Source organism: Streptomyces krungchingensis (genome assembly GCF_054729265.1).
In genome coordinates this window covers 227344-283351 of record NZ_JBPUKY010000001.1, presented here as the reverse complement: position 1 = coordinate 283351, position 56008 = coordinate 227344, and the positions used below count along the sequence as shown (strand labels likewise).

Here is a 56008-nt window from a genome sequence, read left to right as displayed (position 1 = left end):
TCCCGTGCGGTCCGTGTCGGACTGCACCAGACGGATCCGCGACGGCGTCGTGCCCAGCTGGTCGGCCGCGATCTGGACGTGGGCCGTGGAGGTTCCTTCCCCGAACTCGACAGTCCCGACGGCCAGTTCGTAGACGAGATCGTCGCCCAGCGTGACCCAGGCTTCGGAGAGGTGCTCCGTCGGGGGCGCGGTCTCGTGCAGGGAACTCGCCACGCCGACTCCGACGAGCCACTCGGGGCCGGGAGGCGGCCGGTCGGCCGTACGGGCGAGTGCGTCGCGCACCAGGTCGATGCACTTGGCGAGTCCGTCCTCGGTGAAGATCACGTCGTCGGGGCCGTCGTGCAGGGCCACCAGCGGCTCACCGGGCCGGACGATGTTGCGCCGGCGCAGTTCCAGCGGGTCGATGTGAAGGGCGCGGGCCAGTTCGTCCATCGCCGACTCCACGGCGAACGCCGGCTGCGTCATCCCGTAGCCGCGCAGCGCGCCGCTCGGCACGGTGTTCGTGTAGACGGAGTAGGCGTCGTACTTCTTGTTGGGGCAGCGGTAGATCATGACGGCGGCCCCGCCCGCGTACAGCGTTTCGCCGCCGTGGTTGCCGTAGGCGCCGGTGTTCGACACGTTGCGTACCTGGACGGCGGTGAGGGTTCCGTCTGCCTTCGCGCCGAGCTTGACCGTCAAGGTCATCGGATGCCGCGGCGAGGCCGTCGTGAACTCCTCCTCACGGGTGTACTCGAGACAGGCGGGCCGTCCGGTGTCCAGGGCGGCGAGTGCGACCAGGTCCTCCGCGATCACTTCCTGTTTCCCGCCGAATCCACCGCCGACGCGCTTGCAGAACACCCTCAACTGGTCCGGGCGCAGCGCGAACAGGTACTCCAGTTTGACCTTGGCGATCGACGGCGACTGTGAACTGGTGCGGACGTTCAGCCGGCCGTCCTCCATCCAGGCGATCGCACCGTGGGTCTCCAGATGGGCGTGCTGGACCCGCGGTGAGAAGTAGGTGCCTTCGTGGATCACGTCGGCCGCGGCGAATCCCGCGTCCACGTCGCCGATGTGCGAGTGGAGTTCGAGCAACATGTTGTGCACGGGGTCGCGGACGAACGGATCGTGGGAGCCGTGCAGCTGAGGTGCGCCGTCGGCCATCGCCGCCTCGGGGTCGAACACCGCCGGCAGCACTTCGTACTCGACCGTGAGACGCCGGCAGCCCTCCTCCGCCGCCCCGACCGTGTCGGCCAGGACCGCGGCGACGCGCTGGCCGGCGAAGCGGACCGTGTCGTCGAGGATGTAGGTGTCGTCCGGGTCGACCAGGTGGTCGGTGTGGATCGCCGTCGTGAAGCGTCTGCGGGGTACGTCTTGCCAGGTGTAGACCCGGTGTACACCGGGCACCGCGAGGGCGGCCCTCTTGTCGATGGAGAGGATCCGGGCGTGTGCGTGCGGTGAGTGCAGCACCTTGAGGTGCTGCATGCCGTCCATCTGCGTGTCCATGGTGAACTCGGCGTGACCCGTGACCACGTCATGGCCCGCGGGCGCGCCGACGCTCGTCCCGACGGCCTTGCCCGGTGCCGCCGTCTCCACCGCGCTGACGCCCTTCACTGCGTCCTCGATCGCCCGGTATCCGGTGCAGCGGCAGAGGTTGCCCTTCAACGCCCTCGGCAGATCCGCCTTCTGGTCCTCGCTGAAGGTCGCCGACGTCATGATCATCCCGGCGGTGCAGAAGCCGCACTGGAACCCAGGAGCCTCCTCGAACTGCCGCTGCATGGGATGCAAAGCGCCGGGTCGTCCGAGGCCCTCGATCGTGGTCACCTCGCGGCCGTCCGCGCGGAACGCGGGGGTGATGCAGCTGTGCACGGGCGTGCCGTCCAGCCACACGGTGCAGGCGCCGCAGTCGCCCGCGTCGCACCCCTTCTTGACGCCGAAGTGGCCGAGTTCGCGCAGGAAGGTGCGCAGGCACTGGCCGGGAGCCGGCTCCCGGCCGAATTCCCTGCCGTTCACGAGGTAGCTCATGCCAGGTCCCCAGCCGTGAGTTCGCGGCGGATCTCTTCGGCGAAGTGCCGTGTCAGATGCCGGCGGTGGTCAGGGGTTCCGTTGGGGTCGGCGAACCAGACGTCGGCGGGTACGGCGTCGATGCTCTGCCGCAGGGTCCGGGCATCGGGCAGGGAGTCGAACGCGATGCGGACCGGCCGCGTGGTGCCGGCGGTGACGGTGAGCAACAGGTCACTCGCGCCCGGACGTTGCGTGCCGACGAGGAACACCGTCGAACGGCCGAGGCGGGTCAGCGTGAATCGACGCTGTACGGTCCGTTTGCGCAGCGCGTGCTCCGGAACGGTGACGCGTCGCAGGATCTCCCCGGGCGCGAGGACGTTGCGGTGGTCGCCGGTGACGAAATCGAGGGCGTCGACGAAGCGCACGGAGCCGTCCGGCGCCCACAGTTCGTACTGCGCCTCCAGCGCCACCGTCAGCGTGATCATCGGGCCGGCGGGCAGGGACATGCAGATGTTTCCGCCTACGGTCGCCGCGTTCCAGACCTTGAACGAGGACAGGAACGCCTCACAGCTCTCCCGGAAGAGAATCCCGGCGGTCCAGCCCTGCGGCCAGGGGAAGGCGTACAGGTCGCGAATGGTGCAGGTGGCGCTGATCTCCAGCCCGTTGTCCGTCGGGACAAGGGGCTCCCAGTGCAACGCCGTCAGATCGATCAGCCGTCGCAGGTCAGGCTGCTCCGTGGAGTAGAGCCATGTTCCGCCTGCGAGCCAGGCATCACCCTCGTGCCAGTCCATGCCTGGCCGCTCGCACGGTCGCCGGACTACTTCGGTGATGGTGTTGAGGTCCATGAGAGCCGGCCTACGGGGGAACGGAATGCGGGAGGACGAATGTCCCTGGTGGAGTGGATCCTGCTGTCCGAGCAGGTGTTGGCCGCCGCCCCGCACCGTTCGGGGCGGCTGAGCCGCGCGAGCCCGACGAGTCCCAAGTGCGTTTGCCACAGTTTATCGCAGTATGGCGGGCAAGGTTCGGATGAGATCGCTGAGCGTAGTCGTGGAACCTCGGATTGTGGCCAACCGTTCGTCGGGCGGTCATGCCCGCGCCAAGGGTGGGCTGACACTGCGGGCCGTCGGCGACTGAAAGGGCAGATCGCCGCTCGGTGTCCGAGCTGACGTCAGATCCGGAACGCTGTGGTCACCTGCTCAGCGAGATCATCTTCCGTCATCGTGATGTCGACCTGAACAGAGCGGAGTTGAAGGCGCTCGATTTCGTCCCGGAGGCGTTGTGTGAAACTGCGATCGCGTTCGGCGACGTTGCGGCCGGCCCGCGCAGGATCGCTGGTCCTCCATACGAACCCTTCGCCCGCAGTCGACCGGCTCAGGACGGCGGCCTCGCGGAAATCCGGGGTCGGGAGGAGCCATACGGCGCGCTCAGGAGCAGCAAGCAGAGGCTTCACGAGGTGGGGGGAGCAGCCGGGATCCCTCGACGATGACGCACGGCTGCTGCGGCAGGCGAAGGAGATCTTCGATGATCAGACCGAAACCCTCACCGCGGAACCAGTGGAACGTCTCGAGCATGACCTCCGGAGAGCGGTTCACCCATCGCTCGTCCATGGTCATGTCGATGAACCGGTGCAAGTAGGGTGCCTCTTCGGAGGTGGTCCGCTCCGCGTGATCGCGCATCACATCGTCGGTCGCACAGGAGCGCCAACCGTAGTGCTCGGCAAGCCTGCGGGCCGTCGTCGACTTGCCTGCACCACTTCCGCCACCGATCCAGTAGACGTGCCGCAGCCGTGCCGCAGGCTCTGCGGCGCCAGTCCCTTCGCTATACGGCTGGGGCTGCATTCCGCTCCTGTCCACGAGGACGACCAAGGCGAACCTCATTGTGATCGTCACCATGGTCGACGAACTCGGAGGTCCGCCGGAGCGAAGCCGGCATGGCCCGATCGGGTGCGGCTCGTCGGTCGGCGGTCCGAGGTGGTCGTTCGTCCATCGTTTCCGGCGGGTCAGCCCGCTCGCGGCCTTCTCGCGCTCGATGGATCAGGCTACGAGCAGGCGGAGGCCGAGCTCCGCCGCGTCGAGATCGACGAGGTCGCGGTTGCGCTCGGCCCACAGGCCTGAGGAAAGGTCGTCCCGGAGCCTGTCCACCGCCCGCTGCTCGGCCTTTGGCCCGACCCTGGTCCATACCGATACCGCGCGGCGCACATGTTCGTCCAAGTAGGCCTCGGGACGGCGCCAGTACGCCTCGAAGAAGCCGTCAGCGCAGTCCCACGGGATGAGTACCGGCTCAATGCGCGCCCCGATCGCGCGGGCCAGCTGGTCCACCGAGGGCCGGCCTGCGACGAGGTCGGCGACCTCAGGCAGGTAGTCGCGGGAGAGCCAGAACCGGTGACGCCAGCCGGTGTCACTGGAGTCGTGCGTGAACACCACGACGCGGCGGGCCACGCGCCGCATCTCGCGCAGCCCGGCGATCGGGTCCTGCCAGTGATGAACGGTGCTGAAGGCCATCGCCGCGTCGAAGGACTGGTCCTCGAACGGGAGGCTCTCCGCGGCGGCGGCCACGCACGGTGCCGCGCCCGCGGGGCGTTGCGCCCGCATGACCGCCGACGGCTCGACCGCGGTCACGTCGCGGTCCGCGGGTTCGTAGGAGCCGGTGCCGGCACCCACGTTCAGCACCGTCCGTGCGTCCCCGAGCGCGTCCCAGACCCTCGCGGCGATCCGCGGCTCGGTGCGTCGCGTCGCTGGGTAGGCGGGTCCGATGGCTTCGTACAACTGCGCCCCGAAAACCTTCAGTTGTTCCTCCGGCGTCGTCCTGATCCCCATCGCCCGTGCCTCCAGTTCGCTGTCTATGGCCGTCACCATGGCGGCTGCGCGGTCGCGCTGTTCCAGCAGCAGGCCGCGCAGTCGGTGCAGGCGCGCGACCGCGTCGGTGGCCGGGTCGTCGACCAGATCAGCGATCTCGCGCAATCCGAAGCCCAGCCGCCGGTAGGCGAGCACCTCCCGCAGTCGCTCCAAGTCGTCCGCCGAGTAGGCCCGGTAGCCGGCCGCGGTCCGCGCGGATGGTCGCGCGAGGCCGATCTCGTCGTAGTGATGCAGCGTGCGGACGCTCACGCCGGCCAGCTCGGCCACGCGTCCCACGGTCAGATGTTCTTCCACGGCACCGACCATGCGGCATCACGCCACGTGAGGGTCAAGTGCCTCGCTCGCCGCGCTGGAGGCCGAGCGCGCACGACTGGTCCCGCTCGGCGCGGTACGCATACGACCGCTGCTTGCCGATGCCGACTGCGAACCGCGCGTCGTGATGCAGGACATCGAGGGCAGGCAGCGAGTTCTGTCTTGACTGAGCATCCTCCGAGCCCGCGGGGTGGCGGCGTCTTCCGCGGGCCTCTCACCGTCCCGCTCCCGCTGCGGTCAGGTGCCCCGGCGCTGCTCCTGGACCGCCTTCATGAGGTCCTCGATGGCGGACTGGGTGTCGCGGTCGTGCCGGTCGTCGATCGCTTTGAGCGCGGCGGCCGCTGCCTCACGGATGTGGTGGGGAAGCCCGTCGGCGGCCGTGAGTTGGTAGGCGGCCTTGCGGCGCGCCCTGCGCTCGGCGGCGTCCACCGCGTCGGGGCCGGAGAGCGGAAAGACGGAGGCGCTGTATGCGGATATCCCCAGCACCATCATGTCGGCGATGCCGTCCGCGTACCCGAGGGCGGCGGCCTCCCCTTGGCCTCGCCGCATGGTTGCGACGATGCGGCGGCGGGACAGGGCCGTTCCCATGGCGGCGCCACCACCCAGGGAAAGGCCGCAGGTGACGGCGAGGAACGGCCCGCCCCAGGCGAGGCCGGTGAATGCTCCGAGGACCGCGAGCGCGACCGTCCATGCGGCGGCGGTCCGGGAGCTGATCTGCTCGGGCGTGGTGTCCATGGGAGCAGTGTGACAGCAGGGACGGACAGCACCGGTGCGGGGCGACCCCCGGTCGTGCGACTGCCGGAAGACTGTCTGCCGGACGGACTCACTGTTCGGGAAAGACGAGCCGCAGGACGATCTCGCCGTCGTCGATCTCCCCGGTGGGCTCGAACCCGAACTTCCGGTAGAAGGGCCATGGTTCGCCCTCGCCGGGATCGTAGCTGGTCAGCAACTCGGTGGCGCCGTCGGCGCGCACCAGGGCGGCGATCTGGCTCAGCGTCTCCCGGCCGATCCCCTTCCGCTGGTGCCGCTTGTCGACGAGGAGGCGCCAGATGAAGTGTCGCCCTTGGTAAGGACCGGACGGAGGCTTCCACGACAGCATCACGAAGCCGACCGGCTCGTCGCCGACGTACATGGCGCGGTACCAGGGATTGGTCTCCGGCTTCTTCGCCGCCTCCTTGAGCGACTTGGACACGGAGGCGACGAACTGCTTCTGGCGGCGTCGGACGCGGAGGGCGCGAACGGCGTCCCGGTTGTCGTCGGTGATCTCCCGCAGGTGCACGCCTGGGGACTTCATGCCACACCCTTTCCTGCATCCGGCGGCTGCGCCATCCCGGCCCGGCGCGAAGAGCCGCCGCCGTGCGACAACGCACGCAATGTCAGGGACATCGGATTGAACGTCTTCGCAGCGTAGGGGACGCAGCGGGTCGGGAGCGGGACTGGCACGCCGGGCTGTGCCCGGGACAGACGACATCTGCAGGAGCAGATCCTGGTTCCGGTGCGCGGTCAGGTCCTCAGGGGCGAAGTGGAGGCCTCCGTCGGGGCGCGGACGAGAGGCCGTGGTGACGTCCCGTCTCACGCGGGGTATTCAGTTGCCCGGGACGGTCACGACGATCTTGCCGACCTGGCCACCGGCCTCCAGGTATCGATGGGCCTCGGCGATGTCCTCCAGCGGGAACGTCTTGTCGATCGTCGGGGTCAGCTCGCCCTTGGTGAGGCCGTCTGTCACGAAGGCCACCGCTTCGGCGCGGCGCCGGTCGTCGGTGGTGATCTCGAAGAGTTCGAATCCGCGGATGGTGAGGTGCTTGAAGAGGACCTCGCCGACGTCGAGCGGTGTGGGGGTGCGGTCGAGGACGCCGTAGAGAACGATGTGGGCTTCGTGGGCGGCGGCGGTGACGAGGTCGGCCAGGGCCGTCCCACCCACGGGGTCGAAGATGACCCGGGATCCCTCGCCGTCGGTCAGCTCCCGCACGCGGGCGGCGACGTCCTCCTCGGCGGTGGCGATGACCTCGTCGGCGCCGGCGTCCAGAAGCTGTCGGCGCTTGGCGTTCGTGCGGGTCAGGGCGATGGCGCGGGCGCCGGCCTTGTGGGCGATCTGGATGGCCGCGAGGCCGACGCTGCTGGAGGCGGCGGAGATCAGGACGGTGTCGCCGGGGCGGACGCCCGCGAGGTCGACCAGGCCGCCGTAGGCGGTGATGAACTGCATCCACACCGAGGCGGCTTCCTCGAAGGACAGACGCTCGGGATGGGCGACGACCGCGTGGGCAGGGGCGAGGACCGCCTCACCGTGCACGGGGTAGTCGGTCATCGCGAAGGAAGGCACCACGCTGACCGCGTCACCCACGCTCAGCCCGCTCACGCCGTCTCCCAGGGCCTCGACCATTCCGGCCGCCTCATAGCCGATGCCGGAGGGGAAGACGGGGTCGATGCCGTACTGGCCCAGACGGAACATCGACTCCGCCCGGTTCAGGCCCAGCGCCCGGGTGCGGATCAGTACCTCGCCCGGCCCGGGCTCGGGGAGTGGCACCTCCTCCAGGTGCAGGACTTCGGGTCCACCGGTTTCGTGGAAACGGACGGCGCGGTTCATGAGCGGCTCCCTGGTGCAGGTGATGCGCTGGAGAAGCCGGTGCCTGGACCGGCCTCCTCGTCCACCCTGCCCCAAGGTTCGATGTGCGTCAAATTTTGACGCACATCGAAGTATGTACCTGTCGTGGCCTCCGCCGGTGTCAGGCGGCGCCCGCGCCGGACTCCATGGCGGAGGCTGCGATCACGGCCGCGAGCAGGCCGGGAAACCGCTCCTCCATCTCGTCGGCGCGCAGCGTGTTCATCTTCGTCGTCCCCACGTAGTACTGCCGGATCACTCCCGCCTCGCGCAGCACATTGAAGTGATGCGTGAGCGTCGACGTGGAGACCGGAGTCTCGAACGTGCCGCAGCTCATGTCCTCGCCCTTCCGTGCGAGCTGGGACACCACCGTCCGGCGCACCGGATCCACCAGCGCCTCCAAGGCCTGCTGGAGGGTCACCTGGGTCAGGTCGGGGTGATCCACTGTCCGGGCGAGGGTACGGGGGCGAGCCACGGTCAACTCCTAGAGGCGGCGTCGATGACCACCCAATAATACGAGCGCCATCGAAAGAGGGGTTGTGTCGCAAAGTATTCAAGCGTGTCCACTGCGTAGCACACCCGGTCGTGCCGGCACCGCGTACGCGACCCTCGGCGAGGGTGACCGCGCCGAGGCGCGAGGACAGTCGGCGCTCGGAGTGACCGGTCGGCCGGTGAAGCGCGTCGCGGCGGCTGCGAGGCGGGACATGACTCTGAGAATCGGGCGGCCGGTGGGCCGTTGACGCCGCGCGTCGCACCCTGATCTGCTGCTCTGAGCAGCGTAGGGATCGACGCGGCGAACGCAGATGCCGAGCAGGGGAGCTGAGGCCATGACGCCCTCGCACGCACCGGGCCCGCCGACCGCCGTGGTCGTACAGAACACCAGGAGCGGGGGTCCTGGCCGGGTCGGGGCCTGGCTGGGCGACGCGGGAATCGGCCTCGAAGTGCTGCGCCCCTACGAGGGTGAGGCCCTGCCTCGATCCCTCGACGGCAGGCCGCTTCTCGTGCTCGGCGGCGGCTTCCTGCCGGACGACGACGAGCGGGCGCCGTGGCTCCCCGCCACCCGCCGCCTCGTCGCGCAGGCGCTGGAAGACGGCACACCCGTCCTCGGCATCTGCCTCGGCGGCCAGTTGCTCGCACAGGTCGCGGGCGGCAGCGTACGGGCGCGTCACGGGCAGCCCGAGTTCGGGAGCACGCAGATCCGACTGCGCCCCGAAGCCGCCGACGATCCGCTGCTGTACGGGCTCGGCGCGACGGTTCCCGCGATCGAACGGCACGTCGACGCGATCACCGAACTCCCGCCGGGTGCCGCCTGGTTGGCGTCCAGCGCCGCCTGCCCCCACCAGGCGTTCCGGGTCGGCGCGCGGGCCTGGGGTGTGCAGTTCCACCCGGAGGCGTCGGCCGAGCGGATCGCCGGTTGGGACCGGGAGCAGCTGGCCCGCCAGGGCTTCGACAGGGACCGGCTGCACGCCGAGGCCGTGGCCGACGAGGGAGCGGCGGTCTCGGCATGGTCGGTGTTCACGCGGAGGTTCGCTGAGGTGTGCGCGAGACTGCCGTGACCCGCCGCCGACAGCCCCCGGCGACAGCCAGGACGAGCGCGTGAGGCATCGCGGTGAGCTGTGCGAGACGGCGGAGGCCGTGGAACCACACGGCGCAGCCGGCGAGCTCTGCCGGCGAGCCTCAGCTGTGCACCGCGAGACCGGTCACCGACTCGGTGAGGCCCGCACCTTCATGGCGCCGGCTCGCTCCCACCGGGAGACCGACGGCGCCGCCGCCCAACTGATGAGGCGACAGGTACGGGCCATCTTCTCGGACATCGGCGTGCCCGAGACGAAGTGCGCGGGTCTCGACCAGTGATGTTTCCTCAGTCGATCCCGACGCCCGTGCGAGAAGCCCTGAAGCAGGGCACGACGTATTCGCGGACGACGCCCGGGCCTGGACGCACCTCGAAGAGGATGCCGGAAGGCAGTCGGCGGAACTTTCAAGTGCGCTGTGCATTCCGCAGGCGTGTGACCTGCTTCTCGATCAGCGCGGAGGGGAAGGATGCTGGTTTGTTCACGTTCACCGCGGAGAACGTCGCGATGATGGTGCCCACGCGGACCACGACGTACTGGTCGTTGCGTACCCGGCCGTCTATGGGGTTTTCGATGCGGAAGCTCACGGCTTGGTCCCCCAGGTGGGGCGGGCTGTCAGGGAACAGTTTCGCGTGGTACTTCCCGACGTAACCGGTCCCGCTGAAGGATCTGCAGGACTTCAACCCGTCGCGGAGCCGGTCGAAGGCTTGCTCTGCGTCCGCACCCTTGTAGGCCGCGAGCGTTGAGCCACCGGGATTGATGTCGCCCTTCCAGTTGAAGATCTGGTCCACGGCAGCGGGTGCGTTCTCGCCGCGGCTGACGTCGAGTATGTGCTGGCAGTCCGGATCCGAGACGGGAGGGAAGGTGTCGGTGTCGGCTGTGTCGTCACGGACCGTGACGTCGATCGCACCCTCCCACGCCTGCGGCACCTCGCCGTCGTGGAAGGTGAGGGCCTTCAGGTCTGCCGTACTCAGCGGTCGAGCGGCCTTGGCCGATGACTTGGTCCGTGCGGTCCGGTCCGGGGTTCCCGAACCCTGATGCGCGCCGCATGCGCTCACGCCCAACACCAACGCGCATGCCCCCACCATGGCGGTGACACCGGATCTGGCCGCCGACCCTGTTCCCGTGCGCATTGATCCCCCTCTTTGAAACGAGGGGCAGAGGATAGCTCCGGGACACATGGGGCCGCCAGAGCTGATCTTGAGCCTGTCCACGGGATGGTATGCGGCCACGCGGAGGCTTCTGATTCTCGGTTGCCCGCAGGTGCTCTGATGGCCTCGACGCATATCCGTGGAGGCCATCGGGTGGATGTTTGTGGTGGTCGTCGCCCTGCGGCCGGACGGGGAAACAAGAATCAGTCGAAGGAGAGGCGGCGTCCCCATTCGCCGCTCCAGCCGCCGCGCCAAACGGCCAGGCCGGCGTAGGTGAAGACGCATCCGACGCCGACGCCCCATTCGTCGCCCTCGTGGCGGATGTCGGGGTCGCAGAGGGCCGCGCGCATCTCGTCGGGGGAAATCACCGTGAAGGCGTCGCTGTCTTCGTCGGGGTAGTGCTGGACCTCGATCCAGCCCTCGCGGACGAAGGACAGCAGCGGGGCGAGTTGCTGGTCCACCCAGGCAAGGCGTTCGTGAAGGTCCAGGTCGGTCGGTGGATCCTCCCAGATCCCGAACGCGCCCGTGAGCATGCCGCTGGGCTCGGCGGCACAGACCAGGACCTCGCGTTCCTCAAGCCCCAGTTCATCCCAGGTGGGCAGGGCGCTGGTGTCGGCCGTCGGATGCGCACCGTCGAACCAGCACTCACGCGCAGACTGCGGAGCGGCGAGGTGCAGATGGCGCTCGGGGCGGGCGCTCCATATCCAGTTGGCAGGATCGGCGAGAGCCTCGTGGAGTTCGGGTCCGGTCACCAGGACGGGGGCTGCGGCGTGGTGGATTTCCTTCTTGTGCAGGGTCAGCAATCCGTGTTCGGCAAGGTCGAGGGCCACGGCGGCGAGGCGCGGGACCAGGGTGCGCTGTTCGTCCTCGGTGTAGCTGCGCGGAGGCGGGGCTTCGTCGGCATCGGCCCAGCGCAGTGCCACACCGTAGTTCTGCACCATCCCGGCCAGGGAGTACTCCGATATTGCTCGACGCATGAGCGTCTGTTCAGCGATGGTCAGAGAGTCCCAGGGGCGCATGGTGCGCATGCTCTCACTGTGCGTGGACCGAGCGACAACTGATGGGCCTCGATCAACGCGGCGGACGCACTCCTGGTCCGCCTGAGTGGGGCAGGGAAGGCCGTGGGCGTGGGTCATCGGCTGCGGGTGTAGGTGATGGTGTCTCCGTTGTCGCTGGTGCGGCGCAGGGTCTTGTCGCTTGTGAGGGTGAGGGTTGAGGCCTTGCCCGGCGAGCAGGCGGCCGCCGGGGTGCCGGAGGTCAGGGTGCTCGGGCCGAGTTCGAGGCGGTCGCCGCCGCTCGGTGCGGCGGACAGAGGGGCCGTGAACACGCAGTGGTAGCTGTCGCCGGTGGTGGGGCCGTCGGCGACGAGGATCAGTACGTCGTCGCCGACGCGACCCTGTTTGATGACGAGTGATCTGGTGTTCTCGCCGCCGGCGTTGGTGATGGTGGCCGTCCAGCTGCCGAGGTAGGCCTCTGGCACGACACCGCTCACGACGGGAGTGGGCGTCGGGTCGTCGCCGCCTACCGAGTGTGAGGGCGTCTGCTGGTGGAGAAGAGGGCGCAGCTGGTAGCCGAATGCGGTGAAGGCGATGGCGAGGACGGCGGCCACCGCGGCCAGTGCCAAGGTGTGGCGCGGCCGGTGCTCACGCTGATGAGGTGGGGTGCCGCTTGTTCCGATCACGACGGGTGATGCGGGATCGAAAATGACGGTCGCCCGGGCCGATCGGTCCGGGCGCGGGCCGCGTTGGTGCGGTGGACGATCGCCGGGTGCCGTGCCTTTCTCGGGCTGCGGCGTGCGTGCCTTGACGGTGGTCAGGCGTGGGGCTTCGTCGGCAGGGCGGCGGACTTCCCAGCGCCTCGACGGTTCGGGGGACGTGCCGGCCGCTTGGTAGGAGCGGACGCCGATGACGGCAGCCGCGATCCGGCGGGCGAGAGAGAGCTCAAGGGCAGGTGTCAGGACGGTGGTCCGCGTGGGATGCGAGGTGGCGCCGAGGGTGGCCGCGGCGGCCCGGCGCAGCAGACTGGGCCGGCTCATCCGGTGCCGTCCTGGTCCGCAGCCGTCCCGCGTGCCCTGCCCGGCGACGGGGAAGAACGTGACGACTGCGGGCCGTTGGCCGCCGACGGAGTCGGCGTGTTCGCGGTGCGCTGCGCCGGCGGGGTCTGTGGTGTGCTCTGCGGGATCGGACCGCTGCCCGCTGTCTCCGTCCGCTGCGTGGCGTTCACCGCTTCCGGGGCAGCACCTTCACCCAGGACCGCCCCGGCCAGACGGGAGTTCTTGAGCTGGACGAGAACCAAAGGAGCCGAGGCACCGGCTGCGAAAACTGCGAAGCCGCCACTGACCTGTCCCGACGTCCCCAGGAGCCCAGCCACCAGAGCTCCCAGCAGGGCATGCACCACAGCTGCGATGGACTCGCCCCCCACGTCGTAGAAGGCTTTGAACGAGGGCGGCCCTTCTGCGTCAGGGTCGGGCGTCAGCCGGTACTGCTGACGCCCACTGAGCCATTCCGTCATGCAGTCGTAGGCGTGCATGATCCCGCGCACCGCTCCGCCTGCGGCGCCGAGCAGCAGCAGTGTTGCAGTGTCCACGGTGTCTCAGCCCATACAGGAAGAGGCCAGCAATTGCGTCGCAAAGCCTACAGACCCGGCAACCGCGGCGCGGCGCGTTCACCGAACACGCTCCGTTCCCATCCACGCCAAGGCGGGCTTGAACACTCCTCCCACCACTCGGGCCGACAGTGGCGCCACACCGCGCCGGCTTGTGCGTCGACGCGACATTCCCTTCTTTCGCCCTGCGCCGTACGGCTCATCTGGTTGGAGTGCTTGCAGGGCACGGGAGTTCGGGCATCGTGCCTCTTCAGTGAACTCGGCCCCGCGGTGGCAAGGGCGCACAACGACTGGCACGCATCGCAGCGTGGCAGCGGCAGTACGGCGATGCGGACCGGCCATGGACGCCAACTCGTCGTTGCGGGTGGGAGATCAGTCGTCCGTCCGTGGCCCGCCGGTCTTCAGCCGGCCCATCGGACCGAGTCGCGGAGCCTTGAGGGCTCGGCCTATGCTCCTGCTCCACGGTGGATCAGGTGATCCACTGCATTGCGAGGGGGACCCGTGGCCGCGGCAGGATCGATCCCGAATGTGACCGACGAGCGTCTGTGCTGGCTCATCCTTCGGGACGAACTCCGGGAGAGGAGCAGCAGGTTGCGCTTCCTCGGGCGCCTCAGGGCCGCCGTCGGTGGCGTTCGCGCCTCAAGCGCCATGTTCGAGGGTGATCTCAGGCGCGAGCACACGTCGGCCAAGATGAGCGCCTACGCGGTGGCTGTGGACGCTTCCGCGCAGATGCTCTCGCCGGACGAACGCCGACACCTGCGGACAGCCGGGGAAGTGCCCGGGTGGTTCAGGCCTGACGTAGAGCGGCGCTACCAGGAGATGCGCAGGCGCCGTTGACGTTCCCCGGATGTTTCGGAGCCTCTGCGACGCCCACGCCCACGCCTGCGACGGCGGCCGTGTCCGTCACTTCCGTCGCTGAAGCTCTTGAGGGAGGTCCGTAATCAGGGGGCGACTTGTTGCCGCGGCCGGGGTGCTGCCCCCTCTGGAGCCGTTCTTCGCACGCCGGTTGAAGATGGGTGATGTGGAGGGCGCGGGCACAGTCGAGCAGCACCCTCAGCAACCGCGGCGCGCCCTGACGTATGCCGCGCAGCACGGCCGCTGCGCCGGGACCTATAGCCATGAGGTGGGTCCGGCACAGCGCTCCTGCGGTCGATGCGGCCGGTGGGCGCCGGCCGATGCGTGCTGGAGGGTGTCGACCGAGCGCTGTCAGACCGCCTTCCGTCTCGCCGGCCTGGGGTTCCGGCGGGCCTCAGATGTCCTCCGGGAGAAGGGCCGGATCGTGGAGCAGGTCTTCTCGTCGCCGTAGGCCGTCGGCGTACTGCTGACGTGGGGGTGGACCCTGGGAGCCGGCCGGGTACTCCTCCAGCGGCACAAGTTCCTTCTCCCACGCGGACAGTACGGGTTCGAGAACCCGCCACGCCTCCTCGGCTTCGTCGCCACGGATGGACAGGGCCGGATCCCCTCTGAGGACGTCCAGGAGGAGCCGGCCGTAGGCGGGCAGGCCCGGCGGTTCCATCCCCGCGGTCAGCGAGAGGGGGGTGAGTTCGTGGGCGTGTGCGCCGATGCCCGTCAGATCGAGGGCCAGCCCTTCGGGCTCAAGGTTGAAGCGCAGCACATTGGGCAGGGCTTCCCCGCTGTGGCCGAAAGGAAGATGAGGTACGGCACGGAAGCGCACCGCCACCTGCTTGCGGTCCGCCTCCAGCGCTTTGCCGCTGCGCAGCCGGAAGACTGTTCCGGCCCAACGCCAGCTGTTCAGTTCCAGCTCCACCTCCGCGTAGGTCTCGGTCCGGCGCTGTGGGCTCACGCCGGCCTCGTCGGCGTATGCGGGAATGTCGTGACCGGCGACCTTTCCGGGCAGATAGCGCGCGCGTCGGGTGCGGTGCACGACGTCGTACTCGGTCAAGGGTCGCACTGAGCGCAGCACGTCGACCTTGCGGTCGCGCAGGTCTCGCTCACCCAGGGTGATCGGCGGTTCCATGGCCACCAGGCAGAGCAATTGCAGGAGGTGGTTCTGGACCATGTCCTTGAGAGCTCCGACGTGGTCGTAGTAGCCGGCTCTGCCTTCCAGTGCGAGCGTCTCGTCCCAGATGATCTCCACTTCGGCGATGTGCGTGCTGTTCCAGATGGGTTCGAGCACACGGTTGGCCAGGCGGCTGCCGAGCACGTTCTGGACGGTGGTCATGGCCAGGAAGTGGTCGACCCGGAACACCGCCTGCTCCGGGACGAGTTCGGCGAGGAGTCGGTTCAATTCCTGTGCGCTGGCCAGGTCTTCGCCGAACGGCTTCTCCAGTACGACCCGGCTGCCTGTCGGCAGACCTGCGGCGTGCAGCGCGGTGACCGCGCGCGGAAAGAGTGCCGGCGGGAGGGCGAGATAGACGGCGATGGGTCCGTCGCCGGCGATGACGGCGGCGACATCGGCGGGATCGGTGACATCGGCCCTCAGGTAGCGGGCCGATGCCGCGATCGCCTCCCTGGCATCGACGGGACCGGGGCCGCCATGACGTTCGAGCTGGACGGTGACCCACTCCCGGTACTGCTCACTGCTCCAGTCCTCCCTGCTCGCGCCGGTCAACTGCAGTTGGTCGCCGAGGTGTCCCGCTGCCCGCAGAGCAACGAGCGCCGGAAGCAGATAGCGTGCGGCGAGGTCGCCTGTCGCGCCGAAGACGGCAAGACGGTTGATCATGCTTGCGTACCTTCCCTCGCCCGGGCGAGGTTGACGCCGCTGGCGATGATGCCGATGTGGCTGAACGCCTGTGGAAAGTTGCCCATGAACTCTCCCGTGGAAGGGTTGATCTGCTCGGACAGCAGCCCCAGCGGACTGGCTCGGGCACACAGGGAGGCATACAGTTCCTCGGCCTCTTCGACGCGGCCCTGGCCGATCAGATTGTCGACCAGCCAGAAACTGCAGAGCACGAAAGCACCCTCGTCGCCGGCCAGGCCGTCGGGTGACTCCTCGTGCAGGTAGCGGTAGAGCAGCCCGTCACCTGCCGACAGGCGCTGCGCGATGGCCGTGGTGGTCGCCACCATCCGCGGGTGATCAGCCGGCACCACCCGGCGCAGCGGCAGCGCGAGCAGGCTGGCGTCCAGGACGCCGCCGCCATCCAGGTGCGCGCTGAGCGTCTGCGCACGCTCGTCCCAGGCCTGCTCCAGGATCTTTTGGCGCAGCTCGTCGGCCGAGGCCTTCCAGTGGGCGATCCGGCCCGGCAGACCGAGCCGCTGTCCCATCTGCGCGGCCCGGTCCAGGGCCACCTGGCACAGTCCGGCCGAATACGTGAACACGCGCCCCTCGCTGCGCACTTCCCAGATGCCTTGGTCGGGCTGGCGCCAGGCCTGCTCCGCGGCGTCGGCGAGTGTGGCCAGGCGGGCCCACAGCGCGGGCTCGATCTCTTTGTCGGAGCGCAGCCATTGATGGGCGCAGTCCAGAATCTCGCCGTAGATGTCGTGCTGGCGCTGGTCGGCCGCGCCATTGCCCCAGCGCACCGGGGCAGAGCGCTGGTAGCCCTCCAGTTCGCTGTCCTCGACCTCGTCCGGCACCGGATCGCCCTGGAGGTCGTACATGATCCTGGGCTGTCCCCGGTATTCGAAGGCGTCGAGAACCCAGCCGAGGAAGGCATCCGCCTCGCCGTGGAAGCCGATGCGACGCAGGGCGAACACAGCGAAGGACGCGTCGCGGATCCAGGCATAGCGATAGTCCCAGTTGCGGACTCCTCCGATCGGTGCGGGCAGCGAGGAGGTGGGTGCTGCCACCAGCGAGCCGTTGGCCCAGTCGTCGCAGAGCTTCAGAGTCAGGGCGGAGCGTCTGACCAGCAGTTCCTCCGGGCCGCCGTAGGTGAAGTGGTGCATCCAGCGGCGCCATGCGTCGACGGTGCCCTGCAGCATCGCGTCGGTGTCGAGCCGGTGGTGACGATGGAAGCGGCCCCAGGACAGAACGAGATCGAGACGGTCGCCCTGCCGCAGGTCGTGTGTGCTGTGCAGGCCGGACATGGGACGGTTGGACCGGAGGTGGAGGCGCAGGTCCGGCCGCCGGGAGGGCCGAACTTCGAGTCCGCTGAACAACTCCCGTGCTTGCGCGCCGCCGCGGGGCTCCAGTTCCACTCGCAGGCGGACGTCCCCGGCCAGCACGACCGCCGAGCGTACGAGTTCGGACCGGTCGGCCGGCGCGTCATCGGTGAGGTCGGCGCCGGAGCGCAGGGCCAGCGCATCAGTGACGCGCACCAGGCCGGTGGGGCTGCGCAGCTCGGTCGTCAGGACGCCGGTGTCCGGTTCATAGCGCTGCCGCGCCTCGACGAGGTCCTCCGGTGCCAGCGTGAAATGCCCGCCGCGTGCGTGATCCAGCAAGCCGCAGAACAGGGGCTCGGAATCGAACCGGGGCAGGCACATCCAGGAGATGGAGCCGTCCAGGCCGACCAGCGCGGTGGTCGTGCCGTCCCCGATGAGCCCGAGGTCCTCCAGCGGCAGGTAGCCCTCCCGTCTGCGGACCGGCCGGAACGGGGGGTCAGGATCGTGCATGCCGCCTCGCCTCTGCAGCGCTGAGAACAATCGTGCGACGTGGACGTACGCACGGGGAAAGGAGGGTGGTCTAGAAGCTGATCATTACTTTCACGACGTCTTCGAGCTTCTTGTCCGCGACCTCGAAGGCTCGTTCCATGTCATTGAAGTGGAACTCGTGCGTCGTCAGGTGGGTCGGGTCGATGCGCTGTGTCTGCAGTACCTGCAGAAGCCGTTCCATGCGCAGTCTCCCGCCCGGGCAGAGACCTGTTGTGATCGTCTTGTCGGCCATGCCGACGCCCCATTCGACGCGCGGGATGCGGACGAATTCCCCTTCGCCGAAGTAGCCGGTGTTGGAGATGGTTCCTCCGGGCTTGGTGATCTTGACTGCGCTCTGGAAGGTCACGTCCGCACCGAGTGCCTCGATGGCGGTGTCGACTCCCTGTCCTTGGGTCAGTTCAAGGATCCGCTCGACGACATCCTCGCTCGTGAAGTCGATGATCTCGTCCGCGCCATAGGTCCGGGCGAGCTTCTGCCGGCTGGGGACCGATTCGACGCCGATGACGAGACCGGCGCCTCGCAGCCTGGCCCCTGCGGTCGCCATGAGGCCTACCGGCCCCTGCGCCAGAACGGCGACGGTCCCGCCCATGGGGATGTTTCCGTTCTCGGCGCCCATGAATCCGGTGGAGATCATGTCGGCGCAATAGACAGCCGCTGAGTCAGGGATCGAGTCGGGGATTTCGGCAAGGTTGGCATCGGCGTCGTTCACATGGAAATACTCGGCAAAGACCCCGTCCTTGGAGTTGGCGAATTTGAAGCCGCCGAGCGGCCCGCCGGACTGTGAGGGGTAGCCGTTCTGGGAAGCGAGGTCGCCCCAGTCGGGAGTGATGGCACCGACCAGCACACGGTCCCCGGGCTGGAAGTCCTTCACCTCGCTGCCCACAGAGTCCACGACGCCCACCGCTTCATGGCCCAGCGTCAGGTCCTCCCGAGGCCCGATGCCGCCTTGGACGGTATGGGAGTCGGAGGTGCAGATGAGGGCTCGGGTCGTCCGCACGAGGGCATCATTTGGACCCAACCGCGGAACGGGTTTCTCCATGAAATCCACCCGCCCGATTTCCTTCATCACAAAGGCTTTCAACTGATGCGCCCCTCCTGTCGATGCGCCGCCACCCGAAATGGTGTGCCGCTCTTGCTCACACATTTCCGCGAATCGTGGCAGATGACGATTCAGCCACTCCGGGGGTGATGCTTTTCGGTGAAAACAGGGAGCCGCCCGGCGCAGCCCCCATCCGGACCTGTCGGACTGGGCACACCGGGAGATCGGCGCGAGGCTTGAGGTCAAGCCCAAGTGGACGCGGCCCGCGTACCGGCGCGGTCGTCCCCACCATCACGTCGAGGAGAAACCATGGCTGACCGGCCTGAGGCAAAGGACCGCATCGTGGTCGGAGTGGACGGCTCGGACTCATCGAAGCGGGCCCTTCGCTGGGCGGTGCGTCAGGCGGAGCTCACCGACGGTGTGGTGGAGGCGGTGACTGCCTGGGATTTTCCGCAATTCCACGGGGCGCTCGGGTGGCTGCCCCCTTCGAGTAGCGATGAAGCCGCCCTGGAAGGCCGGGCGCGAAAAGAACTCAGAGAAACTGTCGAGGAAATCGTGGGATCGCAGCCAACGGTGGAGGTGCGAAGCGACGTGCGCTACGGCACGCCCGCCAGCGTGCTGCTCCATGCGGCTCGGGAAGCGGACCTGCTCGTCGTCGGCAGCCGAGGTCTCGGTGGATTCTCAGGACTGCTGCTGGGATCCGTGGCCCAGCACTGCACGCAGCACGCCGCCTGCCCGGTCGTCGTGATCCGTGGCGAAGTCGGCAGTGAGGCCGGCGACGGCGGCGAGTGACGGACGGGGCCCCGTGGCCCTGTGTCCCCGCGCAGTCGGCGCGGTTCGCGACCCACCGCCGGTCGTCCGGGACACATTCGAGGCTCGCCTGCCGGAGCACCGCGAACCGCCGCACCCGGACGCAACCCGATGAGCGGTTCGTGGCCCGCACCTGGGTCCGACGTCGTCAGACAAAGATGATGTTGGACGCCGCCGGGACGGGCAGCGAGCCGGCGCGGTGCGGGATGCCCGCCGGCCCTTCGACGTCGAACCATGTGACATCACCCGAACGCTCGTTCGCCGCATAGAGGTGGGTGCCTGCCGGATCCAGCACCAGGTCGCGTGGCCAGCGGCCCCCGCAGGACACCGACGCAACCACCACTGCCTCTTCGCCGGTCCCGTCGAGCGCGAGGACCACGATGATGTCGGGGCCGCGTACGGCCGCCCACAGGTGCCGGCCATCGCGTGAGACGACCGGAGCGGACGGGGAGACGAGACCTGGGACGCCATCGGGAAACAGCGGAGTCTCTCCCGTCGGATCGAGCGTTCCGGCCGCCGCGTCCCAGCGGCACACGGTGACGGTGGGCCGGAGCTCACCGAGCACATATGCGTGGCGACCCGACGGGTGGAACGCAAGGTGTCGTGGGCCGGTACCGGGTGGCAGCGAAGTCTCGCCGTGCAGCGTCAGCCGGCCCGCTGCCGCGTCCAAAGAACAGATCCGCACCGAGTCGGTGCCGAGGTCGACGCTCAGTACCCAGCGCCCTGTGGGGTCCGGGAGCACTTGATGGGCGTGCGCGTCCCGCTGGCGCTCAGGGTGTGGGCCTGTGCCCTCGTGACGCAGCACGCTGCTCGGAGGCCGCAGGGTGCCGTCGGCGGCGAGCGGCAGCACCGAGATGCTGCCGCCCCCGTAGTTCGCGGTCAGCAGGTGACCATGCGTGATCGTCAGATGGGTCGGGTCGTCGCCGCAGACCGGTACGGGTGCCCCGAGCGGCCGGGGTCGGGGACCGGCGATGTCAAAGGCGGCGACCGCCCCCGGTACGGTTTCGGACACGGCGTAGAGAACCGGGCCGGTCCGGGTGTGACGGACGGCGAGGTACGAGGGGTCGCTGACGGCGTCGACGGTGCTGGTCGCGGTCAGCGCTCCGGTGTGCGGGTCCGCTTCGGCCGCGACGATCCCTCGACCGCCGGCCGAGGTGAACGACCCGATGAAGGCCCGCCTCGCACCCTTGTCAGCCACAGCGTCCTCCGCCCTGTGTGCACACGGTCCGACGCTAGCAAGCGGTGTCGTCGCCGCTCAGCCACGCCGCGCGGGCGTCGTACGAGTGCGGCGGTGCAGGCGGCGTGGTGCCCCTCGGCGGCGTGGTGCCCCTCGGTTCGCTGGAAACGCCCGCTGCTCATGGCCAGGACGCAGGCCGGGCCGTGTGTGCCCTCACGTACGGGGATGGTCCAGCGGTGATCGCCGCGGTCGGCGCGTGCGCCGTCTGCTCCTCGCTCGCGCGAGGATGTCCCGTGGCCTTGGAGGCGGATCACTGTCTGTTCCACCTTGTTGCGTGGCTGTCAGAGCTCTTTGGCCGGCCAGTCCAGCAGCCGGGCGCCGATCACCGCGGTCTGGAGCATGTACCGGTGGGCCGGATCAGCGGGGTCGGCGCCGGTGAGTTGGTGGATGCGTTCCAGCCGGTAGGTCAGGGCTCGCACGCTGAGGGAGAGGCGGCGCGCGGCCTCGGCGGCGACGCATCCGCAGTCGAAGTACGCGGTGAGGGTGTCGAGGAGGGGCTGGGCGCCGACGCGCGCCCGGGTGAGCGGGCCGAGGGTGTCCAGGATGAGGTCGGCCATCGCTTGGCGGTCGCGGGTGAGGACGGGATAGACGAGGAGGTCGGCGGCGCGCAGGACGGGGCCGTCGAGGTCGAGGCGTTCGCCGAGTTCGAGGGTGTTGAGCGCCTCGTTGTAGGACTGGACGACGCCGCCCGGGCCGGGCTGAGGGCGGCCGATGGCTACTCTGCCGCCGTCGGTGGCGGCGTGGGCCTGCTTGGCGAAGTGGGCGAGGGCGTCGTCCTGGTGGCCGGGGGCGATGCACAGCAGGCGGCCGTCCTTGGTGGTGAGCAGGACACTGTGGTTGCCGAAGCGGGCGATGAGTGCCTGCTCCACCTGGCGGGGGACCGGGTCGCCCTCGTCGTAGGCGGCGGGGCCCTGGGCGACGGCCACGGCGTGTGCGTGGGACAGGCGCAGACCGAAGCGTTCGGCGCGCTCGGCCAGTCGGCCGAGGTCGCTGCGGCCGTAGAGGAGGTCGTCGATGAACTCGCGGCGGGCGGCTTCTTCCTGGCGTACGGCGAGGCGTTGGGCGCGCTCGTAGCCTTCGGCGACGGCATCGACGACCTGCTGTACGGCGGCCAGTGCGTCCTCGGCCGAGCCGGGGCTGGCGGGCCAGGCCGTGCGGGCGGCGGTGAGGTGCGCGCTGACCAGGGCGCGTAGGCCGTGCCCGGATTCGGCGGCCTGCTCGCCCAGCGCGCGGCGCGTGAGCAGTTCGTCTCGGGTCAGGCGCCGGCCAGTGGCCGATATCTCGGCCAGGATGCGGGCATAGCCGTCCAGATACTGCTCGGGAATCTCCCGCTCCGTCACGCCGGCCCCCGCATTCTTGACGCCCCGGTGACGGTTCCTTGACGGCCACCGGCAGGCAGACCCTAGTGAACACTGCCGGGAACCGGCAATGCGCGGGCGGGGCCCGGTCGGAAAGCATGGCTCGCGGGGAGCACGACGGGGGGTCCCGGTGCCGGACACCGGCAGGTGTCCGGCACCGGAACCGAAGGGGATCCGTGCATCGCCGGACACGCCTTGCGGCGCGGTGCAATGGGGAGAGGGGGCCCGGGAGATGCAGGCAGTTCTGGTAGCCGCCACGGGACTGCCCACCATCCTCCTGAGCGCGGCCCTCGTCGTGGTCGTCTGCTTCTGGCTCCTGGCCGCCCTGGGCATCGCCGGCGTCGACTGCTTCGACACGGACGTGGATCTGCGGACATGGCAACTGGGCGGGGTGCCCGTGACGGTCGCGCTTTCTCTCCTGACGGTCCTTGCCTGGTTCTTGAGCGTCGGGGCGGTCGTGATGCTCGCCGACTTCGCCCCATCGAGTCCTGCCATCGGGCTGCTGCGCCTCGTCGCGCCGGCGGGTGCCCTGCTCGTGGCCTGGTCCACGACCCGCCGGATCGTACGGCCGTTGCACCGCCTCTTCCCCGATGAACCCGGGCCGTCCGCGCCGAGCACGGCCCGCACGGGCGCTGCCGCGTTCGAGACGCGGGACCGCGCTGCCTGAGCCGCGCCGTCGCTCGAACTCGCCTCGGGCGTCTCCTGCTTCCGCTCAGCCTTACACGTGAAGGACGTATGTCATGGCGCCCGTGACCGTCGGCATCGGCGCACTCGTGGCCGAGTTGCGCGGCCCACTCACGGCCGAACAGGCCACCCGCTGGGCAGAGGTGAAAGCCGCGTACGTCCGGACACAGGCCCTCGGCGGTCCGGAGGACGGCCAGCTCGCCCGAGCGGTCGGTGCCCTCGCTCTCCTCGCCGAACGGATCGCGGCCGTCGAGTCGGCGATCAGCCGCGCCGCCGGCCCTGGCCATCTCGTGACCGACCGCACGGCCCGCACGCGGCGCGTCCTGCCACCTGAAGGAGGAACGGGCGCCGCTCAGGCTCTGTCCGATGAATGGTCGCCCGTGCCCGGCTCGCAGGGGTGCCCGCACCCAAACGAAACCAGGCAGTGGCAGGCCAAGGGGCGGAGTCTGACCCGATGTTGCTGCAGTGAGGAGGGCTTCACGCACTGTCGCCCGTCTCGCGGGCCTGGCGGGAGCGGATCAGTTCGAGGCCGATCGGCACGAGCGAGACCACGACGATCACGGCGATGATCGGCAGGAGGTAACGGTCGACGTCGGGCACCGAAGCGCCCAGGCCGTAACCGGCGAGGACCAGGCCGACCGTCCACACCAGACCCCCGAGGATCTGCGACAGTGCGAACGTGCGCGCCGGAACGGCCAAGATGCCGGCCAAAGGGTTGAGCACGGTGCGCACGATCGGCAGGAACCGGGCCAGCACGATCGCCTTGCCGTGACCGTATCGGTGCAGGATGTCCCCGGCACGGTCGGCGCCTTCCTTGATCTTGCGGGACTTCGTGCTGGCCAGGAACGCCGGCCCCGCCTTACGGCCCAGCAGGTATCCGGTCTGTGCGCCGGCGAGGGCCCCGGCTGCCGCGGCCACGAGGACCCAGGGCAGAGACAGGTGACCGGGCTGCGTCGCCGAGCCGGCGCACAACAGCCCGGCGGTGAACAGCAGGGAGTCGCCCGGCAGGAAGAAGCCGATGAGGAGACCGGTCTCGGCGAAGAGGACGACGGCGATGCCGAGGGTGCCGAAGGAGGCGAGCAACGACTGTGCGTCGAGAAGGTTCACGGCGAGGTGTACCTGCGATGCCGCTTGGTGCGCGAGTGTCATGGACGAGCCTCTTCGTGATGCCGGTAGGGGCCAGGCGGACCGGAACGCTCGAAGGCGTGCTCGTTCCGTGCGTATCTATGTCTACAAGACAGTAGTCGGTCTACTTCACTGTAGACGATGGCGAGGCGGACGTAGCCCCATGACAGGCGCGCAGGGGGTGCGCCCGGACATCGCCCTGTACGCGATCACCGTGCTGCCTGCAGGTGTATGGAGGAACACGGCTGGTAGAAGGCGCTCGGAAGCAGTCAGGATGCGTTCAGGTGCGCGGTGGCACGGTCACCTGCCATGACATACGAGACGTTCGATTCCTCGGCGATAGCCAGTGCGGGAAGCCCGGTTGCAGGGTCGTCCGGTCACCGGCTGCGTCGGAAAAAGGTGCCCGAGGTCACCGTCTACTTCTGGGTGATCAAAGTACTGTGCACGACGGTCGGAGAGACCGCGGCAGACCTGTTGGCCGAGAAGGCCGGACTGGGCCTGACCGGTGTGTCGGTGCTGATGAGCGCGGTTCTGGCGGTGGTCCTGGTCGTCCAGTTCCGCACGAAGGCCTACCGGGCGGGCGTGTACTGGGCGGCCGTGGCGCTGATCAGCGTCGTCGGTACGCTGATCAGCGACAACCTCACCGACAACATGGGCGTGCCCCTGGAGACCAGCACCACGGTGTTCGCCGTGATCCTCGCGGTGGTCTTCGGGGTCTGGTACCGGCGTGAGCGGACGCTGTCCATCCATCACATCGACACCACCAGCCGCGAGTCCTTCTACTGGCTGGCCGTCCTGTTCACCTTCGCTCTGGGGACGGCGGCCGGTGACCTGGTCTCCGAGCGCATGGATCTCGGCTACTGGCTGTCCGCGGTGCTCTTCGCCCTGGCGATCGCCGCTGTGGCCGTCGCGCACTTCGCCCTGGGCCTCAACGCGGTGTGGAGTTTCTGGATCGCCTACATCCTGACCCGCCCGCTCGGTGCCTCGATCGGTGACTACCTGTCCCAGCCGTCCGCGGACGGTGGTTTGGGCCTGGGCACCGTGGTGACCAGCGTGCTGTTCCTGGCAGTCATCCTTGCCCTGGTGGTGTACCTGGCAGTTTCCCGCAAGGACGTCACCGATCCGGAGTCAGGAGTCCGGCAGGTGGCCTGACCCTCCGGCAGGCATTCAGGCCGCGTTCAGGCTCGTCGTGCCACGGTCGACATGTCGGCTGCCGTCCGCGGTCGGCTCATCGGAGCAGAGCGCTCGCCCGCGTCCCGGGGCGGGCGCTCTGTCGTTCGGCACGATCAGGAGCACCACGATGGAGAAACCAGAGGTCCTCAACGGCGTCGACGCGGCGAGCATGTCGACCACCGCGGTGATGAAGAAACTGCCAGAGGTCACACTGGCCTTCTGGATCATGAAGATCGCCGCGACGACGCTCGGCGAGACGGCGGGCGACCTCTTCGCGCAGACCCTGAAACTCGGCTACTTCCTCACCACGATCGCGCTCTTCGCGATCTTTGTGGTGACCCTGGTCGTCCAGCTGCGGTCTCGGCGCTACAACCCGTTCTTCTATTGGACCGTGATCCTGTCGACCAGCATGGCCGGCACCACCATGTCCGACTTCATGAACCGCGACGCCAGTGCCAGATACCTCTCCGACGGCGCCACTTCGCTCGGCTGGGGCCCACAGGGTCTCGGCCTGGGATACCCGGCCGGAGCGGCCATCCTGATCTCGATCCTCCTGGCCGTCTTCGTCGCCTGGAAACTGAGCGGGATGACATTCCAGATCCGTGACATCGTCAGTTTCCGCGGCGAGGCCCTGTTCTGGTCCGCGATCCTGGTGTCCAACACGCTCGGCACCTCGATGGGCGACTTCCTGTCCGACAGCTCCGGCCTCGGCTACGCAGGGGGCGCGCTGCTCGTGACCGCCGTACTCGCTCTGCTCCTCGCACTGATGAAGGTGCCCGCGGTGCCGAACGTGCTTCTGTTCTGGATCGCCTTCGTCCTCACCCGTCCCCTCGGCGCGACGGCGGGAGACTTCCTCACGAAGCCGGTCGCCAAGGGCGGTCTGGACCTCGGGACCGCGGGTGCGTCGGCGGTCCTCGTCGCCGTCCTGTTCGGCCTGATGGTCTTTGCCCAGGCGCAGGAGCGCAGGGGCAGCACCGCATCGGCCACGAAACGGGAGCAGGTCAGCCGCCGGCGGGCAGGCTGACCGTGAATCTGGCCCCGGACGCGTAGGCGTCGTCGTAAAGGACCTCGCCGCCGACGGCACGGGCCAGGCGCCGCGCGAGCGGAAGTCCCAGCCCCGCCCCGTCGTGCCCGTCGTCGGCCTCGGCGCGTTGCCCCGGCCGGAACAACTCGCCGACGAACGCCTCCGGCACGCCCGGACCGTCGTCGACGACGTCGATGTCCACTGCGCCGGGCATGGTCCGCGCGGACACGGTCACGGTGGACTCGGCGTAGCGGGCGGCATTGGCCAGCAGGGGACTGAGGATCCGTTCGAGCAGAGCGGGCGCGACCGCCGCCCGCAGAACCGGAACCTCGGTCTCCAGCGTGGTCTTCAGCGGCTCCGGAGCCTCGGTGTCCTGGAGCAGGCGCTGCAGGACGGGTACGACGTCGGTGGTGCCGGGAACCGTCGCCGGGTTCAGGGCACTCTCGCGGGCGTCGTCGAGCAGGGTGTCGCAGATCGTGCGCATGGACCGCGCGGCCTCGGCCATCACCACGTGGGCCGCGCGGATCTCACCGGCGGAGCGGGGCCGGGCCTGCAGCCAGTCGAGCTCGATGACGATCCGGGTGAGCGGGGTGCGCAGCTCGTGGGACAACTCCCCGGTCAGCTGCTGCTCGTGCCGCAGCACGGTGCGTATGCGGTCCAGGAGTGCGTCCAGCGAGGTGCCCAGATCGGTGAGTTCGGCCGGCTGACGCGCGGCGCCGAAACGGGCGTCCGAGCCCACGGCACTCCACTGGGCGGCCTGAACGGTCATGGTCCGTACGGGGCGCAGGGCCCTGCCGACCGACAGACGGGTGAGCACGTACGTGCACCCGAGCATCACGGCGTCCAGGACCAGGGAGCCCAGCAGCAGCGTGTCGGCGGAACTCCGGTACGGGCCGAGATCCAGGGCGGTGACGACAGCGGCGTCATGGTGGCCGGCCACGGCCAGCGCGCACAGCCGGATGGGCTGACGGTCCTGGACCGTCGTACAGGCGTACCGGCGCTGCGCGACCAGCCGGTCCGCGGCCTCGGCCAGCGGACTGCCGGCCGCCGCGGAGGGAGGCTTCTCCAGCAGTCGCCCGCTTGCGTAGACCCACACGTTCGCGTCGAGGAGCCGGTCGTTGGCGGTCTCCAGGACCCGCACCCGGTTGCCGCTGGTGTCGACGGTGGTGGCCACCGCGTCCGCGCGGGTGTGCAGTTCGCTGTCCGCCTGGTGTTGCAGGTGCCGGTCCATCACCACGTTGAACACCACGGTCAAGACCGTCATCAGCAGTGCGGCGGTGGTCAGCGCCACCAGGGAGAGTCGGCCACGCAAGGTGCGGGGGACCAGGCGGCGCAGGGGCCCGCTCATGACAGACGGTGTCCGATCCCGCGGGCTGTGCCGAGGCTCAGGCCGCTGCCCGCCTCGCGCAGCTTGCGGCGCAGCCGGGTCAGGTACTGGTCCAGGGTGTTGTCACTGACCTGTGCGCCGTCCGGCCAGCCGGCGCGGACCAGGTCGATACGGCGCACGATCCCACCGTCCGCGGCAACGAGCGTGGCCAGGACCCGGAATTCGGTCGGGGACAGGGCGACCGGCGCGCCCTGAGCCGTCATGGTGTGGTCCACGGCATCCAGGACCAGGTCACCGGACGAGGCCACGGACCGTGGAGCGGATCTCTTCAGCGCGGCTCTCAGCCGGGCAGCGAGTTCGGCGAGGTGGAAGGGCTTGGGCAGGTAGTCGTCGCCTCCCGCGGAGAACCCCGACAACCGGTCGGTGAGCTGGTGGCGGGCGGTCAGGAAGATCACGGGGCCTGGGAAGCCGTTGGCCCGCATCGCCTGGCACACGTCCCGGCCATCTGCGTCGGGCAGTCCGATGTCCAGGACCGCCGCCGAGACGGCCCCGGTCGCCAGCCGCAGGGCCATCGCCCCGTCGGGGGCGAGCACGGGATCGAAGTCGTCGGACAGCCCACGGCGCAGCGCGTCCCGCAGCGCATGGTCGTCCTCAACGATCAGGATCTTGGAGCGCATGGGATTCTCCCTCGGCCGGGCGGGGAGTCGTGCCCGCGATGAACGATCCGTGCGGCCACCGGGTCGACGCCCACAGCACATGCCGAGCCGGCCGATGGCGACGAGCCGGCCTGGGACGACATCGGCGGACCAGTGCACCCCGAGAAGGCCGCGGCTCAGGGCCACCAGCGCGCACGCGGGGCTGTGGCCCGAGAGAAACGACCCGCCGCCGGAGGCGTGTGTGGCCCAGTCCGTGTGCGGCGGCCGGGCCCGGTGTGGCCATACGGTCAGAACCCTTTCCTGCGGACGACCTGAACAGGTTGAACAGGACGACACGACCGACTACAGAGAAGTAGACCGTCTACTGCACTGTAGACGATAAGGGTGCCAAGAGCGTTCCCGAACGAGCGTGTTTCGAGGCGTGCCGACGCATTGGCCGGCTTCGTGCAGGCGGTGCCCGCGGGTGTCGCACCTGCCGGTTCCTCGACGAGAGGCCTCGCCCGGTCCAGGGGCCAGGCGTGCCGCGCCGTCGCCTCCGCCGGCAGGCTCCGCTCCAGGGCGGACGGCGGGTCGGGCACGGTTCATTCGCCCGCGACGCCCTCGGCCTCCCAGCGCAGCAGGTCGCCCGGCTGGCACTCGAGCACCTCGCAGAGTGCGGCGAGCGTCGCGAAGCGCACTGCCTTGGCGCGGCCGTTCTTGAGTACTGCCAGGTTGGCGGGTGTGATCCCTATGCGGTCCGCGAGCTCTCCCACGGACATCTTGCGCTTGGCCAGCATCACGTCGATGTCGACGGCGATCGGCATCAGATCACCTCGTCCAACTCGGCCTGCATCTGCGCCGCTTCGACATCGCGCGCGACGGCCTGGGTGAGCAGCATCCGCAGCACGTGCACGATGAGTGCGACCCCCAGGATGGCCACGCCGACCCCGCCCATGATGACGGTGACGCCCGGGTCGTCCCGCTGGCCCGGGGCGTTGAGGGCCGTGACCGCGAACCATACGAGGGCAGCCGCCACGATCGCGCCGATCATCCCGTCCACGTACCGGAAGGCGGCGTGGGAGAACACGGTTCCGCGTCGCACCATGGTCACCAGCCGCCATACGCAGACCAGAGCGACCTGGGCCGACGCCATGCCCAGAATCGTGCACACGCGCAACGGGGTCAGTGGCAGTGACCCGTCCTCCGGGTCGTTCCCGCTGACCAATGTCCACACCATCATCGCCTGTACGAACACGGTGCCGGCGAGCACCACCACGAGCACGGCGCGCAGCGCACGCACGGTCAGTTTTCCCATGACCCACCCTTCCAATGAGTTGCGATAGAAATCTATCGAATTTCGATAGGTGGGGCAAGGGGGTGGAACGGAGGGTGGGGGGCGGCTTCGCACTTGGTGGGACGCCGCGCGCCGTCTCACGGCATGGCGTTCACGCGAACCGTCGGCTCTCGTGGGACGCCGTTGTGGTGGGGGAGTGGTCGTTGGGCGGCAGACGCAGGGCGAGCAGGGCGATGTCGTCGGTGTTGTCGGAGGCAAGACCGGTCAGGAGTTCCGCGCAGAAGGTCTCCGGGGTTTCGCGGGCGAGGGCCGCAGCGTGTTGGCGCAGGCGGGTGAAGCCGCGGTCGATGGACTCGCCGCGGCGTTCGATGAGTCCGTCGGTGTAGAGGAGAACGGTCGACTGGGCGGGTAGGGGCGCGGTCGCGCTGGTGCGGGGCAGGTCGGTGCTGGCGCCGAGCATGTGTCCGTGGCCGTCGTCCAGGTAGCGGGTGTCGCCGTCCTTGGTGACGAGCAGGGGAGCGGGATGGCCGGCGCTGGAGTGTTCGAGTTCCCAGGGTCCGTTCTCGGGACCGTGGACGAGGGCGTAGAGGCACGTGGCGGTGGCGTCGGGGTACAGGGTGTGCTGAGCGACGTCCAGGCGTTGAAGGATCCTGTGGGGAGATTCCTGGCGGTCGCAGGCGATGCCGCGGAGCATGTTGCGCAGCTTGCTCATGGTGACGGCCGCCTGGAGATCGTGGCCGGTCACGTCGCCGATGATCAGGGTGGTGTCGCCGTTGGGCAGCAGGAAGCTGTCGTACCAGTCCCCGCCGACCTGCGCGCCGCTGGCGGAGGGGGAGTAGCGGGCGGCCATGGTCAGTGCGCCGCCGTGAGGCAGGGGAGGCAGGAGCGAGCGTTGCAGCCGCTCGGCGATGTGCTGGGTCTCGCGGTGCAGACGGGCATTGTCGATGGCGAGGCCGACGCGGTGGACGATGTCGTCGACCAACCGCACGTCGTCGGCAACGAGCAGCGGATGATCGCCGCATCGTGTGACGGTCAGGGCGCCGAGTACCTCCCGACGGGCCCAGAGCGGGGCGATGATGGCGCTGACCGCGTCCCGCCGGGCGTATCCCAGTTCCTCGGCGGTGTCCCATGGGTCGCGGTGCGGAGCCGACTTTTGAAGATCGGCACGGGTCAGGAGCAGCGGGCCCGCGCCGCGCAGGACACGGGCCAGTGGGCCGGTGGCCGTCTCCGGCAGAGTGGTTCGCTCCTCCGTCAGCAATGCGGAGGCGGTCTCGGTCCGCGTCGCGCAGATGCGATGGACCTCGTCGTCGCCCGCCAGCCGGTCGATGGCACACCAGTCTCCGACGCGGCGCGCCAGGATCGTGCAGACCCGACGCAGCCCCTCGCTCGCATCCATGGTCTCGGCCAGGGCGGAGTTGATGTCCGCCAGCACCGTCAGCCGGGTCAGCGCCAGCTCAAGCATCTGATCAACGTCGTAGCCTTCCACGGAGGGTGCCTTCCCGAATCGATAGCCGCGCGATCGTCATCGGGTGCGGATGCCATCACCTGGGCTACGCACGGCATGCGAGGCGCGTGCCGGCCGACCGGCCCGGCTGTGCGACCCGCATGGCCGGAGCGCCTTCGTGCGGACGGCGGGTCAGCCCAGCGACTCGCCGAACTCGGCCTGATGGTTGGGCAGTCCGGCCGTGGTGGCCTCGAACGAGAACGACCCGTTCGCGGGGATCCCGCCGGAGCCCGCCGCGAACGCCCACACCGAAGCGCTGGAGGCGTTCTCGTCCGGGTCGCCGACGACCAGCCCGGCCTTGTGGTCGGCATTGGTGTCGACCAGCACGGTCGCAAGGCCGAACCGGTCGCCCTTCTCCGCGGTGCCGGGCACCCCGCTGGTGTGTCCTGACGTGGTGGGACGGAAGGGTGAGAGGCGGTTCAGCCGGCGAACACGGAACCGAGCCCGGCGCCCTTCGCGACCGTGCCGAGGGTGCGGGCGGTGACCGCGTAGGAGCCTCGGGCAGTCGTTCGGCCCGGGAACACCCAGAACGCGCCCGCGCCGGCGTCCTCCCCTGGCGCACCGACCACCGGCTCGGCCCTGCCGTCGCCGTTGCCGTCCGCCAGGTAGGTGGTGGAACCGAAGGCGTCCCCCGACTCGGCGGTCCCCGGCACGCCCGTGCCGTCCTGGCTGAACACCTTGGTGCCGGCGCCGGTCACCCCCGAACGGCCGCCCGGTACGACGGCGAAGGTGCCGGCGTTCCGCACCCGGCCGAAGTCCTCGTACGGGATGCCCGCGACGATGTCCGCACAGCCGTCGCCGTCGACGTCCCGGACAGAAACGGACCGGCCGAACTCGTCCCCGGCCTCCTGGCTGCCCGGCACCCCCGGCGTGTCCTGGGTGATCACCTGAGGAGCGCCGGGCACGAGGCCCCGGAGGCCGGAGTAGACGATCCGCAGGTACGCCCCGCCGACGACGAGATCCGCCCGGTGGTCACCGTTGAGATCGCCGAGCGCCACGGTGTCGGCGGGCGGCCCGGTCAGGTCCGACAGCCGCACGGGGGCCCGCAGGCCGTCGCGGCCGCCCCGCGCGTAGTACACGTAGGTGCCGTAGTTGCCCTCGTCGTCCGGGTCGTACGTCCGCGCCAGCGTCACGATGTCGTCGACGCCGTCACCGTCGGTGTCCCCGACCGCCGCTGCGACCGTGTTCAGGTCGCCGTCGCTGAAGTCCGCGCCTTCCTGAGTGTTCGCCGGGCGGCCGTCGCGCCCGAACGGGCCGAACAGCACACGGCCGTTGTGCGCCAGGTCCTGGTGCCCGTCGCCGTCGAAGTCACCGGACACGGTCCGATAGGCCTGCCCGATACCGCTGCCCTCGGCGGGCAGCAGCGTGCCGGAGCCGACGCCCCTCGCACCGCCCCACAGCACCGTCCGGCTGCCCTGCCGGCCGATGCCGTCCTGGCTCCAGCGCTCGTTCCCGGCATCGACGAGCAGATCGGCGTACCCGTCGCCGTCCAGGTCAGCCGTGGTGAGCCGGCTGCCGAACAAGTCGCCCTGCTCGACCGCGCCGGGGACGCCCGCGGACGCCTGCGAGTAAACCTTCTTCGCCGAAAGCCCCGCGGCGGACCCGTACAACACCGCCACATAGCCCGCGCGAGCCTTGCCCCCCACGGTGGCGTACGGCGCGCCGACGGCAAGGTCCTCGTAGCCGTCACCGTTGAAGTCGGCACGCAACTCGTGGGCGGCCCGCTGGGGAGCGGCACTCGCCGCGAAGGTCAGTGCCGGCAGGGCTCCGGCGGCCACGGCGACAGCGGTGGCCGTCGCGAGAGTACGCGTGCGGAAGGGACGAGACGGGGAGGACACATCGGCTCCGGAAGTCGTGGAGACAGAGGAGTGCGGCGTGACGAGGCTCAAGATCCCCTCCACGCCGCACAGTTCGACTCACCCGAGCGGGACGGGGTTGCCCTGGAAGAGGTCCAGATTTCTCACTCCGTTCACCAAGACCACCTGTGAACGCGGGAAGACCTCACTCGAACGGGGCGACATGGTCATACCCACGCAACGCGTGACCTTGCTCGGCGCGCGTGTCCCGTCGCCACTGCACCGCGGGGCACGGCGAGTTGACGCCTCCGGGGCGTTCGGCACCGGAGGCGGAGCTCGGTCAGGAGTCCGAGAGGCGTGGATCAACCGTGTGCGACCGCTGGGGTGTTGCTCCTGACCGTCCGGCAGTCGTGAGGGGCCGCACGAGCACTGGCGCGCGACTCGGTATGAAGGTGCCGACACCTCTGGGCCGGCACGAGTCGATCAATACAGTCACCTTGGATGAGTCAGTACGGCAGCACACGTCCCGACGGCGTCCTGCGGTCGATCGGCATCTCGCGTGGAGCGGCGGGCCGGCGGTTGACGCGAATCCGGATCTGACGGTTCATGACGCCTCCTCATGACTGATGAGCCCAGCGTCCTCGTCGACGCGCTTGGACGCATCGTGCCCACGGATGCGGCTCTTACCCTCCGAGCAGGATTTTTTCGGCACCCACCCTCGTCCCTGAGAAGGACAACAAGGCCCGGTGTCGTTCGGATCCGTTCGGATCAGGCGCCCGCGGACCCGCACTGATCCGATCGTCATTCCCGCCCGAGCAGGATCGCGTCGTCCGCCATGGCGGCAGCCTCAAAAAGCTGAGCAGACGCCACCCGTCCGGGCGTCGATGTCGGCGCCGTCCCGGAACGCCCTCGCGCTGCCACCGGCCGTCGGTGGTGCGACCGCCGTGATGGTGGGCACCGAAGAGACCCGGAACGCCCGCGCCCGGCGTCGGGGTTCCACCCGGTTGCACCGTCCCGCGGTACGGTCCAGCAGGACCTCGGTAGCATTCTGCAGGCGGGCAGCGGCCCGAGCACCATCTCTGGAGTTGAATCGGCCGATGGACATGTCCTCCCGAGAGATCCGCATACCACTCAGCGAGGCCGTCGAAGTACTGCACGACCTGAACGAGTTCGTCGTTTCCCTCGACCGACTCGGATCCCGTCAGGCATCCGGAACTGCCGACGAGTGCACCGTCGGCAAGTTCATTGCGGACTGGGATGTCGCTCGTCGACTGGCCCGCGCCCGACGGGTCATCAGCGTCGCGCTGGATGCGCAACTGAGCCAGGAGGACAACGCCGAGATCGACGCCCTGTGCGACCGAGGGCGCTTCTACGGCACCGGAGCATCTCCGGAGTAACGCCCCCTGGCGAGTGAGGGGCTTTCAACACCACGCATCACCGCGTCCAGCCCCGCTTGGATGAGCCGGTGCGACTCGACGTGTTGACCGAATGCCCTGGCACGCCCGATGTGACTGAGCTGCTTGAGGGCGTCATCGTGGGTCATCGGACTGTTTTGCAGTAGGCGACGAGGAGGAAGGGGCTCTCACGCCCGCCGACGCTGCTGCACCATGTTTTGTCTTGGCCGACTCCGGATCTGCTACGAGCTCTGCTCCAACCCCGTGGCCGAGCGTGAGGTGCCTGTCTCTTCCCGGTCTTCTGACGTGTCGAAGGTGTCGCGGGCGCGTTCGATGGCGGGCAGGTGTTCTGCGGCCCATGCCAGCAGTACGTCCACGGGGTGCCTGAGGGTCTTGCCCAGCGGTGTGATGCGGTACCTGATCGCGACCGGGCGTGTGGAGATGACTTCGCGCTCGATCACTCCGTTGCGCTCGAGTCGTCGAAGTGTTGCCGTCAGCGACTTCTGGGTGACTTCGGGGATGGCCCGGCGCAGTTCGTTGAAGCGGCAGGGGCGTTCGCAGAGCTCGTTGAGGACGCTGAGGGACCACTTGTCGAGCACCTGGTCGAGCAGTTCGCGGTGCGGGGCGGGGGTGCGGAGTTCGTCGTCGGTATCCATGGCGAAACCTGGTGTCGTTGAAGTGTCTTCTTCCTACTAGGTAGCGTACAGATACCTTTCTTGAGCAGGAGGAACAACCATGACCGTCAAGCACTTCACGCCGGAGGGCATGCTGCAGCCCACCCCCTACCACCACGTCGCCGTGGGCACCGGGTCCAAGCACATACACGTCAGCGGGCAGGTCGCACGCAACGCCGACGGGACGCCGGTGGCAGTGGGCGACCTTGCCGGCCAGGTCGCCCAGGCGCTGCGTAATACCGCCCTCGGACTGCGAGGAGCGGGCGCGACGTTCGCGGATGTACTGCGCCTGACCTTCTACGTGACGAAGTGGAGCCCGGAGAAGATCGACGACTTCATGACCGGAGTGGAGACAGTCGCCGACGAGATCGGGCTTCGACTTCCCATGCCACCGGCGTCCCTCATCGGAGTCGACCACCTCTTCGAGCCGGATGTGCTCGTCGAGGTCGAAGCCACCGCGGTGCTCGACTGACCCGACGCACGCCTCAGGGCCTCGTGTCGCCGCTGTCAGACCGACTGTCCCGGCGACGTCGTCAGCAACGGCAGGCCCAGACGATCGCTGAGCTCGTGCACGTCGACGCCGAAGGTCTGCCGCACGCTCACACCGTGCGCGGTGATGTCGAACACCGCCAGGTCCGTGTAGACGCGGTTCACGCAGGCGAGCCCGGTGAGCGGGTAGCCGCACTCGGACACCAGCTTGGGTGTTCCGTCGCGGGTGAACAGGTTCATCATCACGAAGACCTTCTTCGCGCCGATCGCCAGGTCCATGGCTCCGCCCACCGCGGGGATGGCGTCGGGTGCGCCGGTGTGCCAGTTGGCGAGGTCGCCTTGTGCGGAGACCTGGAACGCGCCGAGTACGCAGAAGTCCAGGTGGCCGCCGCGCATCATCGCGAAGGAGTCGGCGTGGTGGAAGTAGGCGGCGCCGGGCAGTTCGGTGACGGGGACCTTGCCCGCGTTGGTCAGGTCCGGGTCGACCTGGTCCTCCCCGGCGGCGGGTCCCATGTTCAGCATGCCGTTCTCGGTGTGGAGGACGACGCCGGAGGTGGGGGAGAGGTGGTCGGCGACCAGGGTGGGCTGGCCGATGCCGAGATTGACGAAGGAGCCGTGCGGGATGTCGCGAGCGATCAGCGCCGCGATGTCGTGCTTGCTCAGCGGGCCCTGTCCGGGCGTCTGTGAAGGTGTCTGGTTCATACGTGATCAACCACCTGGACGACTCGGTCGACGTAGATGCCGGGCGTGACGACGGTCTCGGGGTCGATCGCGCCGGTCTCGACGATCTCCTGGACCTGGGCGATGACCGTGGTAGCCGCGGTGGCCATGACGGGGCCGAAGTTCCGGGCGGTCTTGCGGTAGACGAGGTTGCCCATACGGTCGGATCGGTGGGCGCCGATCAGCGCGACGTCCCCGCTGATGGGGTACTCCAGCACGTGGGTGCGGCCGTTGATCTCGCGTACCTCCTTGCCTTCGGCCAGCAGTGTGCCGGCGCCGGTGGGGCAGAAGAAGGCGCCGATGCCGGCTCCGGCCGCCCTGAGGCGTTCCGCGAGATTTCCCTGGGGGACGACCTCGAGTTCGATCTTTCCTGCCCGGTAGAGATTGTCGAACACCCACGAGTCGGCCTGGCGGGGGAAGGAGCAGATCACCTTGCGGACCCGTCCCTTGGCGAGCAGCGCGGCCAGGCCGGTGTCGCCGTTGCCGGCGTTGTTGGAGACGACGGTGAGGTCGGTGGCCCCCTGGCGTATCAGGGCGTCGATCAGTGCGACGGGCATGCCGGCCATGCCGAAGCCTCCGACGAGCACCGTCGAGCCGTCCTGGATGCCGGTGACCGCCTCGTCCACGTCGGTGTACAGCTGCGCGGTCATCGGCTGTTCCCGGTGACGTTCTCCAGGACGACAGCCAGTGCCTGGCCGACGCCGATGCAGATGGCGGCGACACCCCACCGCTGTCCGGACTCCTGCAGACGGCGGCTGAGGGTGCCCAGCAGCCTGCCGCCGGAAGCGCCCAGGGGGTGGCCGAGGGCGATGGCGCCGCCCTTCGCGTTGACGACCTGCGGATCGATGTCCCAGGCGTCCACGCAGGCCAGTGCCTGCACCGCGTAGGCCTCGTTGAGTTCGACGGCGGCGACGTCCGACCAGGAGATGCCGGCGCGTTTCAGGGCCCGGTTCGCCGCCTCGACGGGGGCGAAGCCGAACATCTGCGGATCCAGCGCGGAGACGCCGCGGCCCGCGATGCGGGCGAGGGGATCGCTGCCGATGCGCACCGCGGCGGCCTCCGAGCCGATGAGCACCGCCGAGGCGCCGTCGTTGAGCGGGGAGGCGTTGCCGGCCGTGATGAGGCCGTCGGTGCGGAAGGCCGGTTTGAGTGCGGCGAGCTTCTCCATGCTGGTTCCGGGGCGGATTCCCTCGTCCCGATGGAGAGCGGTGCCGTCTTCCTGTGGGACGGGGACGACCAGGTCGTCGTAGAAGCCCGCGTTCCAGGCCTCGTCGGCGAGGCGGTGGGAGCGGAGGGCGAATGCGTCCTGGCGCTCCCGGGAGATCGCGAAACGGTCGGCCAGCTGCTCGTTGGCCTCACCCAGCGAGACCGTCCACTCCTTGGGCATGCGCTCGTTGACCAGGCGCCATCCGAGCGTGGTCGACACCGCGGTGGTGTTCCCGACCGGGTAGGCGCGCTCGGGCTTGGGCAGCACCCAGGGAGCCCGGGTCATCGATTCGACTCCGCCCGTCAGGACGATGTCCGCGTCGCCGGTCTCGATGGCGCGCGAGGCGATGAGGGCGGCGTCCAGGGACGATCCGCACAGGCGATTGACGGTCGTGGCGGGCACCGAGGTGGGGAGTCCGGCGAGGAGGACGGCCATCCTGCCGACATTGCGGTTGTCCTCACCGGCGCCGTTGGCGTTGCCCCAGACGACGTCACCGATCTCTTCGGGATCCAGGGCCGGAGTCCTGGCCAGAGTTCCGTTGATGATGTGTGCGGCGAGGTCGTCGGGCCGGATGTGGGCGAGAGCGCCCGAGTACCGGCCGAAGGGGGTCCGTGCCGCCGAATAGAGATAGCTGTCGTTCACACCGTCACCGTAGGAGCCCGTCGGACGGCCCGTCCAAGACCTAATCGCGATCGATTGATAAAGACGCCTTATAGAATCGGGTCATGGAGCTACGGCAGATCCGCTACTTCCTGGCGTTGGCCGAGGAATGCCACTTCGGCCGCGCGGCTGCTCGCCTGCACGTGGCACAGCCGGCCCTCTCCCAGCAGATCAAGCAGCTGGAGAAGGAGCTGGGCACCGCGCTGTTCACCCGCTCCACCCGGCACGTCGCGCTCACCGAAGCCGGTCAGCACTTCGTCGAGTACGCACGCTCCCTGACCGCGCAGGCCGAACAGGCCCGACGTCACATGACGGAGCTGGCCACCGGCTACATCGGCCGCGTCTCCATCGGCTTCATCGGCACGGCCACCTACGACCTGCTGCCCCAGGTCGCACGCACCGTACGCGCCCACATGCCCAACGTCACCATGGATCTGCGAGGCGAACTCCTCACCCCCGACCTGGTCGACGGCCTGCTCGCCGGCACCTACGACCTCGCGGTCCTCCGCGGCACCGTCGAGCACGAGGACATCCGCACCACGCTCCTGCGCTCCGAATCCCTGGTGGCCGTTCTGCCCTCCCACCATCCACTGGCGGGCCGACGACGCATCGCGCTCGAAGAGCTGGCCGACGAGCCCTTCGTCATCCACCCCTCACGCTCCCGCTCCTCCATGTACGACCAGGTCCTGGCCGCGTGCCGACGTGCCGGCTTCCAGCCCCCCTCCCTGATGGAGGTCGGCGAGACGGCCACACTCGTCGTCTTCGTCGCCGCCGGCCACGGCGTCGCCCTCGTCCCCGCGTCGGTCCAGAGCCTCAGCCTCAGCAGCGTCGCCTACGTGCCGATCACCGAGAACGAATCCGTCGACCTGGTGCTCGCCCGCCGTGCCCGGGGCAGCACCCCCGCAACCGAGCAGGTCTCCTCCGTGATCAGACGATGCGCCCATGACCTGGAACACCCGGAGAGCCCGGCCCCTACCCCTACTCTGGAGAAATGACGAGCGGGACGACAGACGCCCCGGTGCGCTTCAGCACCGTCGGACTTCCCGAGGCACAACGCATCGCCTTGTGGGAGGAGCACAACGCCACGGCCCTCATCGGCCTGCGCTGCCGCGCCCTCCAGGACACGGCCCTGAACGCGACAGAGATCAACCTGCAGCTCCCCCGGGCGCATGTGGCCCGAGTGCTCGGCAGCCCGCACGTCGTCGAACGGCCCCAGGCAGAGATCCGCCGCGTGCCGTCCGGAGCCGTGGCCTGCTACCTGACCCTGGCCGGCGACGCGTTCTTCTACCACGACGACGGGGTCCATCTGCTGCACCCCGGGCAGATGCTGGTCTGCGACGCCGACCAGCCCTTCATGCGTGGCTTCTCACACGGCCTCGAAGAAGTCGCGATCAAGATCCCCCACGAGGTCTGGCGTGAGCTCGGGGGGCCGGTGTCTCTCACGCGACCGCTGGTCATCGGCGACGACGCCGTCGTCCAGACCAGGACGCTGGCCACGCTCGCCGCCCAGGCACTGCGCCCGGAAAGCTCCGCCGACGTGGACGAGGACGTCCTGCTGGACCTGCTCGCCTCCATGGTGACCGGTCGGGCAGCGTCCCTCGCCGCCGTCCACCTGACCGTCGCCAAGGCGTACATCGACGAGCACCTGACCGACCCGGGCCTCTCGGCGGCCCGCATCGCCCGCGGCGTCGGGATCAGCGAGCGCCACCTCTCACGGGTCTTCTCCTCGGGCGGCACGACCGTTCCGCAATACCTGCTCCACCGCCGCCTGGAGCGTGCCCGAACGCTGCTGCAGCAGGGCGGCGTGACGACCGTGACCGAAGCCGCAGCACGCTGTGGGTTCGGATCGGCCACCCACTTCTCCCACCGGTTCAAACAGCGATTCGGGCTGCGCGCCACCGATGTGCTGCGTCAGGCCCGCGCACAGCCCTGACGCAGCCCGGCCCCGTCAACTCCCCTCGGGCGCCAGAACGATGTCGAAGCGGACCTGCGTCCACGAACGGTCGCTCAGATCGCGTCCGTCCGGTGCGGGCGTACCCGGCGCCCGCACGTGGAAGTCCTTCACGAGCGACTCCTTCACCCCGAACACGGCGTCACTGCCGAGGAGTTCGTCACCGCTGACGAAGATGTGCGTGACCAGCGTGCGCAGGGCGGGAGCGCTGACCATGAAGTGCAGGTGCGAGGCCCGCATGGGTGAACGGCCGGTCGCCGCCAGCAGCCCGCCGACCGGCCCGTCGTGAGGAATGGGATACGGCGTCGGCGTCAGCCCCCAGAAGCGGTAGCGACCGTCGGCGTCGGTGAACAGATGCGCCCGCGCCGTGATCCGGTCGTCGCCGTACTGCGTGTCGTAGAAGCCGTCCTCGTCCGCCTCCCACACCTCGATCCGCGCTCCGGGGACCGGCTTCCCGGTGGTGTCGGTGACGGTGCCCTCCACCCAGCAGGGCTGTCCGGGCGCGCCGAAGGCGATGTCTGCGCCGAGATCGATCTCAGGACTGTTCTCGACGAAGAACGGCCCGAAGACGGTGGCTTCGGTGGCGTCGCCGTGCGCCGCGTTGTTGACGGCGACCGTCTGCATGGAGGCGCCGAGCACGTCCGACAGCAGGATGAACTCCTGGCGCCGCTCGTCGGTGATGTGACCGGCGCGGGTGAGGAATTCGATCCCCGCGTTCCATTCCTGCTCGGTGAGGCGGACCTCCCGCACGAAGTCGTGCAGGTGGTGGACCAGGGACCGCATGATCTCGCGCAGCCGAGGGTCGGTGCAGCCGTCGAAGGACGCGAGCACCTCGCGGGTGATCGCGGCTTCCCGCTCCTGCTGCTCAGCCGGGACCGGGGCACCAGGGGTGGTGAGGTCGTGGGTCATCGGGGATCTGTTCCTTCCCAGGCGCTTCGGACGAGGTCGGTGATCGCGTCGAGGGTGACCGGCACGGGGTTGCCGGCCGGGGCGGCCGCCACGACGGCCTGGGCGGCGTCGGCAATGCCGTCGGCAGGCATCCCGAGATCGCGCAGCGAGCGCGGGGCGCGCAGCCGGTCACGCAGCCGCGCCAGCCCCTCGCTCGCGCTGGGAGCGTCGAGGGCCGCCGTCAGACGCTGCTCGGCGCCCGGGACGCCGGGAGCGTTGAAGGCGAGGACGTAGGGCAGGACGACGGCGTGGGTCTGGGCGTGAGGCAGGTTGAACATGCCGCCCAGTACGTGGCAGATCTTGTGGTGCAGACCCGAGCCCGCCGACGCGAATGCCGCCGCGGACAGGTACGCGCCGTACAGCGCCTTCTCCCGGCCCTCCATCGCATCCGGTTCCGCGGCGACCAGAGGCAGGCCGACGCGCAGGGCCCAGGCACCCTCGATGGCCAGGGCCTGATTGATGGGGTCGGCCCGCGGGGCCCACAGGGAGTCCACGCAGTGCGCCAGGGCGTTCAGACCCGAGGCGACACTGAGCTCGACGGGCAGGGTGAGGGTCAGCGCGGCGTCGTAGACGATCGTGCGCGGCAGGACCTTCGGATCCGAGCCGGTGGTCTTGACCGAGTTCTCCGTCATCCCCCACACGGCAGTGGCCTCGGATCCCGCATAGGTGGTCGGTACGGCGATGATCGGTAGCCCCGTGGTCAGCGCGACCGCCTTGGCCAGACCGGTGGTCGAACCGCCACCCACGCTGACCAGGGCGTCGACGTCCCGCTCGGCAGCAGCGGCTCGCGCCCTGTGCGCCACTTCCACGGGGACGTGCATGACGACCTCATGGTGCCGGTGAGCCACGGGAAGGCCGGTGGTGATGCGCTCGGCCAGTTTCTCCTCGGACGCACCCGCGATGACCATCACCCGCCGCGCGCCGAGATCGTCGACTTCGGCGGCGAGCCCCTCCGCCGCGGCGCCGGAGGCGAACCTCACCCGCTGCGCCAGTGTGTCGTGTACGAACTGCACGGGTCAGTCCTTCCCCAGGATCGAGAGCAGGGCGCTGCGCAGCTCGTCCTCAGGACTCTCGGGCAGCTCCATCGCGCGCCAGGCGATGTGCTTGTCGGGCCGCACCAGCAGGACACCACCCTCGCCGATCTCGCGCAGCTTGGCCCAGTCGTAGTACAGGTCGCTGACCTCGCGGCCCGGGCCGATGACGACGGCACGCAGCGGGATGCCGAGGTCCTGGCCGACCTTCTCGGCCGCGTCCTGCCACGCCTCGCCCGCGATTCCGGTCAGCAGGGTCCAGCGGTCGTAGGGCGCCAGGTCCATGAGTGCCTTGCGGTGCGCGCTGTCGCCCACCCAGGCGTGCGGCAGATGCGCCCCGGGGACGGTCGACATCTCGTAGTAGAGATCGGCATCCCGTGCAGAGGACGGCGGTTCGGCACCCTCGGCAACGACCGCGGTCGACGTGTAGTGCTGGCCGAGCTCGACACCGTGAGCGTTGAACTCGTAGTTCTTCAGATCCATCGCCCGCACCAGGGCAGCCCGCTTGGCGGCGCCCGCAGGGGTGTTGGCCTTGCGCTCCTCGATGGCGGCCGCCATCTCCGCCTCGCTCGTCGCGTCGAGGACACCCAACGCCTGGAAGATGTCGATGAACTCGCGGCTGGACTTGTTGGCTCGCTTGACGATGCGCTCCGCGACCGGTGCCCGCTCGACGGTGTAGGTCTCCAACAGGGCAGGGTCCGCATGCCCCTTGAGTACCGCCGCGATCTTCCACGCGAGGTTGTAGGAGTCCTGGACGGAGGTGTTGGACCCCAGGCCGTTGCTCGGCGGGTGCCGGTGGACGGCGTCGCCCGCGCAGAACACCCGGCCCTGCTGAAGCCGGGTCGCGTACATCTCGTTGTTGCCCCACAGGCTCGTGCCGGTGATCTCGACCTCGAGATCCGGGACCCCGAGAAGATTGCGCACGATCTGCGCGGCGGCTTCCTCGTCGACGACCGGGGGTTCCTCCGAGATGTCGTAGCCCCACACGATCAGCCACTCGTTCCACGGGCGCACCATGCGCACCAGACCCGCGCCGATGCCGCCCACGTTGGAGCCCGGCTGGATGACCCAGTACAGGACGGACGGCCGGTGGGCGACAAGACGGGTGATGTCGGCCTTGAACGTGATGTTCATCGAGCCGGCGATGTCCATCGCGCCTTCGAACGGCAGATCGATGTCCGCGGCGACCTTGGAACGGGCCCCGTCCGCGCCGATCAGGTACTTCGCACGGATGCTGTATTCCTGGCCGGTGAGCCGGTCCAGCACCTGCACCGTGACGCCGTCCGCGTCCTGGGTGTGCGACAGGTACTCGGTGGAGAACCTGGTCTGGGCGCCGCGCTGGGTCGCGTTGCGCACCAGGATCGGCTCCAGGTAGGACTGCGGGATGTCGACGGTCAGACAGGGAGACGCGAGCCGGTAGTCGGCCTCCCGGTCGGGACGGGTGCCCCAGGTGTGGATCCGCCCGATCTCCTCACCGGCGATGCTGGTGCAGAACACCGTGTCACCGACCAGACCGTGTTCGGTGGCATCTGCCAGGACCTGGTCCTCGATGCCGAGATCGCGAAAGACCTCCATGGACCGCTGATTGGTGATGTGGGCGCGGGGGGTGTTGGCCGTCCACCGGTACTTCGTGATCATGATGGTGTCGACGCCGAGAGTCGACAGCAGCAGCGCGGCGGACGCACCCGCAGGGCCGGAACCGACGACCACGACGTCGGTCGTCACGGCCGAGTCGGTGGGCAGTTCGGTCTCGGGGATCCCGTCGTTGAATATGGGCATCGTCATGGGCCTTTCATCGATCCGGCAACGTCGCCGAGGACGCCAGTGTGAGACCGACCGAACGGTTGGGGAACGGATCGGCTTCCAGGTTGGCGGGAACACCAAGACATGGCGGATCCGCGAAGACCGGGAGCCGCAGCGAGGGCGCCCGCGTGCTCCCGCCGCACCTCGATCGGCGCGGAGCCGGAGGTCCGCAGCGGTGGCAGGGCATGGCGGCTGCCGCGCTCCGATCGGGCAGGGCTCAGCCGCCGTCCGCAGCAGCTCGTACACGGGGTGTACGGCACACACCGATCGCCGGCGACACCGACAGTTCACCGGCACGCTGTGGACCTACCCGCAGCCGGCCGGGACCCTGACCCGTGTCACCGGCACAGCGGTCACGCTGCACGCACGGCAAGAGCGCCTGCCGGGCGCCCAGGGCCGGCTCGATGACCAGGTGCGCTGCGGCGCGCTGGAGCGGCAGACGGACGACCTCCAGCGCGTTCTCGGCAGGCCTGCGACCTCGCTGGAGGAGGCTGTGAGGGCGCTGTTCGGGGACCCGCCGGTGTGACGAGCCGGTCCTGCGACCTATGAGCGTGCTGAGGTGTGGGTGCGGACTCGCCGAGTATCCGCCGCGACGTTGTCACGAATGGCTGGTGGCCCCCCGACGCGTCCGTGCGGAGGCCGAGACCCTTCACCTCGAAACTCGCATGTGACACCCGCGTTGACCAGGCACGCTGTTGCCGCGCGCCCCCGTGTTGCCGCGCGGCAGCAGCGGGCCTGGTGCGGTCCGACCGCGGTGAACGTGTGAGGCGTCAGCGCTCAAGCGGACTGCTGAGTGTCCGACCCCTCCTGGGCAGGCTCTGAGCCCTCCGGGGCGGTGTAGAAGACGGATGAGCCCTGCTTGCTGCGCTGGGCCTGATTCTTGGCCACCAGTCCTTCGAGCGTGGTGCGCACGACCGTGTTCTTGATGGCACGCTCGGGGTGCTGCTGCCCCAACGCGGTGGCGACTTCGGCGGCGGAGCGGGGCTCACCGCTGTCCGCCAGGTGTTCGCGGACGAGGTCGACGAGCTTGGGGAGGGGCGAAGGGGCGGCCGGTGTCTTGCCCCCTTCCTTCTTGCTGCTCTTCCCCCGCGGTGTGTCCACGGACTTCTTCGCCGCCCGCGGCTTCCTGCCCGTGCCCGCCGCTGTCGCCGTCTTCTTGCGGGGAGCGGGCACTGCTGCGGCGGCTTCAGGGGCGGACTCGGCGAGCGGCGCCGGGACGCCCAGGGCCTGCTGGACGTTCACCAGGACGCTGTGGTCGTGCTGCAGCGCAGTCAACTGCGCCTGCAACGCCTCGATCTCGCCGACCATACGTTCCTGTTCCTTGAGATTCCGCTCAAGGTCCCCGGCCACCTGCGCGCTGTACTGCGAGGTCAACTCGGTGGTCACGGTGGTGGTTTCGGCCATGATGCTCACACCCCTTCCGGGCGCCGCGGCCGACGGGCGGCAGGGGCGCGGTGCATGTGAAGTCTCATCGTGTGCTGTTCAGCCTGGTGCGGTGCGGGCAGTGAATGTTGCTACCGCACACCTCGGTTCTAGCGATAGTACGGGAGGTATGCGCAATGTCCTCAGATGCATGGCTGAAATCCAGCAGATCGAGGACGGCCGTGGCCGGAGCGCAGACCCACTTGCGGCGCCGGGACTGCCGCGGTGAGGCGAAGCCGAGTGCCAGTGCACTTCGTCGGTGTCTCACTGACGGTGCCGTGGGGACGCGGTGAGTCTGGCCATACGCAGTCGAGTAACTCCTCAGTCTGCTCAAGGAGTTGCTCATGCCTGCGGCCAGCGGTGCCCAGCTCGGGATCGGGGGTCGTCGGGATGCTGTGGGCCGCCGGCCTCGGTGAGGTCAGGCGTTCCCGGTCGGGAACATCCGCCCGCAGAGCCGTTCATGCATTCGACAGTGCTCGGTCCGGCCGGTGACGTCTGCTTCAACTCGTGCCTTGACGAGGTGTTCTGACGGGCGCAAGACCTCCTCCACGGCGGCTTCGTCGTGTCCGACGGCTTCGGCGCTCCCCAGTACTTCCTCACGGTGGCGTCCGGGGACGAAGTGCTGCGCGAGGTCTGGACAGCTTCCTGAGGGCGTGCTGTCATACCGCTGGCAGAGGGTTTCCAACGTTGAAAAGGCCGCCTCGCCGAACGTGCCTCGGCCGGTGCGCAGCTCCCTACGGGCTTCCTCACAGGAGCACGTAACCCTGCCCCGGCGGTCGGACGCGGTCACGGCCTCTGTACGAGGAAAGGTTCGATGACACGACACGACACCCGCCCCAGAGCCAGAGTGCTGGCGCTGCTTGCCACCGCAGCGCTGGTGCTGCCCCCGAGCGGAATGCTGCCCGCCGCGGCAGCCGCAGAGTCGACGGGCAGTGCCTCGGCACTCGCCGCCGAACAGGCCGCCGTCCAGACGCATGGTCTGAAGGGCGAGTACTTCAGCATGTCGGCTCCCGGTGCCCGGGACTTCGCCGAACTCGGTGGGACGACACTCGACCCGCAGATCAACTTTTCCGGTCTGACCGACACCTTCAAGGAGTTGACCGGGAAGACGGAGCACACCACCGCCCGATGGACGGGCCAGATAGAAGCGCCGGCCACGGGTGACTACACCTTCTACGCCATCGGCGACAACGGCTTCCGGCTCTTCATCGACGACAAGCCCGTCATCGACCACTGGGTGGGGGACTGGGACCGGGAGCAGACGAGCCAGCCCGTCAAACTGACCGCCGGTGAGAAGCACTCGTTCCGCCTGGAACTGTTCCAGGACACCGGTGGCGCCAACATGTATCTGCGCTGGTCGACGCCGACGCTGGCCAAGCAGATCGTGCCGATGTCCGTGTTCACCCCGCCGGCCGACTTCGAGGTCTTCCCGGTGGAGCCGACCGTCGCGGAGAACGGGCGGCGGCTGCGCGCTCGTTTCGAGGGCAAGGTGGGCGGCCTCCAGGCGGTCAAGGACCACTTGAAGGTCGAGGCCGACACGACCGCCATGCCGATCGATTCGGTCACCCCCGTCCCCGGGGACTCCTCCTCCCTCTACGTCAACCTGGCGGAGCCCATCCAGCAGAACCAGCTGGTCCGGGTCTCCTACGACGGCGAGGGCGGTCTGACGACCGGCGGCAAGGCCGTGCCGAAGGTCATCCGCTACGCGGAGAACGACTCCACCCACCGCCTCACCACCAAGTGGGGCGACGAGGTCGACAAGAACCACCCGCTGCCCGAGTACCCGCGCCCGCAGCAGAAGCGGTCCAAGTGGCAGAACCTCAACGGGCCTTGGCAGTTCAGCGGCGCCAAGGCCGGTGAACAGCCGGTCTTCGGCAAGAACCTCGACGAGAAGATCATCGTGCCGTACCCGGTCGAGTCGCAGCTCTCCGGGCTCGAACGGCACGAGGACCACATGTTCTACCGCCGGCTCATCGACGTGCCCGAGAGCTGGAAGGTGGGCAAGAGCGACCGCTCCAACCGGCTCAAGCTCAACTTCGGCGCCGTCGACTACCAGGCCAGTGTCTACGTCAACGGCACGAAGGTCGCCGACCACACCGGCGGCTACAACGCCTTCAGCGCCGACGTCACCGACGCCCTGAAAGGCACCGGCAAGCAGGAGATCGTGGTCGCCGTCACCGACACCGGTGGCGCGGACCAGCCCATGGGCAAGCAGTCCACGAACCCGGGCGGCATCTTCTACACGCAGAGCTCCGGTATCTGGCAGACCGTGTGGATGGAGCCCGTGGCTCCCGCCTCGATCGAAAACGTTGTCACCACGCCCGACATCGACACCGGCACCCTCGCGGTGAAGGTCGACGCCGCAGGCGCCTCCTCCTCCGCCCGTGTGGAGGCCGTCGCCCGTGACGCCCGCGGCCAGGTCGTCGGCAAGGTCAGCGGGACGGCGGACGAGCAGCTCACCCTGCCTGTGGCGAAGCAGCATCTGTGGAGCCCGGACGACCCGTACCTGTACGACCTCGACGTCACCCTGACCGACGGCAGGTCGAGCGACAAGGTCCGCAGCTACTTCGGTATGCGGAAGATCGGCATCGAGAAGGTGGGCGGCTTCAACAAGCTCGTCCTCAACCACAAGCCGATCTTCTCCCTCGCCACCCTCGATCAGGGCTTCTGGCCCGACGGTCTCTACACCGCGCCCAGCGACGAAGCCCTCGCCTTCGACCTGAAGGCGCACAAGAAGCTCGGCTTCAACGCGGTCCGCAAGCACATCAAGGTGGAGCCCGCGCGGTGGTTCTACCACGCCGACAAGCTCGGCCTGCTCGTCTGGCAGGACTTCGTCTCCGGCAACATCACCAACGAGACGGGTCAGAAGGCGTTCGTCGACCAGGGCCGGGAGATGGTGCGCCAGCACCACAACTCGCCCTCCGTGATCGGCTGGATCGTCTTCAACGAGGGCTGGGGCGAGTGGAACCGCGAGGAGACCGGCCGGATTGCCGAGGCCGTCAAGGCAGCCGACCCCTCCCGTGTCGTCAACACCCACAGCGGTGTCAACTGCTGCAATTCCAAGGGTGACTCGGGCAAGGGCGACATCATCGACCACCACGATTACAACAACGAGGACCCGCCTTTCCCCGACGACAAGCGGGCCGCCATGGACGGCGAGCATGGCGGCTTCACGCTACGGTCCCCGGGCCACATGTGGCCGGGAGCCCCCACGGTGATCTACAGCGGTGTCACCACCAAGGCGGAGCTGACCCGCAGGTACGTGGAGAACACCGAGAAGTTCTACCTCGAACAGGCCGGCGCCGAACTCTCCGGCTCGGTGTACACACAGATCACCGATCTGGAGAACGAGCTCAACGGTCTCTACACGTACGACCGGCGCGACATCAAGATGGACGCCGCCGAGGTACGCAAGGTCAACCTCAAGGTCATCGCCGCCGGAGCCGCAGCGGGCACGAAGGAGCTCAAGGGCGGCGGGCGCTGGACCCTCGACGAGGGCACCGGCACCACCGCCAAGGACACCGGACCGAACGGAACCCCCCTCACCCTGCGCGAAGGTGCTTCCTGGACCGACGGCGTCAGCGGCAGCGCCCTGAAGTTCGACGGCCAGAAGCAGTACGCGGAGACCTCGGGCCCGGTGCTCGACACCAGCGGCAGCTACTCGGTGTCCGCCTGGGTCCGGCTCGACGGCATCCCGGGCAACTACGCCACCGCGGTCAGCCAGGACTCCCGTGCCACGGCCAACTCGTTCTACCTGCAGTACGGTCACGGCAACTTCGCCTTCAGCACCCCCGATGAGCGCCGCGCCCAGGTGGCCGTCTCCGCGGAGACGGGCCGCTGGTACCACCTCGTCGGTGTACGCGACGCCGGCACCGACCAGATCCGGCTGTACCTCGACGGAAAGCTCGCGGCGACGGCCACCGGCGGCGCCGCCTTCCCGAGCACCGGACCGCTGACCGTCGGCCGCGCCCACTGGGACGGCTCGAACGTCGACTTCTGGAACGGCGCGGTGGACGAGGTCCACGCCGTCGACCGGGCTCTGACCGCCGAGGAGGTGAGCGACCTCTACAGCGAGGAGAAGCCGTAGCCGGCAGCGCCCACGAACGTGGTCCCGGTGGCGGGAGGGAGACCTCCCGCCACCGGGACCACTGCTGTGCGGACCTGTACGGGGGGCTCGGTGCCCAGGTCGTGTCCACGGACCGGGGGGTGTCCACGGTGAACGAAGCGGCTGGCCCGGCCCTCGCCGAGGCGATCGCGAAGTCCCAAGTGCCGGTGAGATCTGTCTGGTCGGGCCAGGTCGGCTGCCTGGTCGGACCGGGCCGGCGACGGCATGTCGGGAGCGGGGCGTCGGCGGGTACCTGGTTCGTCCACTGAGTGGCCATCGGTGACGGCTCGGGTGTCCACGTCCGGGGTGCGGCGGACTCGGAACCGGCGGCCGTAACGGACGTGGCGGCCCCAGGAGGAGCACGACGAGCGCGGTGGTCGCCCACCGCGCTCGCTGTTTCCGTCGGACGAGGGCCCTTCGGCCCTCGGGTGGTCGACGCATCGCGCCTCCTTGACTCGTGGGGTGGCGAGATCCGCGCATGCGAAAGACGGCCGGGGAGGCCCGGCCGTCTGGAACCGGACCCGGCGGCCGGGTCGTTGGAGCTCGGCCGCCGGGTCCGGGGCTTGTCACATGAGTTGTCGGCGGCGCCCGAGCCAGGTCTGTGCGATGACGACCACGGCGAGGAAGGCGCCGCTGACGACCTGCTGGTAGGAGGAGTCGAGCGAGCCGATCTGGTTGATGACGTTCTGGATCACCTTCAGCAGCAGCACCCCGACGAGCGAGCCGCTGACGTAGCCGAGCCCACCGGTCAGCAGGGTTCCTCCGATGACGACGGCGGAGATGGCGTCCAGTTCCATGCCGCTGCCGAGGATGGTGACGCCGGAGGCGAGCCAGGCGGCGTTGAGGGCGCCGGCCAGTCCGGCGAGCAGACCCGACAGGGCGTAGACGAGGATCTTGGTACGGGCCACGGGGGCGCCCATCAGCGCGGCGGCGTCCTCGTTGCCGCCGACCGCGTAGACGTGCTGTCCGAAGCGGGTCCGGCGCAGGGCGACCGCTCCGCCCGCGAACAGGGCGAGCGCGATCCACACCGGGTTGCCGAGGCCGAGGGTGCTGCCCTGGCCGAGTTCGGCGAGGAAGGAGCCCTTGCCGATGAGGTAGGTGTCGGCGCCCTCGTCGGTGAGCGCGAGCATCAGTCCGCGCGCGCCCAGCATGGCGGCGAGCGTGACGATGAAGGGCGCGAGGCGGGAGCGGGCGATCAGCAGGCCGTTGACGACGCCGATCAGCCCGCAGACGGCGAGCGGCAGCAGCAGGGCCACCAGGGTGCCGTGTCGCGATCCCCAGGCGGCCAGGACGCCGCCGAGGGCGAACTGGGAGCCGACGGACAGGTCGATCCCGCCGGTGATGATCACGAAGGTCATGCCGAGGGCGACGATCGCCAGGAAGGCGGAACTGGTCGCCATGTTGCTGATGTTGTCGCCGGTGGCGAAGGAGTCGAAGGACAGCGACGCCACCAGGGAGACGATCAGCAGGACGGCCAGGGCGCCGTGCTGCTGGACGAGGGCGCTGAGGCGTTCGGAGCGGGCGGAGCCCACCGGGTGGGCGTCCTGGGGCGGTTCGATGCTCACGGTGGTCACGGGCGCGTCCGTATTCGTGGTGGTCAACGCTTCCCCCGTCCCCGTGCCGCGTAGACGGCGGCGACGATCACGATGGCCTGGGCGATCTGGGTCCAGGAGGGCGGCAGATCATGCTTGATGAGGGTGGCGGTGAGGAGCTGGATGAGGACGGCTCCGGCCACGGTGCCGGCGATGTTGACGCGGCCGCCGGTCAGCGGGGTGCCGCCGACCACGACCGCGGTGATCGCGGACAGTTCCATCAGGTTGCCCAGCGAGGTGGGGTCGCTGGCCTGGAGACGGGCGGTGGCGAGTACGCCCGCGACCGCGGCGAGGAGCGCGCTGACGACGTAGACGATGATCAGCACGCGGCGGACGGGCAGGCCGGAGAGCTGTGCGGCGGGGCGGCTGTCGCCGATGGCCAGGAGCTGGCGTCCGAAGGTGGTGCGACGCATCACGAAGGCCAGCAGCAGAGCCAGGGCGGCGGCGATGAGGATCAGGTACGGGAAGCCGAGGAGGTCGCCGGAGCCCAGGGACGCCAGCGTGGGATTCTGGAGGTCCTTGAGCTGCGGCAGCAGCACCAGGGCCAGTCCTCGGCCGCCGACCATGAGGGCCAGGGTGGCGACGATCGGCTGCACCCCGACGAACGCGACCAGGGCTCCGTTGGCCAGTCCGACCGCGGCGGCGAACAGGGCGACCACCAGCAGTGCGGGCAGCAGGCCGTAGCCGAGGTAGAGGGCTGTCACGGAGGCCGCCAGCGCCATCACCGCGCCGACCGACAGGTCCACGCCCTCGGTGCCGATGACCAGGGCCATGCCGAGGGCGACGATGATCACGGGGGCGACCTGGACGGCCTGGGTGCGGAAGTTCTCGACGGTCAGGAAGTAGGGAGTGATGAGGGAGTTGACGACGAGCAGCGCCGCAACGCCGGCGTAGACGCCGTACCGCTGGAGCCAGTGGAGGATGCGGGACTTGTCCAGCGGGAGGGTACGGAGGGTGGCTTCAGCCATCGACGGCCGCCTCCTTGACCGCGTCCTGCGCGGGGCCGTTGCCGGCGATGGTGCGCATCAGCTTCTCTTCCGTCACGTCGTCGCCGGCCAGCTCGCCGACGACGGAGCCGTCCTTCAGTACGACCACGCGGTCGGACCCTTCGATGAGCTCCTCCAGGTCGGAGGAGATGAGCAGGACGCCCAGGCCGTCCGCGGCCAGTTCGTCGACGAGTTTCTGCACCTCGGCCTTGGCTCCCACATCGATGCCGCGGGTGGGCTCGTCGAGCAGCAGCACCTTGGGGTTCATCGCGAGCCACCGGGCGAGCAGCACCTTCTGCTGGTTGCCGCCGGAGAGTTCACCGACCTTCTGCTGCGGCGAGGACGCCTTGATGCGCAGCCGTTCGATGAACGTGTCCACGATGCTGTCGACGCGGGACTCGGAGACCAGGCCGAAGCGGGAGAGGCGGGGCAGTACAGCCAGCGCGATGTTCTCGCGCACCGACAGGCCGGGCACGATCCCCTCGCTCTTGCGGTCCTCGGGCAGCAGGCTGATGCCCGCGCGCAGGGCGGCCGGCGTCGATCCCGTGCGCAGCGGCACCCCGGCCACCGTGACACTGCCCGAGCGCAGCGGCAGGGCTCCGGCGACGGCCTTGGCCGTTTCGGTACGCCCGGAGCCGAGCAGTCCTCCCAGGCCGACGACCTCTCCGGGGCGCACGTTCAGTGAGACACCGTGCAGCTTGTGAGGCACCGTCAGGTCGGCTGCGGCGAGGACGGGTTCGGCGTCGGCCGCCGCGTGGTCGCCGGTGAACTTGGTCAGGCCCTCCTCGCGGACCTCTCCCAGGTCCCGGCCGAGCATGGTCGACACCAGGGAGAGCCGGTCGAGATCGGCCAGCGGGCCGTGATGCACACGTCGGCCGTCGCGCAGCACGGTGACCGTGCTGCACACGGCGTACAGCTCGTCGAGGCGGTGGCTGACGTAGACGACGGCGATGCCCGCGTCCCGCAGCCGCCGGATCACCGAGAACAGGGTCTCGACCTCGCGGGGTTCGAGGGAGGAGGTCGGCTCGTCCATGATCACGATCCGCGCGTCCGTGGCGACCGCACGGGCCAGGGCGACCATCTGCTGGGCGCCGACCCCGAGGGTGCGCAGCGGGCGGCGGACGTCCACGCGTACGCCGTAGGTGCGCAGGGTCTCTTCGGCCTCCCGGTTCATGCGGGCCATGTCCAGCACGCCGAACCGGTTGCGTGGCTCGCGGCCCAGGAAGAGGTTGCGGGCCACGCTGAGCAGCGGGATGAGGTTGACCTCTTGGTAGATGGTCGAGATCCCGGCCTTCTGGGCCTCCAGCGGGGTGGCGAAGGAGACCGTACGGCCCTGGAACACGACTTCACCGGCATCGGGCCGGTACACGCCGGTGAGGAGTTTGATGAGGGTCGACTTGCCGGCGCCGTTCTCGCCGATCAGGGCATGGACCTCACCTGCGTGCAGGGTGAGGTCCACGTCGTCCAGGGCCCGGACGCCGGGGAAGGTCTTGCTCAGCCCGCGGACGGCGAGCACTTCGGCGGGGGGTGCCACCTGTTCCTCCAGGGTGCGACGCGAGGAGTGGGGGAGGGCGGAGGGGCCCGCGAGGAGCGGGCCCCTGCGGAGGGTCAGTAGGCCTTGCCGATGTCGGTCTTCGCGTTGTCCGGGGCGTAGGCGCCGTCCTCGATGATGACGTCCTGCGCCACTTCGTCGCCCTTGGTGAAGCTGTCCAGGGTCTGGAAGGCCAGCGGCCCGAAGCGCGGGTTGGACTCGATGACGCCGCTGATCCAGCCGTCCACGATGCCCTTGACGGCATTGCGGGTACCGTCCACCGTGACGATCTTGACGGCGCCCGGCTGCTTGCCCGCGCCCTTCAGCGCGGCGACCGCTCCCAGGCCCATCTCGTCGTTCTCGGCGTAGATTCCCTTGATCCCGGGCTTGGACTGGATGAGCTGCTCGGTGACCTGCTGGCCCTTCTCCCGGGCGAAGTCACCGGTCTGCTCGAAGACCACCTTCAGACCGGGCGCCTTCTTGGCGATCTGGTCCTTGAAGCCCTTGGTGCGCTCGGTGGTGACGTTGTTGCCGGCCGCGCCGAGCAGGATCGCGACCTCGCCCTTCCCGCCCGTCGCCTCGATCATCTGGTCGGCGGCGCGCTTGCCCTGCTCGACGAAGTCGGAGGCGATGAAGGACACATAGTCCTTGCAGGCGGTGGCGTTGATCTTGCGGTCGATCGTGACGATGGGAACCTTCTTGGCCGCGGCGGCCTTGAACACCGGCTCCCAGCCGTCGGAGTTGAGCGGGGCGATGACCAGGAGGTCGGCGCCCTTGGCCAGGAGGTCCTGGACGTCGCTGATCTGCTTGGAGAACTGCGACTGGGCGTTGGCCGTCAGCAGCTTGACGCCCCGCTTCTTCGCCTCGTCCTTGATGGACTGCGTCTCGGCGATACGGAAGGGGTTGGCTTCCTTCTCCGACTGTGAGAAGCCGACGGTGGCGTTCTTGAGGTCCAGCTTCTTGCCGCCGAACGCGTCGATGGTGCAGGTCTTGCTGCCCGGCTTGGGCTCGGCGACCTTCTGCGCGGAGTCGGCGGCGGCCGAGGAGGTGGTGTCGTTCGCCCCGTCGTCCTCCGACTTGGCGCAGGAGGTGGCGGTCAACGCCACGGCTGCGGCCAGGGAGACGACCACGGGACGGGCGATGAGACGACGGTGAGTAGTGCGCTGCATGGTGACCCCGATCCGGGTGACGCTGAAAGGGCACTGGGGAGAGGTGAGTAGGCAGAGGTCGAGCATGGTCGAGCCGAGTAGTGCATCTCCCCTGGCGGGAAGGGCGTTCGGCCCGCCGCACAGAGTTTTTACATCGTTGGAAGGACTCTGTAAACCCCCTGTGCACGCAGCGTGCGCGGGATGCCGCGAACTACCTTGTTCCTCCGTCTCAATGCATGGGACGGCGACGGGGCGTGGGCTGAGGAAAGGAACGCGCACCCGCAATCGTGGTCAGAGGCACGGCAGTTCGGCGAGGTGACCGGGATCCTCGGCGACGGAAGCGTCGTCCGGACACGTCACACTCGGCACGCGGCCCGGTTCCGCAGCAGCGCAGATCGCAACATGGCCTGCACAGCGGTGTTTTGACGAAGTGTCATGCTGCATTGTTCTGGTCAAAAGCGCGTGGTGCACCGGCGGCCCGGGGCCGCATGGGGGCGGAGGACCCGCGGGCCGGGCAAGCCGGAACGCCATGCATGTCAGGCCGCCCCGGGAGGCCTGAGAGGGCCCTTGGAGTCAACTTGTGCGGTCCGCGGCGTCACACGGGACCGCGACCGCCCGCCGCCCGGCCCAGAGTGCTCTCGCGTTCCACCAGGCGGTACTCCGCCCAGACGCGGTGCGGTTCGGACACCTCGTCGCCGCCGAGCCGTGCCAGCACCGACTCGACCGCCAGCCGGCCGATGGCTTCCTTGTCCGGCGACACGGAGGTGAGTGTCACCGCGCCGAAACGCCCCTCGACCACGTCGTCGAAGCCGACGACCGCGGTGTCCTCGGGAACGCGCAGCCCCCAGTCGAACAGCGTGCGCATCGCGCCGATGGCCATGGGGTCGTTGTAGGCGAAGACGGCGTCCGGGCGCCGCCCGGACTCCAGGATGCGACGCATGGCGTCGGCGCCGTCGGCATGGCCCCATCCGTCGGTGGCCGCGACGAGCCCGTCGTCGGCCGGCAGACCGGCGGCCGTCAGCTCCTCGCGCCAGCCGCGGACACGCAGCTGAGCCGTCTCGCTGCGGCCGCGCCGAGCGCCGATGAACGCCACTTCCCGGCGCCCGAGTCCGATCAGATGCCGGACGGCGGCCCGGGCGGCGGCGACGTTGTCGATGGCGATGTGGTCGTACGGCAGGTCGTAGTCGCGCTCGCCGAGCAGCACCAGCGGAACGCTCTCTGCCCGGTCGCGCAGGTCCTCGGCCTCCAGCTCGATCGGGCTGAGGATGAGACCGTCGATGACCCTGGCCCGGAAGCCCTGGCTGACCAGGACCTCCTGCTCGCGGCGCCCCCCGGTGTGGTCCAGCAGCACGATGTACTCGTGCGCGGCGGCGGCGTCGATGACGGCGGCCGCGAGTTCGGCGAAGTAGGGGTTGCCGAGTTCGGGCAGTGCGAGCGCGATGATGCCCGTACGGCCCTTGCGCAGATGCCGGGCGGCCAGGTTGGGCCGGTAGCCGAGCGCGTCGATGGATCGCTGGACACGCTCGCGCATCGCGGGGGTGACGTGCTGGAAGTTGTTCACCACGTTGGAGACGGTCTTGATGGAGACCCCCGCGTGCGCGGCAACGTCCTTGAGGCTGACCCGCACGGCATTCCCCTTTTCAGCGTCCCGACCGGTCCGGTCAGTGCGGGTACGGGGTCGTCGGAGTCACCATCGTGTATCGTGCTCCGACTCTCCGTAC

At 69.2% G+C, this 56008-nt stretch carries 51 protein-coding genes (1 of these 51 cut by a window edge); 13 read left to right on the top strand and 38 right to left on the bottom strand.

Annotated elements, in window-relative coordinates; genetic code table 11:
- The 8 genes from ACSYGO_RS01360 to ACSYGO_RS01325 all read right to left on the bottom strand — a co-directional run.
- Nucleotides 1-2001: the 5' portion of a molybdopterin-dependent oxidoreductase gene (locus ACSYGO_RS01360; protein ID WP_426679511.1), read on the bottom strand. It extends 717 nt beyond the left edge of the window; 2001 of the gene's 2718 nt are visible here — the first part of the coding sequence; its start codon is at nt 1999-2001; the stop codon falls past the left edge of the window.
- Nucleotides 1998-2825: an FAD binding domain-containing protein gene (locus ACSYGO_RS01355; protein ID WP_460385494.1), complete on the bottom strand. Its 828-nt coding sequence runs from the start codon at nt 2823-2825 to the stop codon at nt 1998-2000. Before ACSYGO_RS01355 ends, ACSYGO_RS01360 begins: the two co-directional genes overlap by 4 nt.
- A 579-nt stretch (nt 2826-3404) precedes the next feature.
- Nucleotides 3405-3818 (bottom strand): AAA family ATPase, encoded by a 414-nt coding sequence (locus ACSYGO_RS01350; protein WP_460385493.1) that lies wholly within the window; start codon nt 3816-3818, stop codon nt 3405-3407.
- A gap of 195 nt (nt 3819-4013) precedes the next feature.
- Entirely contained in the window at nt 4014-5141 is a 1128-nt protein-coding gene (locus ACSYGO_RS01345; protein WP_460385492.1) for a MerR family transcriptional regulator, read from the bottom strand.
- A gap of 243 nt (nt 5142-5384) precedes the next feature.
- Nucleotides 5385-5882 carry a hypothetical protein gene (locus tag ACSYGO_RS01340; RefSeq protein ID WP_460385491.1) on the bottom strand — a complete coding sequence of 166 codons (498 nt, stop codon included), beginning with the start codon at nt 5880-5882 and terminating at the stop codon, nt 5385-5387.
- Nucleotides 5883-5970: 88 nt separating this feature from the next.
- Nucleotides 5971-6441, bottom strand: coding sequence for a GNAT family N-acetyltransferase (locus ACSYGO_RS01335; RefSeq protein WP_460385490.1), 471 nt, complete (start codon nt 6439-6441; stop codon nt 5971-5973).
- Between the two features lie 291 nt (nt 6442-6732).
- Nucleotides 6733-7731 carry a zinc-dependent alcohol dehydrogenase family protein gene (locus tag ACSYGO_RS01330; RefSeq protein WP_460385489.1) on the bottom strand — a complete coding sequence of 333 codons (999 nt, stop codon included), beginning with the start codon at nt 7729-7731 and terminating at the stop codon, nt 6733-6735.
- Between the two features lie 139 nt (nt 7732-7870).
- The gene (locus ACSYGO_RS01325; RefSeq protein ID WP_460385488.1) at nt 7871-8221 is read right to left on the bottom strand and encodes an ArsR/SmtB family transcription factor; all 351 of its coding nucleotides are present in this window, start codon (nt 8219-8221) and stop codon (nt 7871-7873) included.
- A 352-nt stretch (nt 8222-8573) separates the two neighbouring features.
- Here ACSYGO_RS01325 and ACSYGO_RS01320 point away from each other — a divergent pair, with 352 nt between their 5' ends.
- Together ACSYGO_RS01320 and ACSYGO_RS01315 are read left to right on the top strand one after the other, a co-directional pair.
- On the top strand, nt 8574-9302 hold the full coding sequence (locus ACSYGO_RS01320) for a type 1 glutamine amidotransferase (protein WP_432173461.1): 729 nt from the start codon (nt 8574-8576) through the stop codon (nt 9300-9302).
- A gap of 40 nt (nt 9303-9342) precedes the next feature.
- Nucleotides 9343-9600: a hypothetical protein gene (locus ACSYGO_RS01315; protein ID WP_460385487.1), complete on the top strand. Its 258-nt coding sequence runs from the start codon at nt 9343-9345 to the stop codon at nt 9598-9600.
- A 124-nt stretch (nt 9601-9724) separates the two neighbouring features.
- Here ACSYGO_RS01315 and ACSYGO_RS01310 read toward each other — a convergent pair whose 3' ends face one another.
- The 4 genes from ACSYGO_RS01310 to ACSYGO_RS01295 form a co-directional block, all read right to left on the bottom strand.
- A complete protein-coding gene (locus ACSYGO_RS01310) occupies nt 9725-10549 on the bottom strand; it encodes a hypothetical protein (RefSeq protein ID WP_460385486.1) in 825 nt (274 codons plus the stop codon).
- A 122-nt stretch (nt 10550-10671) separates the two neighbouring features.
- A complete protein-coding gene (locus tag ACSYGO_RS01305; protein WP_460385485.1) occupies nt 10672-11496 on the bottom strand; it encodes a hypothetical protein in 825 nt (274 codons plus the stop codon).
- Nucleotides 11497-11600: 104 nt separating this feature from the next.
- Nucleotides 11601-12503, bottom strand: coding sequence for a hypothetical protein (locus ACSYGO_RS01300; RefSeq protein ID WP_426679523.1), 903 nt, complete (start codon nt 12501-12503; stop codon nt 11601-11603).
- On the bottom strand, nt 12500-13054 hold the full coding sequence (locus tag ACSYGO_RS01295; protein ID WP_460385484.1) for a hypothetical protein: 555 nt from the start codon (nt 13052-13054) through the stop codon (nt 12500-12502). Before ACSYGO_RS01295 ends, ACSYGO_RS01300 begins: the two co-directional genes overlap by 4 nt.
- Nucleotides 13055-13600: 546 nt before the next feature.
- Between ACSYGO_RS01295 and ACSYGO_RS01290 the strand changes: the two genes are divergently transcribed.
- Nucleotides 13601-13909, top strand: coding sequence for a hypothetical protein (locus ACSYGO_RS01290; RefSeq protein ID WP_426679525.1), 309 nt, complete (start codon nt 13601-13603; stop codon nt 13907-13909).
- Nucleotides 13910-14321: 412 nt separating this feature from the next.
- On the opposite strand, the gene ACSYGO_RS01285 is transcribed toward ACSYGO_RS01290, so the two are convergent.
- The 3 genes from ACSYGO_RS01285 to ACSYGO_RS01275 form a co-directional block, all read right to left on the bottom strand.
- Nucleotides 14322-15755 carry a glucose-6-phosphate dehydrogenase gene (locus tag ACSYGO_RS01285; RefSeq protein WP_460385483.1) on the bottom strand — a complete coding sequence of 478 codons (1434 nt, stop codon included), beginning with the start codon at nt 15753-15755 and terminating at the stop codon, nt 14322-14324.
- Nucleotides 15752-17581 (bottom strand): glycoside hydrolase family 15 protein, encoded by a 1830-nt coding sequence (locus ACSYGO_RS01280; RefSeq protein WP_426679527.1) that lies wholly within the window; start codon nt 17579-17581, stop codon nt 15752-15754. Before ACSYGO_RS01280 ends, ACSYGO_RS01285 begins: the two co-directional genes overlap by 4 nt.
- A 70-nt stretch (nt 17582-17651) precedes the next feature.
- Nucleotides 17652-18764 (bottom strand): NAD(P)-dependent alcohol dehydrogenase, encoded by a 1113-nt coding sequence (locus ACSYGO_RS01275; protein ID WP_460385482.1) that lies wholly within the window; start codon nt 18762-18764, stop codon nt 17652-17654.
- Between the two features lie 204 nt (nt 18765-18968).
- Between ACSYGO_RS01275 and ACSYGO_RS01270 the strand changes: the two genes are divergently transcribed.
- Nucleotides 18969-19451 (top strand): universal stress protein, encoded by a 483-nt coding sequence (locus ACSYGO_RS01270; RefSeq protein WP_460385481.1) that lies wholly within the window; start codon nt 18969-18971, stop codon nt 19449-19451.
- Nucleotides 19452-19617: 166 nt separating this feature from the next.
- On the opposite strand, the gene ACSYGO_RS01265 is transcribed toward ACSYGO_RS01270, so the two are convergent.
- On the bottom strand, nt 19618-20667 hold the full coding sequence (locus tag ACSYGO_RS01265; RefSeq protein ID WP_460385480.1) for a lactonase family protein: 1050 nt from the start codon (nt 20665-20667) through the stop codon (nt 19618-19620).
- A gap of 320 nt (nt 20668-20987) precedes the next feature.
- The gene (locus ACSYGO_RS01260) at nt 20988-22046 is read right to left on the bottom strand and encodes a PucR family transcriptional regulator (RefSeq protein WP_426679531.1); all 1059 of its coding nucleotides are present in this window, start codon (nt 22044-22046) and stop codon (nt 20988-20990) included.
- Between the two features lie 250 nt (nt 22047-22296).
- Here ACSYGO_RS01260 and ACSYGO_RS01255 point away from each other — a divergent pair, with 250 nt between their 5' ends.
- Complete coding sequence (locus ACSYGO_RS01255; protein WP_460385479.1) at nt 22297-22731, top strand: hypothetical protein; 435 nt, start codon at nt 22297-22299, stop codon at nt 22729-22731.
- Between the two features lie 494 nt (nt 22732-23225).
- Here the strand turns inward: ACSYGO_RS01255 and ACSYGO_RS01250 are convergent, their stop codons facing one another.
- Complete coding sequence (locus ACSYGO_RS01250) at nt 23226-23897, bottom strand: DedA family protein (protein ID WP_432176983.1); 672 nt, start codon at nt 23895-23897, stop codon at nt 23226-23228.
- A 285-nt stretch (nt 23898-24182) separates the two neighbouring features.
- On the opposite strand from ACSYGO_RS01250, the gene ACSYGO_RS01245 reads away from it, so the two are divergent.
- Nucleotides 24183-25025, top strand: a complete 843-nt coding sequence (locus tag ACSYGO_RS01245; protein WP_460385478.1) for a COG4705 family protein — start codon at nt 24183-24185, stop codon at nt 25023-25025.
- Nucleotides 25026-25173: 148 nt separating this feature from the next.
- Nucleotides 25174-26070 (top strand): COG4705 family protein, encoded by an 897-nt coding sequence (locus ACSYGO_RS01240; RefSeq protein ID WP_460385477.1) that lies wholly within the window; start codon nt 25174-25176, stop codon nt 26068-26070.
- On the opposite strand, the gene ACSYGO_RS01235 is transcribed toward ACSYGO_RS01240, so the two are convergent.
- From ACSYGO_RS01235 to ACSYGO_RS01205, 7 genes are all read right to left on the bottom strand, one after another.
- Complete coding sequence (locus ACSYGO_RS01235; RefSeq protein WP_460385476.1) at nt 26048-27418, bottom strand: sensor histidine kinase; 1371 nt, start codon at nt 27416-27418, stop codon at nt 26048-26050. The genes ACSYGO_RS01240 and ACSYGO_RS01235 overlap by 23 nt on opposite strands.
- The gene (locus ACSYGO_RS01230; protein WP_426679537.1) at nt 27415-28074 is read right to left on the bottom strand and encodes a response regulator transcription factor; all 660 of its coding nucleotides are present in this window, start codon (nt 28072-28074) and stop codon (nt 27415-27417) included. The genes ACSYGO_RS01235 and ACSYGO_RS01230 overlap by 4 nt, the downstream gene beginning before the upstream one ends.
- 560 nt (nt 28075-28634) lie before the next feature.
- Nucleotides 28635-28856, bottom strand: coding sequence for a helix-turn-helix domain-containing protein (locus ACSYGO_RS01225; RefSeq protein WP_426679538.1), 222 nt, complete (start codon nt 28854-28856; stop codon nt 28635-28637).
- Nucleotides 28856-29347: a DUF2975 domain-containing protein gene (locus ACSYGO_RS01220; RefSeq protein ID WP_432176988.1), complete on the bottom strand. Its 492-nt coding sequence runs from the start codon at nt 29345-29347 to the stop codon at nt 28856-28858. Before ACSYGO_RS01220 ends, ACSYGO_RS01225 begins: the two co-directional genes overlap by 1 nt.
- A 130-nt stretch (nt 29348-29477) precedes the next feature.
- Nucleotides 29478-30788: a PP2C family protein-serine/threonine phosphatase gene (locus ACSYGO_RS01215; RefSeq protein ID WP_460385473.1), complete on the bottom strand. Its 1311-nt coding sequence runs from the start codon at nt 30786-30788 to the stop codon at nt 29478-29480.
- Nucleotides 30789-30962: 174 nt separating this feature from the next.
- Nucleotides 30963-31202: a hypothetical protein gene (locus ACSYGO_RS01210; RefSeq protein WP_460385471.1), complete on the bottom strand. Its 240-nt coding sequence runs from the start codon at nt 31200-31202 to the stop codon at nt 30963-30965.
- 47 nt (nt 31203-31249) lie between these two features.
- A complete protein-coding gene (locus tag ACSYGO_RS01205; protein ID WP_460385470.1) occupies nt 31250-32608 on the bottom strand; it encodes a VCBS repeat-containing protein in 1359 nt (452 codons plus the stop codon).
- Between the two features lie 1115 nt (nt 32609-33723).
- Between ACSYGO_RS01205 and ACSYGO_RS01200 the strand changes: the two genes are divergently transcribed.
- The gene (locus ACSYGO_RS01200) at nt 33724-34023 is read left to right on the top strand and encodes a hypothetical protein (protein ID WP_426679543.1); all 300 of its coding nucleotides are present in this window, start codon (nt 33724-33726) and stop codon (nt 34021-34023) included.
- Nucleotides 34024-34262: 239 nt separating this feature from the next.
- On the opposite strand, the gene ACSYGO_RS01195 is transcribed toward ACSYGO_RS01200, so the two are convergent.
- A complete protein-coding gene (locus ACSYGO_RS01195; protein WP_460385469.1) occupies nt 34263-34676 on the bottom strand; it encodes a winged helix-turn-helix transcriptional regulator in 414 nt (137 codons plus the stop codon).
- Between the two features lie 79 nt (nt 34677-34755).
- Here ACSYGO_RS01195 and ACSYGO_RS01190 point away from each other — a divergent pair, with 79 nt between their 5' ends.
- Entirely contained in the window at nt 34756-35166 is a 411-nt protein-coding gene (locus ACSYGO_RS01190; protein WP_435220290.1) for a RidA family protein, read from the top strand.
- 35 nt (nt 35167-35201) lie between these two features.
- Here the strand turns inward: ACSYGO_RS01190 and ACSYGO_RS01185 are convergent, their stop codons facing one another.
- Genes ACSYGO_RS01185 through ACSYGO_RS01175 form a run of 3 tightly spaced genes read right to left on the bottom strand, consistent with a single transcriptional unit; the run spans nt 35202 to nt 37752 of the window.
- Complete coding sequence (locus ACSYGO_RS01185) at nt 35202-35885, bottom strand: 3-oxoacid CoA-transferase subunit B (RefSeq protein WP_460385468.1); 684 nt, start codon at nt 35883-35885, stop codon at nt 35202-35204.
- The gene (locus tag ACSYGO_RS01180; protein WP_460385467.1) at nt 35882-36553 is read right to left on the bottom strand and encodes a 3-oxoacid CoA-transferase subunit A; all 672 of its coding nucleotides are present in this window, start codon (nt 36551-36553) and stop codon (nt 35882-35884) included. Before ACSYGO_RS01180 ends, ACSYGO_RS01185 begins: the two co-directional genes overlap by 4 nt.
- Nucleotides 36550-37752, bottom strand: a complete 1203-nt coding sequence (locus ACSYGO_RS01175) for a thiolase family protein (protein WP_432176995.1) — start codon at nt 37750-37752, stop codon at nt 36550-36552. Before ACSYGO_RS01175 ends, ACSYGO_RS01180 begins: the two co-directional genes overlap by 4 nt.
- A gap of 83 nt (nt 37753-37835) precedes the next feature.
- On the opposite strand from ACSYGO_RS01175, the gene ACSYGO_RS01170 reads away from it, so the two are divergent.
- Together ACSYGO_RS01170 and ACSYGO_RS01165 are read left to right on the top strand one after the other, a co-directional pair.
- Entirely contained in the window at nt 37836-38765 is a 930-nt protein-coding gene (locus tag ACSYGO_RS01170; RefSeq protein ID WP_460385466.1) for a LysR substrate-binding domain-containing protein, read from the top strand.
- Nucleotides 38762-39703, top strand: coding sequence for an AraC family transcriptional regulator (locus ACSYGO_RS01165; protein ID WP_460385465.1), 942 nt, complete (start codon nt 38762-38764; stop codon nt 39701-39703). The genes ACSYGO_RS01170 and ACSYGO_RS01165 overlap by 4 nt, the downstream gene beginning before the upstream one ends.
- A gap of 15 nt (nt 39704-39718) precedes the next feature.
- On the opposite strand, the gene ACSYGO_RS01160 is transcribed toward ACSYGO_RS01165, so the two are convergent.
- The 3 genes from ACSYGO_RS01160 to ACSYGO_RS01150 are packed head-to-tail and all read right to left on the bottom strand — an operon-like array spanning nt 39719 to nt 43479.
- Nucleotides 39719-40630, bottom strand: a complete 912-nt coding sequence (locus ACSYGO_RS01160; protein ID WP_460385464.1) for an intradiol ring-cleavage dioxygenase — start codon at nt 40628-40630, stop codon at nt 39719-39721.
- Nucleotides 40627-41682 (bottom strand): maleylacetate reductase, encoded by a 1056-nt coding sequence (locus ACSYGO_RS01155; protein WP_460385463.1) that lies wholly within the window; start codon nt 41680-41682, stop codon nt 40627-40629. The genes ACSYGO_RS01160 and ACSYGO_RS01155 overlap by 4 nt, the downstream gene beginning before the upstream one ends.
- Before the next feature lie 3 nt (nt 41683-41685).
- Nucleotides 41686-43479 carry an FAD-dependent oxidoreductase gene (locus tag ACSYGO_RS01150; RefSeq protein WP_460389658.1) on the bottom strand — a complete coding sequence of 598 codons (1794 nt, stop codon included), beginning with the start codon at nt 43477-43479 and terminating at the stop codon, nt 41686-41688.
- 199 nt (nt 43480-43678) lie between these two features.
- Between ACSYGO_RS01150 and ACSYGO_RS01145 the strand changes: the two genes are divergently transcribed.
- Nucleotides 43679-44029 carry a hypothetical protein gene (locus ACSYGO_RS01145; protein WP_460385462.1) on the top strand — a complete coding sequence of 117 codons (351 nt, stop codon included), beginning with the start codon at nt 43679-43681 and terminating at the stop codon, nt 44027-44029.
- A gap of 251 nt (nt 44030-44280) precedes the next feature.
- Here ACSYGO_RS01145 and ACSYGO_RS01140 read toward each other — a convergent pair whose 3' ends face one another.
- Complete coding sequence (locus ACSYGO_RS01140) at nt 44281-44907, bottom strand: hypothetical protein (RefSeq protein ID WP_460385461.1); 627 nt, start codon at nt 44905-44907, stop codon at nt 44281-44283.
- 832 nt (nt 44908-45739) lie between these two features.
- Here ACSYGO_RS01140 and ACSYGO_RS01135 point away from each other — a divergent pair.
- Entirely contained in the window at nt 45740-49012 is a 3273-nt protein-coding gene (locus ACSYGO_RS01135) for a LamG-like jellyroll fold domain-containing protein (RefSeq protein WP_460385460.1), read from the top strand.
- A gap of 584 nt (nt 49013-49596) precedes the next feature.
- On the opposite strand, the gene ACSYGO_RS01130 is transcribed toward ACSYGO_RS01135, so the two are convergent.
- From ACSYGO_RS01130 to ACSYGO_RS01110, 5 genes are all read right to left on the bottom strand, one after another.
- Nucleotides 49597-50631, bottom strand: a complete 1035-nt coding sequence (locus ACSYGO_RS01130; RefSeq protein ID WP_432173760.1) for an ABC transporter permease — start codon at nt 50629-50631, stop codon at nt 49597-49599.
- The gene (locus ACSYGO_RS01125; protein ID WP_432187155.1) at nt 50628-51590 is read right to left on the bottom strand and encodes an ABC transporter permease; all 963 of its coding nucleotides are present in this window, start codon (nt 51588-51590) and stop codon (nt 50628-50630) included. The genes ACSYGO_RS01130 and ACSYGO_RS01125 overlap by 4 nt, the downstream gene beginning before the upstream one ends.
- Nucleotides 51583-53142 carry a sugar ABC transporter ATP-binding protein gene (locus tag ACSYGO_RS01120; protein WP_460385459.1) on the bottom strand — a complete coding sequence of 520 codons (1560 nt, stop codon included), beginning with the start codon at nt 53140-53142 and terminating at the stop codon, nt 51583-51585. Before ACSYGO_RS01120 ends, ACSYGO_RS01125 begins: the two co-directional genes overlap by 8 nt.
- A 74-nt stretch (nt 53143-53216) precedes the next feature.
- A complete protein-coding gene (locus tag ACSYGO_RS01115) occupies nt 53217-54308 on the bottom strand; it encodes an ABC transporter substrate-binding protein (RefSeq protein WP_460385458.1) in 1092 nt (363 codons plus the stop codon).
- Nucleotides 54309-54882: 574 nt separating this feature from the next.
- Nucleotides 54883-55914, bottom strand: coding sequence for a LacI family DNA-binding transcriptional regulator (locus ACSYGO_RS01110; RefSeq protein ID WP_426679560.1), 1032 nt, complete (start codon nt 55912-55914; stop codon nt 54883-54885).
- Nucleotides 55915-56008: the final 94 nt, after the last annotated feature.

Excerpts from the sequence above, each read along its gene's own strand:
- ACSYGO_RS01355 (WP_460385494.1), bottom strand. The coding sequence starts at position 2,825 with ATGGACCTCAACACCATCACCGAAGTAGTCCGGCGACCGTGCGAGCGG.
- ACSYGO_RS01350 (WP_460385493.1), bottom strand. The coding sequence starts at position 3,818 with ATGCAGCCCCAGCCGTATAGCGAAGGGACTGGCGCCGCAGAGCCTGCG.
- ACSYGO_RS01345 (WP_460385492.1), bottom strand. The coding sequence starts at position 5,141 with ATGGTCGGTGCCGTGGAAGAACATCTGACCGTGGGACGCGTGGCCGAG.
- ACSYGO_RS01340 (WP_460385491.1), bottom strand. The coding sequence starts at position 5,882 with ATGGACACCACGCCCGAGCAGATCAGCTCCCGGACCGCCGCCGCATGG.
- ACSYGO_RS01335 (WP_460385490.1), bottom strand. The coding sequence starts at position 6,441 with ATGAAGTCCCCAGGCGTGCACCTGCGGGAGATCACCGACGACAACCGG.
- ACSYGO_RS01330 (WP_460385489.1), bottom strand. The coding sequence starts at position 7,731 with ATGAACCGCGCCGTCCGTTTCCACGAAACCGGTGGACCCGAAGTCCTG.
- ACSYGO_RS01320 (WP_432173461.1), top strand. The coding sequence starts at position 8,574 with ATGACGCCCTCGCACGCACCGGGCCCGCCGACCGCCGTGGTCGTACAG.
- ACSYGO_RS01305 (WP_460385485.1), bottom strand. The coding sequence starts at position 11,496 with ATGCGCACCATGCGCCCCTGGGACTCTCTGACCATCGCTGAACAGACG.
- ACSYGO_RS01300 (WP_426679523.1), bottom strand. The coding sequence starts at position 12,503 with ATGAGCCGGCCCAGTCTGCTGCGCCGGGCCGCCGCGGCCACCCTCGGC.
- ACSYGO_RS01285 (WP_460385483.1), bottom strand. The coding sequence starts at position 15,755 with ATGATCAACCGTCTTGCCGTCTTCGGCGCGACAGGCGACCTCGCCGCA.
- ACSYGO_RS01280 (WP_426679527.1), bottom strand. The coding sequence starts at position 17,581 with ATGCACGATCCTGACCCCCCGTTCCGGCCGGTCCGCAGACGGGAGGGC.
- ACSYGO_RS01275 (WP_460385482.1), bottom strand. The coding sequence starts at position 18,764 with ATGTGTGAGCAAGAGCGGCACACCATTTCGGGTGGCGGCGCATCGACA.
- ACSYGO_RS01270 (WP_460385481.1), top strand. The coding sequence starts at position 18,969 with ATGGCTGACCGGCCTGAGGCAAAGGACCGCATCGTGGTCGGAGTGGAC.
- ACSYGO_RS01255 (WP_460385479.1), top strand. The coding sequence starts at position 22,297 with ATGCAGGCAGTTCTGGTAGCCGCCACGGGACTGCCCACCATCCTCCTG.
- ACSYGO_RS01250 (WP_432176983.1), bottom strand. The coding sequence starts at position 23,897 with ATGACACTCGCGCACCAAGCGGCATCGCAGGTACACCTCGCCGTGAAC.
- ACSYGO_RS01245 (WP_460385478.1), top strand. The coding sequence starts at position 24,183 with ATGACATACGAGACGTTCGATTCCTCGGCGATAGCCAGTGCGGGAAGC.
- ACSYGO_RS01240 (WP_460385477.1), top strand. The coding sequence starts at position 25,174 with ATGGAGAAACCAGAGGTCCTCAACGGCGTCGACGCGGCGAGCATGTCG.
- ACSYGO_RS01235 (WP_460385476.1), bottom strand. The coding sequence starts at position 27,418 with ATGAGCGGGCCCCTGCGCCGCCTGGTCCCCCGCACCTTGCGTGGCCGA.
- ACSYGO_RS01230 (WP_426679537.1), bottom strand. The coding sequence starts at position 28,074 with ATGCGCTCCAAGATCCTGATCGTTGAGGACGACCATGCGCTGCGGGAC.
- ACSYGO_RS01225 (WP_426679538.1), bottom strand. The coding sequence starts at position 28,856 with ATGCCGATCGCCGTCGACATCGACGTGATGCTGGCCAAGCGCAAGATG.
- ACSYGO_RS01220 (WP_432176988.1), bottom strand. The coding sequence starts at position 29,347 with ATGGGAAAACTGACCGTGCGTGCGCTGCGCGCCGTGCTCGTGGTGGTG.
- ACSYGO_RS01215 (WP_460385473.1), bottom strand. The coding sequence starts at position 30,788 with ATGCTTGAGCTGGCGCTGACCCGGCTGACGGTGCTGGCGGACATCAAC.
- ACSYGO_RS01200 (WP_426679543.1), top strand. The coding sequence starts at position 33,724 with ATGGACATGTCCTCCCGAGAGATCCGCATACCACTCAGCGAGGCCGTC.
- ACSYGO_RS01195 (WP_460385469.1), bottom strand. The coding sequence starts at position 34,676 with ATGGATACCGACGACGAACTCCGCACCCCCGCCCCGCACCGCGAACTG.
- ACSYGO_RS01190 (WP_435220290.1), top strand. The coding sequence starts at position 34,756 with ATGACCGTCAAGCACTTCACGCCGGAGGGCATGCTGCAGCCCACCCCC.
- ACSYGO_RS01185 (WP_460385468.1), bottom strand. The coding sequence starts at position 35,885 with ATGAACCAGACACCTTCACAGACGCCCGGACAGGGCCCGCTGAGCAAG.
- ACSYGO_RS01180 (WP_460385467.1), bottom strand. The coding sequence starts at position 36,553 with ATGACCGCGCAGCTGTACACCGACGTGGACGAGGCGGTCACCGGCATC.
- ACSYGO_RS01170 (WP_460385466.1), top strand. The coding sequence starts at position 37,836 with ATGGAGCTACGGCAGATCCGCTACTTCCTGGCGTTGGCCGAGGAATGC.
- ACSYGO_RS01165 (WP_460385465.1), top strand. The coding sequence starts at position 38,762 with ATGACGAGCGGGACGACAGACGCCCCGGTGCGCTTCAGCACCGTCGGA.
- ACSYGO_RS01160 (WP_460385464.1), bottom strand. The coding sequence starts at position 40,630 with ATGACCCACGACCTCACCACCCCTGGTGCCCCGGTCCCGGCTGAGCAG.
- ACSYGO_RS01150 (WP_460389658.1), bottom strand. The coding sequence starts at position 43,479 with ATGCCCATATTCAACGACGGGATCCCCGAGACCGAACTGCCCACCGAC.
- ACSYGO_RS01140 (WP_460385461.1), bottom strand. The coding sequence starts at position 44,907 with ATGGCCGAAACCACCACCGTGACCACCGAGTTGACCTCGCAGTACAGC.
- ACSYGO_RS01135 (WP_460385460.1), top strand. The coding sequence starts at position 45,740 with ATGACACGACACGACACCCGCCCCAGAGCCAGAGTGCTGGCGCTGCTT.
- ACSYGO_RS01125 (WP_432187155.1), bottom strand. The coding sequence starts at position 51,590 with ATGGCTGAAGCCACCCTCCGTACCCTCCCGCTGGACAAGTCCCGCATC.
- ACSYGO_RS01115 (WP_460385458.1), bottom strand. The coding sequence starts at position 54,308 with ATGCAGCGCACTACTCACCGTCGTCTCATCGCCCGTCCCGTGGTCGTC.